The following is a 57,671-nucleotide window of genomic DNA, read 5'->3' as shown; positions in this document are numbered from 1 at the left end:
TTGGCATCGCCAAACCGCCGGTAACACGAAAAAGTAAGGTGTTGAGCTCCGGGCCGTCATTGCGAAATTGCCTCAAACTAAACTCAGTGGCGCAATGTTAATGTACCTAGACTACGCGAACAAGGGGATTTTCCTAAAGCGTTGCATAAATGGCTATTTATGCATTTAAAGCATAAAGTTGCGTAAACGAATGAATTTTGCACCTCGTGATTGCCATATTTATGCTTTGGAAAGAAAGCTTTCAGGCAGCAGTTCCTTCTTCGTTGCGATCAAATGCGCGAACCAGGTGTCAATGGCCGGAGTCGGAATTGGTCGCTGAAGAAGCAGTTATTATCCGTAATTTTGCTACATATAGGCCTTTATTAATAGCCTCACCCTATGTTCTAATAGCGAAAATATGAAAAAATACTACATTGAATAGCATAGTCTCCGTATTGCGACCCATGTTAAGGGGCATTCTGGTGGGCGTTATTTGCGATCCGATAACTTCATTTGACAGTCAAGAGCCATGCAAACCTTTGAGCAAGACAAAGACACGCTTCTGCAGGAAGACATCAGGCAACTGGGCCGCATCCTGGGTGATACCATCCGCGCGCAACATGGTACGGAAGTATTCGACCTGATCGAAAATATTCGGCAGCGCTCCATCCGCTTCAGGCGTGACCTGGATACCGAGGCGCGTACGGAGCTCGAGGAAACGCTGTTGTCGCTGTCCCCGGAAAAGACAGTACAAGTTATCCGGGCATTCAGCTACTTTTCCCTGCTGGCCAATATTGCCGAAGATCAACATCACATCCGGCGTACTCGTGTCCACCTTGTCGCCGGCTCGCCGCCACGGAAGGGTAGCTTGCCGCATGCGGTGCAGAGCCTGATTGACGTCGGCTTTACAGCACAGGACCTTTCCGAATTTTTCAAGCATGCGCTTGTCAGCCCCGTTCTGACGGCGCACCCTACCGAAGTGCAGCGCAAGAGCGTGCTGAACTGCCAGATGGTAATTGCCCGACTGCTCGATGAGCGCGACCGGATGCAATTGACCGCCGATGAATCTGCGGAAAACGAGGAAGCCTTGCGTCGCGCCATACTGACGCTCTGGCAGACACGCATGTTGCGCAGCTCGAAGCTCTCAGTGCTGGATGAAGTAGAGAATGGCTTGTCGTATTTCGACTATACGATGCTGCGCGAACTGCCGCATCTTTATGCCGGCCTCGAAGATATCCTGGCAGTCCGGGCCAAGAGCAAGGATCCGATTGCATTACCCAGTTTCATGAAGGTTGGCAGCTGGATCGGCGGCGACCGGGATGGCAATCCGTTCGTGACGGCGGAAGTGCTTGAGCAGGCATTGCGGATGCAGTCGCAGCGGGCATTCGATTTTTATTTCGCCGAACTGCGCATGCTGTCGTCGCAGCTGTCGCTGGCGAAAGGCCTGGTGAATTGTTCCGTTCAGCTCGACGAGCTGGCGGCATGCTCGCCAGATCAGTCTCCACACAGGGCCGACGAACCCTACCGCCGCGCTATCGCCGCAATTATTGGCAGACTTGAAGCAACCCATAGCCGACTGGGCGCCAATCAAGCGCGGGCAGGCGAGGGCGCCTATGCGGCAGCCAGCGAACTCCTTGATGATCTCACCACCATACACCGCTCGCTGGCCAGCAACGGTTCCGCCGCCTTGACGCGCGGTCGCTTGCGTCATCTGCGCCGCGCGGTCGACGTGTTCGGCTTCAGCCTGGCCCCGATTGACCTCCGGCAGAATTCCGATGTGCATGAGCGCGTGCTCGCCGAACTGTTTGAAGTGGCGGTGCCCGGCACACGCTACCTGGAGATGAATGAAGACGAGAGAATCGCAGTCCTGCTGCAGGAGCTGAGATCATGCCGGCCGCTGGCCTCGCCGCATGTGAGCTATTCGGATGAAACATGTTCCGAACTCGCCATCTTCAATGCGGCCAGGCGGGCTCATCTGCAGTACGGCAGGGATGCCATCCGCAACTGCATCATTTCCAAGGCCAATGGCGTATCCGATGTGCTGGAAGTCGCCGTGCTGCTCAAGGAAGTTGGATTACTGCGTCCGGCGGATACTGCACTCGACTTGAACATCGTTCCCCTGTTCGAGACCATTGATGACTTGCGCCGCAGTGCCGACATCATGCAGCGCCTCTTTGGGATTGAAGAGTACAAGCTTTTGCTGGCATCGCGCGATGATACCCAGGAAGTGATGCTCGGCTATTCGGACAGCAATAAGGATGGCGGATTTCTCACCTCGGGCTGGGAGCTCTACAAGGCTGAAACCCGGCTGGTGCAGGTATTCAGGGAACATGGGGTTCGCATACGCCTGTTCCATGGGCGCGGCGGCTCCGTCGGCCGCGGCGGCGGGCCCAGCCATGAAGCGATCCTTGCGCAGCCGGCTGGTGCCGTCCAGGGACAGCTGCGGCTCACCGAACAGGGCGAAGTCATTACCGCGAAATACGCCAATCCCGAGGTCGGCCGCCGCAATCTTGAAGTCCTGGCTGCGGCGACGCTTGAAGCCAGCCTGCTGGCGCACCCGGAGCAAGAGCCGGAGCCGGCATTTCTGGAAGCAATGGAAAAAATTTCGCAGGAAGCGTTCAGTTCATATCGAGGTCTCGTCTACGAGACGGAAGGCTTCGAGACATATTTCTGGGAATCGACCGTGATTTCTGAAATTGCGGGATTGAACATCGGCAGCCGTCCGGCGTCGAGGAAGAATAGCCGCTCGATCGAGGACCTGCGAGCCATTCCGTGGGTGTTCAGCTGGGCGCAGTGCCGATTGATGCTGCCGGGATGGTTCGGTTTCGGCTCCGCCGTGCAAGTCTTCCTTGACGCCGACGGGAAACATGGCTTGGCGTTGCTGCAGCGTATGCATAAGGAATGGCCGTTTTTCAGGACCCTCCTGTCCAATATGGATATGGTTCTCGCCAAGAGCGACATTGCCATTGCCAGCCGCTATGCCAATCTTGTCGAAGATGCCGCGTTGCGCGACCGGATATTCACCCGCATCAGGATGGAACACGCAGCGACGATCGATGCCTTGAAAGCAATCACCGGGCAAACCGAACTGCAGGAAGGCAACCCCCTGCTGAAGCGCTCGATACGAAATCGCTTTCCCTACCTGGACCCTTTGAATCACGTGCAGGTGGAATTGCTGCGCCAGTACCGGGAAGGGCGGCAGGATGAGCGCGTTCGTACAGGAATCCACCTGTCGATCAATGGTATTGCCGCCGGCCTGCGCAACAGCGGCTGACCCGGGGTTGAAGGAGCGGCTTGATAGCAGCTAAATAGCGACAGGCGCAATCACTGCGCCTGTCGACTCAGGGAACCGGACCTTGCCTCAGGTGCGTTCCAGTATCGACATCGTAATGCGGGATACGCAGGCGAGGCGTTGCGCGCCATCGTAGATCATGATCTGCCAGACATGCGTGGAGCGGCCGAGGTGAATGGGGGTTGCCCTGCCATGCACATAGCCTTCGCGTACCGAACGCACATGATTGGCGTTGATGTCCATGCCGACGGCATAATGGCTTTCAGCATCCACCGCCATGTTCGAGGCGGCACTGCCTAGCGTCTCGGCCAGCAACACCGAAGCGCCGCCGTGCAGGATGCCGAATGGCTGCACGGTGCGTTTGTCCACCGGCATTCTCGCCTCGAGCCAGTTGTCGCCGAAGTCGGTGAATTCAATACCCAAGTGATCAACTGCCGTGCCTTTATGCATGCGGCTCAAGCTTGGAAGGTCGAAAGGCGTCTTCCAAATTGTCATTAATGAATCCTTTCAAGTCGCAATGTGGCTACCGTGCCAAAACCGGCTCCAATCAGCAAGCCATTCCTGGCACGCAACCGTTATCCATCATAACAAAAAGGATGAAGACAAGATGTTGCGTTATTCCAATTCAGACGCCGTTAAGTGACAAATGTGGCACGGTGACGGCAAGTACAGGCGCTGTCAGCTGCGCAACGAGTCCTTGTCGAAGCCGGCAAGACGCTTATAGCGCAATGAGATCGATTCCAGCGTCTGCTGCGGGATGACGTCGTTGACATTCTTGAAACCGTGGGGCGCTCGCTCCTCCGCGAGTTGCATCACCTGTTCCGGACCGTTCATGCGGTTGCGCAAAACGATTCCCGCGGTGCGGGGAAGGCGCTCGGCTTCGTATTCGCGCAATGCATAAGTCGTGTTGCCGTCCCCTGCCAGGCAATCGCACAGGTAACGTGCATCCAGAATGGCCTGGGCGCTTCCGTTCGAGCCGATTGGATACATTGGATGTGCGGCATCGCCGAGCAGAGTGACGCGCTCGTACGTCCACCGCGGGAGGATATCGCGGTCGACCAGGGGGAATTCGTATATCTCGGTGGCGCCGTCGATGATGGATGGAATATCGATCCAGTCCCATTTCCAGTTCTGGAAAGCTTGCTCGAATACCGACTTGTCGACCTTCCGGTTCCAATCGGTCTTGGGCAGTTCACCATTCGGCACGCGCAATTCGGCAATCCAGTTGATCAGCGAACGGCCTTGCTTGCGCAGGGGTTCGGAGATCGGATAGCAGACGAATTTCTGGTCCTGGTGCCCTGCCATGAACATGCTGCGGCCATCCATGTAAGGCTCGCCCTCGGTGACCGCGCGCCACAACATGCGACCCGAAAAGCGCGGTTCGTCGCCGGAGGGATAAAGAAACCGGCGCACCGCGGAATGAATGCCGTCGGCTCCGACCAGTACGTCCGATTCGACTTCGATGTCGCTGCCATCGGCGCGGCGCGTGAAGCGCGACACTACCTTGTCGGCGACCTGCCGGAAGGAGGAAAACGCATGTCCTGCATGAATACGATCCGCACCGATGCGCTCGATCGCGATTTGCAGCAACGTCATCTGCAGTTCGCCGCGATGGATGGAAAACTGGGGAAACGGGTAGCCAGCCGCGCGGCCTCGCGGTTCGCGCCAGATTTCCTGTCCAAACTTGTTGAAGTAGGCGAGCGTGGAAGTCTCGATGCCTTTTTCAGCCAGCAACTGTTCAAGACCAAGCTGGCACAATTGCTGGCTCGCGTGCGGCAGCAGATTGATGCCTACCCCGAGCGGCCTGATCTCGTTGACCGCCTCGAAGATTTCCACCTCGATGCCGCGTTCATGCAGCATCAAGCCCAGGGTCAGTCCGCCGATGCCGGCGCCTGCAATTGCAACTTTCATGCGTGTCTCCTCGAATGACGAATTTTCCGCCTGCATCGACGATCTGGTCTGGCGGCGGGATGCGAAGTTATTGTTCTAATATATAACAGTTATGTAGGTGAACACAAGTCGGAGCGGCGTGGTTCCGACGGCATGGACCCCATGGTAATGATGCGCCGTGTGGCGCTACAATGCCGGTTTGCGGAAGAGCATCCTGCGCGACGCATAACGAAGCAGGCGCGGTGCCGCACATGAATCAATAGGGGGTTGATTTGTCCAGAAGTCAAAAGCCGGAATCCAAGGAGAACACATTCTTCTTCAACGCAAGAATCGATGGCATTGAATACGACATTCTCGATGATTTGATCGGGTACGCGGTCCGCCGGGCCCAGATTAGCATCTATGAAGATTTTACCGCTTCGCTGGCGGATGAGGGCATCACACCACAACGCTTTTCGTCCCTCGTCATCATCGAAAACAATCCCGGCATTTCGCAAACTCGCTTGTCGGAAGTGATGGGCATCGCTCGTTCCGGCGTGGTCGCGATTATCGATAAATTTGAAGACGCTGGCTTGGTTGAGCGTCAGGCGTCGAGCGACAGGCGCTCCTATAACCTGCGTCTCACCAAAGAGGGGCAGAAACAGGTACGGCGCTACAAGAAGGCCGTGCAGGAACATGACAATCGCATTGCGGCGGTATTGAACGCATCCGAGAAGGAGCAGCTGCGTACGCTGCTGAGCAAGATATGCATGCGAAGCCCGTGACAATGTTCGAGAATCATCCGGGCTTGCATAAGCAGGCCGCAATAATTATAGTGGTGAACTGTTACGAATCATAACAATATGAAGCCGGTGGCGTCCGCCTCGGGACGGCATGCGGGCTTCGGTAACAGTCCCATTCATCCGAACTTTCAAGGAGACACGATGAAAACAGGTTTCAAGCCATTATTCGCAGCGGTGCTGACCACTCTCGTGGTGGGTACGGGAGCCGCGCACGCCGACATCACGATCGGTGTCAGCCTGCCGTTGACCGGACCGGCATCCGGCCTTGGGATTCCCACCAAGAATGGTATTTCCCTCTGGCCCGACACCATCGGCGGCGAAAAGGTCAAGCTGGTCATGCTCGATGATGCTTCCGACACCACGCAATCGGCAAAGAATGGAAGAAGGCTCATTTCGGAAGACAAGGTCGATGTCATCGTCGGCTCGACCGCTACACCGGCATCGGTTGCGCTCGCCGATATCGCGGCGGAAGGCAATACCGTCCAGATTTCCACCTCGCCGGTGGACCTGCCCGAAGGCAAGGGGGCATGGACCTTCCGCGTTGCGCAGTCGACCCCGCTCATGGCCGCAGCAATCATCGATCACATGAAGAAGGCAGGCGTAAAAAGCTATGCCTATCTTGGTTATTCCGACGCCTATGGGGAAACCTGGCTGCGTTCGTTCACGGCGCTGGCTGAAAAGGCCGGCCTGAAATCGGTCGCGACCGAACGCTTCGCGCGGGCGGATACCAGCGTCACCGCCCAGGCACTCAAGATCGTATCGGCCAAGCCTGATGCCATTCTGCTCGGCGCTTCCGGCAGCGGTGCCGCGATGCCGCACAAGGCGGTGGTAGAGCGGGGATACAAGGGAAAGATTTACCAGACCCATGGCGCAGCTTCGCGCGACCTGATTCGTCTTGGCGGCAAGGATGTCGAAGGCGCTTTTGTCGTGGCAGGCCTGGCCGTCATGCCGGAAGGACTGCCTGATAGCCACCCGTCGAAGAAGCTGGCGACCGAGTTCGTCGAGCGTTATGAAAAGCAGTTCGGAGCCGGAAGCCGCAACCAGTTCGCCGCCCATGGCTACGATGCACACCTGCTGCTGCAGTCCATCGTTCCGGAAGCATTGAAGAAGGGCAAGCCGGGCACGCCTGAGTTTCGTGCCGCATTGAAAGAGGCGCTGGAGTCGACCAAGGGCATTCCGATCACGCAGGGCGTTATCCGTTACACGACAAAAGATCATTTTGGACTGGAAGACAATGCGCGCGTGATGCTTACCGTCGAGAATGGCAACTGGAAGCTCAACCCCTGAGTTTCCATTCAAATGTCGCTGAAGGCAGCCGCACGCCTTCAGCGGCGCCGCATCCTTCAAGTATTGCCTTTCGGTGTGCCCGTCGGTTTGATTTTGGCTTCGTCCCGGCGGCGGCGCATGAAACATCGACCAACCGGCTTTGCTAAACTTGCCCGCGTTGCCAATACGCCGGAAAAGTAGCCATGCCACAAGACATACTCATACGCCGCGGGGAGGTCCGCGATGCCGATGCCATTGCCGCATTCAACATCGCAATGGCCCGGGAAACGGAAGGCAAGGAATTGCTGCCGGAAGTGATTGCCGCCGGGGTCCGAGGGCTGATCGGAAATACCTCCCTTGGATACTATCTTGTTGCTGAAGCCGGCGACCGTATCGTGGCCTCGCTGCTGGTCACGACGGAATGGAGCGACTGGCGCAACGGCGTCTTCTGGTGGATACAGAGCGTTTATGTGCGGCCGGAATGGCGGCGCAAGGGGATCTATTCCCGTCTGTACGAGTTCGTGAAGGCTGCCGCTGCCGCCGATGCGGCAGTCTGCGGTTTCCGGCTTTATGTGGAAAAGGAAAACCGGGGCGCGCAAAAAACTTATTATTTCCTTGGCATGCGGGAAACGGAATACCTGATGTACGAGGAACTGAAACCTGGCATCCGCTATTGCCGCTAGGCCGGACTTCCTCGATACGAGTCGGCTTCAGGTCCGCGGGGCCATGAGCGATTGCTCATGACTGTTCATGTAAAAGCCGAAGCTTCGTTTCAGGCATCGCCGACGGTTTCGATCACGATTCCGCTGCCGCCGCAGTTGGCACACATTGCGGCATCGGGCAAGCGCCCGTTTCCTTGGCAGACGGGGCAGGTGTTCTCTCCGGTCTGTTCCGTTCCCGGCGCCGCCTGGTCGCCAGGGTTTTTAATCGATGCCGCCGGCAAGTCGGGGGCTGAAGGTTTGCTCATGAGGGCTCCTGATCCAGTTGATGACCAGGGCGGCTTCCAAGCCCTGGGTAAAGATAAAACAGGCAATGGATTGGATTGCACGATTGATCCGAGGTTCTGCCCGCGAAGATCGCTTATCGTGGATGGCTTCACCCCGCGGCCGCTTGCTGTTTGGTAATCGCGGTGCCTGGTCAGTCCATTGATGGAAAAATGATTCCCCATCTGCAATTGTGCGTCATCTTTCCGGATTGTCGCTATACTTCCGGGCGGCAGAAGCGCCGGCGGAAACCGGAAAACTTGCCGTTGATGACTTCCCGGATTTGTCGCCGGGTCCGCTGGCGAGGGCGACGACTCACCGACCGGCAGGAGATTTGTTTGCAGATTCGCATGATGACTTTGATTAATATCCGGCGGCTTGCCGTCATGCTGATTGCCTTGTCATGCATCGGACTGTCGGCGTGTTCCACGTTGCCGTCCATGCAAGCGCAGGTGTCGGCAAGTGGTCAGCCCGAGGAATTCCTGTCCTCTGCGGCCTTCACCCAGAGTTTTCCGGGCACCGAGCGCCAGACATGTGAAGCGGCGCGGCGTGCCTTGCTGAGCCAAGGCTACGTGATCAGCGAAGCCAATGATGCGGCAGTCAAGGGACGCAAGTATTTTCAGCCGGAAGCGGATGTTCATGTACAGATTGAATTTCATGTCACCTGCGCGCCGAATAACCAGGGCAGCAATAGCGCGACCGCATTCGCCAATGCGGTGCGGGACCGTTATACGTTGAGAAGGAGCACCAATTCGGCGAGCCTTGGCGTGGGAGCCCTGGGCTCGATATCCCTGCCTTTCGGAAGTTCGGACGATGCCCTAGTCAAGGTGGCGAGCGAGACGATTCCTGCCAAGCAGTTCTATAGCCAGTTTTTCGACTTGCTGGAGCGCTATCTTGACCCGATGGAGGCCGTAGCATCGGATGCGGAAAAAGCGGATTAATCCGGTGTGACGCCGGAACCCAAGACAGGTGTTTGTATCCAAGACCTTCCCGGACGCAAGTCTTGGTGATGATTAACTTTTGTAGGAGTTCGGATGGCCGACGAAGCAGATGTAGCAAGCGAAAATGAACAAAAAATGCTTGAAGCGATTATTGCCAAAGGCCGGCAAAGTGCGGGAGCGCAGATTGCGGCACGCGCCGATGGCGGCTGTTTCAATGACTGCGGCGACCCTGCCAGGCCTGGCGCCGCTTTCTGCAGCAAGGAATGCGCAGAAGATGTGGAAAAGCGCATGAAACTCGCCGGTTTGGTCGGATCCTTTTCCAGGGCGACCGAGCAGGCATCATAAATGTGTTGAGGGCATTCCGCGCCGGCATGCCTCGATACTTTTCCGTCGCATAGCCTATGTATATGACGCATGGCAGTGCCGCGCCGCTGAGTCGAGCAACCAAGCCAACCGCCGTGCCGGTTGGCTTTTTCATGCCGGTGCTTATTTCGTAATCAGGGCCCGGGCCCCAGACCGGCCTACTATTTCCCTTCCGTGCGTTCGTTCAGGCTTAGGGGGTCGGCGGCGTGGGGCCGCCTATCATCCTATGGATGGGCATGCCAAGTTGCATCCTTGACTATTTGACGCCCTCGCTGCTTTCGGCTCGCCCCCGCCCGGCATCGCCGGATGCCCCGGCCGAGGTGCCCGATGCAGCACTGCTATTTCCATTCGCTTTTCCTGGCGTTTCTCCCGTTTCCGCCATTGCGGGCCGTTCCCGGTTCGCGCGTCGGAGTATTTCTTCGCGCAAGCTGGCGAACTGTTCCCTGGTGCGTCCTGCGATCAGGTTCGGTCCGATGCCGGGCGGCACCCAGGTATTGGGAACGGACTCGCTGTGGTAAAAAATGCGCGTCGTACTGCCTTCGGATACCAGGCGTGTGATCGCCTCGCCATGCTTGATGGTGCCTGCGACAGCTTTCGAATGGACCTTCGAATACGGCGTGAGCACGATCTCGCGCACGGATTCGAAGGGAAAGGAAAGCGGCCCATAGGCGACCTTCCCGGTCTGTTCGATGCGCAGCCTGTTGCCTTGCTGTTCGACCACCTTGCTCGAATCGAGGTTGGGAAAAAATTCCGCCATATGATCATAGTCGGTCAAGACCTCCCAGGCGCTGCGCAGGCTGGCCTTGACCGGCATGCCGACATCCACAATCACCGTCGCGCCCTCTTTGCGGACCGCAATTTCGATATCATCTGCCTGGCTTTCGGCCTGCTGTCCCCAGGCCATGCCAGCCCAGAGCAATGACGCAAGCAGGAGAAGCAGGCACGACATTGCCGTGAAGCTTTCTCGCAACGTTATGTATTTTGTGTAGTAGTGATGTGTAGGCATGCATGAAGGAAAGAAGCCGCGTTAAATTCTTGGACATGGCAATAGTCAAAGTATTCCCACGGGGCTGCAGAATGGCATGCAGGAAATGATATGCCGAATCTGCTTCCTCATTGCCCGATCGGAAAATCCTTGGAGCCTGCGGAATTATTGAAAGGATGCGCGCGAAGGCACGGGAAAGATCGAGAACGCTTGAGTGGGCCTGGGCAGCGTCGTCATCGCCTGAAGCACGAATGAAAAAACACCTGAAGGGAGGATGCAATGAAAGTCGAGATGGATGTGGAACGGCTTGATGAAATGCTGGACATGTGGAGGAAATCGGTCGACCTTCAATTGCCGATGATGGACGATTTCAAGATCCGCATGATGCAGAACCGGCGTCCGATATTGGAAAACCTGGTACAAACGGGCACCGGTTGGACACTGATGCTCAGCTGCATGCAGGCGTCGGAGGAAGACGGAGAGCTGGCGGCGCTCAAGCAGCGCGTAAAGCAGTTTGTCGCCTGGGCCGCCGCAGAGATTGATGCGCTTGATGCGATTCGCTGAGGATACGCTGCCGATGTTTAATGTTCAATCTCCCTGGATGGGCGGCAGCAAGCCTCACCGGCTTTCGGCTTTGCCGCCATTTCCCTTATTTACCCCTATTCGATCCAGTTAAACCCTTCTCGCGCAAGCAGCGCTGCCGAGGCATCCGGGCCCCAGCTGCCGGCGGTATAGGGAAGAGGGCGTTCGGCAAGCTCCTGCCATCCTTCCAGGATGGGGTCGGCCCATGACCATGCCGCTTCCAGTTCGTCGCGTCGCATGAAGTGTGTCAACCTTCCGCGCACCACATCGATCAGCAAACGTTCATAGGCTTCCGCGCGGCGCTGCGAAAATGCCGACTGCAGGTCGAGATTGAGGCTGACCGGAAGCATTTGCATGCCGCTACCCGGCTGCTTGGCCATCAACTGCAGCTGGATCGATTCCTCGGGTTGCAGATGAATCACAAGGCGGTTGGCCGTGGTGCGCGGTGCGTCCGGGAAAATTGAAAACGGAGGATTGGCGAATTCGATCACAATCTGTGACATGCGTTTTTGCATGCGCTTGCCGGTGCGCAGGAAGAACGGCACGTTGGCCCAGCGCCAGGTATCGACATAGGTACGCAGCGCGACGAAGGTTTCCGTCCGGCTGTCCGCCGGCACATCGGCTTCGTCGCGATACGCCTTCACGGCTTCGCCATTGACGGCGCCGGTGGAGTACTGTCCGCGCACGGTATCGCGCGCGATATCGCCCAGGCGCATGCGGCGCAGTGAGCGCAGCACCTTGAGCTTTTCATCACGAACCGCATCGGGGTCGAGGGATACCGGCGGCTCCATGGCAATGATGCACAGCAGCTGGAGCAGGTGGTTCTGCACCATGTCGCGCAGGGCGCCGGTGCCGTCGTAGAAGCCCGCCCGGCTGCCGACCCCGACGGTTTCGGCTACCGTGATCTGCACGCTGCGGATGTTCGGTGCCCGCCACAACGGTTCCAGGATGCCGTTTCCAAAACGCAGCACCATCAGGTTCTGCACGGTTTCCTTGCCGAGATAATGGTCGATGCGGTAAATCTGCGACTCATTGAAATACTTGCCCACCGCGAGATTGATTTCGCGTGCCGATTCGAGATCGTGGCCGAGCGGCTTTTCCAGCACGACTCGGCTGTGCTGGTCGACCAGGCCGCTGGCCGCCAGGTTTTCGCAAATGTTCATGAATATCGTCGGCGCGGTGGCGAGGTAAAACACCCGTTCCACCCCCTGGCGCGAGGCGCGCGCCAGATCGGCATACGTTGCGCCGTTGGTGGCGTCTAGCGCCACATAGTGGAGCAGGCCGAGAAATTCCTGCCATGCCTTGGCTTCGAGATTCTTCGCTTCAATGAACGACTGCGATCGCTCCTGGACGAACTCGATATAGCTCGCCCGGTCGTAGACATGCCTGCCGACGGCGATGATGCGCGTCGAAGGCGGCAGGTTGCCATGTAGATGCGCCATGTAAAGCGCGGGCAGCAACTTGCGAACGGCAAGGTCGCCGCCTCCGCCGAAGATGATCATGTCCAGGGGTTGCAGCGGTTCTGTCGTGTTGGTGGTTGTCGCCATGATGAAAATCGAGTTGTTGTAGGGTGGTGCAGCGATATGTCCGATGCAGGTCCGCAAATGAGCGTGCCGCTTGCTCATGTTCCGAAAAGCGATTGCAGGATTCTAGCCTCCTTACCTTGGTGCAGCATCGAAAACCGGTTGATTTCCATGTTTTGCCGGAACCACCTCGTTGTGGATTTCTCTATATCGCTGAACCGTTGTTAAGGCGCCGCTGGTTTGAGACCCGCAACAGGCGCCCGACATGCCGCCCTCATCAAGCAAAAGCCGGCATGGCAGCAAAAGCATTGAATTTTATGCAACGAATTTCGCAAGCCTCTCAAATGAATTCCTCTACGAGAGGGTGCATGAAAGGATCATCATGAGCAACGAGCGTCCTACCCTGACTACCCGCCAGGGTCATCCTGTGAGCGACAATCAGTCGCTGCGTTCCGTTGGCGAGCGTGGCCCGGCAACGCTGGAAAATTACCAGTTCCTCGAAAAAATCACCCATTTCGACCGTGAGCGCATTCCCGAGCGCGTTGTTCATGCCCGCGGCACCGGGGCACACGGCTACTTCGAGGCCTATGGCAAGATCGGCAACGATCCTGCCGGAAAATATACCCGTGCCAAGGTTCTGACCCAGACCGGCGTGCGAACTCCGGTGTTCGTGCGCTTTTCCACTGTTATCGGCAGCAAGGATTCTCCCGAGACGGCCCGCGATCCCCGCGGCTTCGCGGTCAAGCTGAAAACCGTGGACGGCAATTGGGACCTGGTCGGCAACAACCTGAAAATCTTCTTCATCCGCGATGCGATCAAGTTTCCCGACATGATCCATGCGTTCAAGCCCGATCCGGTAACCAACCGCCAGGAACCCTGGCGCTTCTACGACTTCGTTTCCCAGTCGCCCGAAACCCTGCATATGGTCACCTGGGTCAAGAGCCCGTGGGGCATACCGGCCAACTATCGCGAAATGGAAGGCGCCGGCGTGAATACCTACAAGCTGGTCAATGATGAAGGCGTTGCCCACCTGGTGAAGTTCCACTGGCAGCCGAAGCAGGGCGTGCGCAATCTCACTGCGGCACAGGCGGCGGAAATCCAGGCGCAGGACGTAGGCCATGCGACCAAGGATCTGTACGACGCGATCGACCGAGGCGACTTCCCGGAGTGGGAATTCTGCGTGCAGATCATGGCCGATGGCGAACATCCGGAACTGGATTTCGATCCGCTCGACGATACCAAGCGCTGGCCGGAGGACCGGTTCCCGCTGCTGCCGGTCGGTCGCATGGTGCTCGATCGGAATCCGGACAATGTATTCGCCGAGACCGAGCAATCCGCGTTCGGCACCGGCGTGCTGGTGGATGGAGTCGATTTTTCGGACGACAAGATGCTGCAGGGACGAACCTTGTCCTATTCCGATACCCAGCGTTACCGGGTAGGGCCCAATTACCTGCAGTTGCCGATCAATGCGCCGCAGGAAAAGGCGCGTGCAAGGACCAACCAGCGCGATGCGCAGATGGCGTATTACGTCGACGACAGCGGCGCCAACAAGCACATCAATTACGAGCCCAGTTCCCTTGGCGGCCTGCAGGAGGCGCCGAAGCCGGCGAAGGATTACCACCAGTGGGTCGAAGGCCACCTCGGCCGCTACCAGACGACGCAAACGTCCGACGATTACCGGCAGGCCGGTGACCGCTACCGGACTTTCGAGGACTGGGAGCGCGACGAACTTGTGGCGAATGTGGGCGGCGACCTGAAGCAATGCCCGGAGCCGATCCAGCTGCGCATGGTGTGGCATCTCTGGCATTGCGACGAAGACTACGGCCGCCGGGTTGCAGAAGTTGCCGGCATCGATCTGGAACGGGCCAAGGCACTGCCGCCATTGCCCGGCAAGCCGGCGCCGCATGAGCGCCGCGTGGGGCCGACCTATACCAGCGGGAAGCAGGAAACGTCTGCATCAGTGCAGGAGACCGCTTCCGCCAAATAGTGTGAAGCCGCATAACACGAGCGGCAATCCAATCTGCAGGCATATCCTGAGCAGGACATGCCCGCCGTAGTTCGGCACCGAAAGGAAATCCCATGGGAGAAAATGCGGCCGGCATGCAGCGTGGCGTGCCTGAAGGCATGGACCGCGAGACACTGGAATTCGCCCAGCAGGTCTTCGAACTGGTCCGCAGTGGTCACGCGGACCGGTTGAAGCCGCTGCTGGAACGCGGACTGCCCGCCAACCTGTGCAACCAGCGCGGCGACAGTCTGCTCATGCTGGCCAGCTACCACGGCCACTTCGACACGGCCCAAGCCTTGCTGGAGCATGGCGGCGACACCGAGCTGCGAAACGACATGGGACAGACTCCATTGGCCGGTGCCGCCTACAAGGGCGATCTTGCCATGGTGCGGCTGCTTCTCGATCACGGCGCAAGCGTGGAAGGCGCCGCGCCGGATGGAAAGACGTCGCTCATGCTGGCAGCCATGTTCAATCGCGTGGACGTGGTGGAGCTGCTGCTTGCCCGTGGCGCGGATGCCCATGCACAGGATGCGAAGGGCATGACCGCGCTGGCCGCCGCGCACGCCATGGGCGCACGCGATACGGCAGCCTTGCTCGAAAGCCGGAGCAAGCCGGCTGCTGGAAGCGGGGCGCGAGCGCCGCTTGAAACCGCCCGATAAAGTTCGGCGTTTGCCAAGTCATTCCAAACAATGTCATGACATTACTATTTCATATATCTCCTATCACGAATCGAAAGCAGACCGGCAAGATTCCTGGTAGTAGTATGCGCGTGTCTCCTCCAACTCTTCTTGAATTGGATTGGCCCGCAGCCGATCGGCTGCCGGGCTTTTTTTTGCGGTACTACCGCGTCACCCTGCCGGTCAGCCCGGCAACGCAACCGCGGGTAAGTCCCGCACCGGCGCAGGCATGCGCGGGCAGAGAGGCGTCCTTGAATATTTGCCATGGCCGCTTGGCCGATGCAGTCGACGTAGTCAACCCCATCGGAACCATCGCCGTCCTGAAAAATATTCGTCGCAGGAAGGCCCTGACGTCTTGAAGAACGGCCTATGCACCCTCAATTTGTCGGCTACAGTTTTTAACGGATGCAGCTATGAGCAGTGATCTTTGCGAGAAAGTGGATGTATCACGGATCTTTATCCATCGTTTGAGCGGACTGGCTTCCGAAGCCCGCGTTTCCTCCGTCGAGGCGGCAAACACGGTCCTCGAGGGATGGGCCGCCAATTCCTTGCAGTCGGATGCCGATCAATGCGAATTCAAGATCGTATTTGAAGACGGTTTCTGGTACCACGGCAAGATGCCGCTGACGCCATCGGGTAAACGGGTATCGCTGGCCCGCTATGTGAGAAAGCAGCTTGCCGCGCTGGCGGGCACGGAAGGCAAGAAGCGTGCTTTGCCGAAAGACGAAAGTCCCGAGCTGGCGCCGCTTGGCGCCGATGTTGCCGAATCCGCCAAGATGGCGCTCGATTATTACAATATTTGATCGGCTTTCCGGTTCCGCAACCTTCCGGCTTTTTGCAGTGAGGCGCGTGCATTGCGGCTGACAGTCGTCATGCTTCAGTATTGCCCGGTTCAAACACAAGAAGAAGTGTGTCCGTGCCGACAGGCACACTTCGATGGCGGACAATGCAACAATATCGGCAGCGTCTGCCAAATCTGCAAACCTAAGCCTTCCTGTCCCCCAGCTTTCTGCAGTGCCTCGACCGCGCGAATTGGCTCAGCCTGCTAACAAACTCGGTCAGTCCACACACCAAGCTGGTTCAAGATACGGCACCTTCTTCGCGCAGCCAATGAACGAGTTGCTGCAAACCGTGCTGGCTGATGCCGATCGAGCTCGACGTCGTGCTGCTTCCCTCCGTGTTCTGCCTGATCTGAATCTGCACCGGTGCCTTGTTGTCGGGTTGTAAAGTCACGATCAGCTGTTCATTGCCGATGTCGGTGGAGTTTTGAAGTACTGCCTTTCCCAGTTCCAACTCATGGAATGTTGATTTCATATCGTCCTCTGTGGCGAATTCCCGCACCTTGAGTCGCGCAATGCGGTAACTGTTGAAAAATGCCCAAGCCGGTCCTGAGCCGTCTACACAGTTTGTTTTGATTTCGCTGAATTGCAAGCACCCGATCGCCTCCGGACGGGATAAAACACTTTTCGACGGTAAAGATCAAAACGCCGTGTAGCGATTCTGATATTTATGACAATAGTTCATCAGGAGGTTGCGCAGTGGCTCAACAGTGGATCAAAGGCAATAAATTCACCTTGCTGGAAAACGGGGAAGAGTTCTTTCCGCGCGTCTTCGAAGTCATTGCCAACGCGCGCAAGGAGGTGGTGCTTGAAACCTTCATTCTCTATGAAGACAAGGTAGGCCTGGCGCTGCGCGACGCGCTGCTTGCGGCTGCCCGCCGCGGTGCTTGCATCGATATCACCATCGATGGATTTGGTTCTCCGGACCTGTCGGACGAGTACATTTCCAGCCTGACCGACGCCGGCGTGCGCGTCCATGTCTTCGATCCCGGCATGCGGCTGCTCGGCCAGCGCACCAATGTTTTCCGCCGCATGCATCGCAAGATTGTCGTGGTGGATTGCGAGCGGGCTTTTATCGGGGGCATCAATTATTCGGCAGATCATTTGCTTGACTTCGGTCCCGAAGCCAAGCAGGACTACTCGGTCGAAATCGAAGGACCGATCGTCGCCACCATCCGCCGTTTTGCCCATGCGGCCATGACCGTTGACAAGAGCCGCTGGCGCTGGCGCTTCAGAAAGGCGCCGCCACTGGAACAGGTGCCCATTGCCGGACGGGCAGAGGCCCTTTTCCTGTGGCGCGACAATCACCGTCATCGCAACGATATCGAACGCCAGTACCGCCTCGGCATCCGGCTTGCGAAAAAGCGGGTGATCATCGCCAATGCCTATTTCTTTCCGGGCTACCGGCTGCTCAAGGAGCTGCGCAAGGCAGCCCGGCGCGGCGTTGAGGTCGTCCTCATCCTGCAGGGCATGCCCGACATGCCCATTGTCAAGTTCGGTGCCAGCATGCTCTATTCGCACCTGCTGCGCGCGGGCGTGCGCATCTACGAATACTGCGAGCGACCCCTGCACGGCAAGGTGGCGCTGGTCGATGATGAATGGGCGACCGTTGGATCAAGCAATCTTGATCCGCTCAGCCTGGCGCTCAACCTCGAGGCCAACGTCTTCATCCATGACCGCGATTTCAACCATGGACTCTATGAAAAACTGAGTTACCTGATGCGGCACAGCTGCAAGGAAATACACGCGGAGGAACTGCAGGAGTCCAACTGGTGGCGCCGGGTGCGGGGCTTCTTTCTTTATCACATACTGCGTCGATACCCCGACTGGGCGGGCTGGCTTCCGGCGCATGCGCCCAGGCTCACCGTGCTCTCTCAATCGGGCGCCAGCCCGGCTGCGCAGCACAAGGACACCGACCGCGTTACCGAAACGGCGCGCACATGAGGACCGAAACGAGGAGGCAGGGCACATCCGCCAGCAAGGACACCGATCGGCCCGCCGGGCTTGCCGGCAAAGCGTGGTGGCAGTGGCTCAAGCGCCTGGCGAAGATCGCCTTTTTTGCCGCAGTCGCCTATCTGCTATTCACGCAGGCGCGCTCCATCGAGTGGGACAAGGTGTTTTCCGCCTTGCAGCAGCGGCCGCTGGAAGGCTTGCTGATTGCAGGCGCGCTGGCCGCGCTCAGTCATCTGCTGTACAGCTGCTTCGATCTGTTCGGGCGCCAGGCAACCGGCCACGGGCTGCCCGTTCCGAAGGTAATGACCGTCAACTTCATCAGCTATGCCTTCAACCTGAATTTCGGGTCCCTGATCGGCGGGGTGGCGTTCCGCTATCGTCTTTACTCGCGCCTGGGCCTGGACACCGAAGTCATCACGCGTGTGCTCTTGATGAGCATGATCACCAACTGGCTGGGATACCTGCTGCTGGCCGGATTGTCGTTCTGGCTCAATCCGATAGACATTCCGAAAGACTGGAAGATCGATCAGTCGGCGTTGCGCATACTCGGTTTCGTGCTGTTTCTGGCAGCGATGGCCTACGTGGCGCTCTGCGCGTTCTCCAGGCGGCGCAGCTGGAGCGTGCGCGGCAAGGAAATTACCTTGCCGCCCCTGCGGGTCGCCTTGCTGCAGCTGGGCGTTTCCTCGGTCAACTGGATGCTCATCAGTGGCGCCATCTACTTCCTGCTCGAACAGAAGCTGGCCTATCCCGCGGTGCTCGCGGTGCTTCTGGTGGCGGCAGTCGCGGGCGTGATCACGCACGTACCGGCCGGGCTGGGGGTATTGGAAGCCGTATTCATCGCCCTGCTTGCCGGCGATATGTCGCGCAACGACATGCTGGCCGGTTTGCTGGCCTATCGGGCGATCTATTACCTGCTGCCGCTGGTGATCGCGCTGTTGCTCTACCTGCTTACGGAAGCACGCGCAAAGCAAACCGCAGGCGAGGGCGCAAGCTAAGCTCCGGGGGCTTGGCTTCGGGCCTGGCGGTTATCTTCAATCCTGCTTGTCGCCGCGTCCCTCTATGGCCTCCGTCCAGCTTTCCGCATCTTCGGCCGTCATGGTGCCGGGCGGAAGAAGGCGGGCGTCGCGATATCCCCAGCGTTCGATATCCGGCAGGTACTGGGCGCGGGACAGCAGCGTCCCCTGGCAGACATGTTCCGCCGCGGGACCGGATTCCATCTCCGCGCGCAATCTTTCCATCAGCGTATTCATCAGCCAGTGCGGAACCAGGTTGTGATGGTCGGGATAGACGAAGCCGAATAGCACAAGGTGGCTGAATAGCAAACGCCAATGCGGGTCGAATCGTTGCAGCAGGCGCTGCCAGTCCATTCCCGCACTGCCGGTTCGTATCAGATGAGCAATGTCGGCGCCGTCGAACCGTTCCCTTTCCATGATGAAGGCCTTGGACCAGATGGTTTCCTCGATCGGACAGATCAGTACCGGCACGCCGAGCACTTCGGCCGGTACCGCATGCCTGAACCAGTTCTGGTCGACTTCCGCGATGCCATTGCCGGAACTAAAGATCAGGTCGACGAAATGTTCGCCGCTGTGGATCTTCCCCAGCCAATGCGGATACGTCAGCTCCGTTTCGTAGCCATAGGGTTTCATGGATTCCGTGAGGCGCTCGAAGTCGTTGCGCAGGATAAACAGATCCAGATCCTTTGTGGGCCGGGTGATCCCGGTGAAATGCGAAAACGCATAGGCTCCGCCGACCATGAAGGGTATTTCTGCGGCAATAAGGCTTCTCAGCATGTCCTGATAGAAGGCGGACGCTGTATCGTCTTCACTTACGGTCTGAGTAAGAGGTGTCTGCATATCCGGTATCAAAGCGGTTGAATATGCGAATTCCAGCAAAACTTATGCCATGAAAATGCGGTCACTCCGCTTGAGGGAACATTTCCCGATCGCGAGAGAATCCGGGAACGACTGCCGGCGATATGCATCGATCCATGTTAACAATTTCGAATCGAGGGACGATATGAGTTCATCAGAAAAAGTTCGGGTGGCCGCTGTCGGCGACTTGCATTGCACCAAGGAGTCCGGCGGTACCTTGCGCAGTTTCTTTTCGCAGGTGTCCGAAGCGGCGGATATGCTGCTGCTTTGCGGCGATCTGACCGACTACGGCTTGCCGGAAGAAGCGCATATCCTGGCGGAAGAGCTCTCTGAATTGAAAATCCCCATCGTTGCCGTGCTCGGCAACCATGATGTTGAATCCGGGCAGCAGGACCAGGTGCAGCGCATTCTCTGCGATGGCGGTGTCAAGGTGCTCGACGGCGAAGCCTGCGAAGTGCTTGGCATCGGCATTGCGGGCACCAAGGGATTCGCCGGAGGGTATGGCCGCGGGGCGCTGGGGCCATGGGGAGAGCCCGTCATCAAGGCATTTGTCAATGAAGCGATACAGGAAGCCTTGAAGCTCGAAACCGCTCTCGCCAAATTGCGGACCCGGCATCGGATTGCCATGTTGCACTACTCGCCGATCGAAGGCACGGTGCGCGGCGAACCGTTGGAAATTTTTCCGTTTCTCGGCACAAGCCGGCTGGAGGATCCGCTGATCCATTATCCGGTCCATTCGGTCGTGCATGGTCACGCGCACCGGGGCACGCCCGAGGGCAGCACCGTCAACGGCATACCGGTGTATAACGTCGCGCGGCCCTTGCTGCAGCGCGCCTATCCGGACCGCCCGCCGTTCCGGCTGATCGAAATTGAAAAAGAGGAACGCGTCGGCGTGTAAATACGACAGACCGGGTGCCCGAGGCGAAGCGGATCAGGCATCGCCGGAAGCGATTTCGACACGATTGCGGCCGCCGTGCTTGGCACGGTAGAGCGCGTGGTCGGCGGCTATGAACAGGTCGGCTGCATTCGCGCAGCCACTGCCCTTGCCGAACTGCGCGAGTCCCACGGAGAACGTGGCGCAAAATTCAGTGTCGTCGGTCTTGTGCCTGATGACTTGGAAGGCCATGCGGATTTCATCAAGTACGCGGGCCGCGGCATCGGCATCGGTTGCCGGCAGGAGAACGGCGAATTCCTCGCCGCCGTAACGTCCGACGACGTCGACGTTGCGCAGCCGGCGCTGAAGCAGGCGCGCCGCGGCGCGCAACACCTGGTCGCCGACAGGATGGCCATAGGTGTCATTGATCTGCTTGAAGCAATCCAGGTCGATCATCGCGAGCGTGAGCGGGTCTCCGCGCCGCTTGCTGCGAGTTAATTCGCGTTCGGCTTGCTCCTGCAGCGCGGCATGATTGTACAGTCCGGTCAGTCCGTCACGCATGATCAGCGCTTGCAGGGACCGGTACCGCTCGATGCGTACCGATACCGCTTTTATCAGCTCTCCATGCGGCATCGAACGCGGGAAGAGATCGTCCGCCCCGCAGCGTATCGCGTCCCGCCAAGCCTGCTGCGACGCTTGCGAATTGAGAAGGACGATAGGCAGGTCCACGAAGGTTTTGCTTTGCCGGATCAGCGAAGTCAGCTCGACACCGCCGCATCCCGGCGTTTCCACGTCCATGACCACCAGTTCGGGCCGGCTCTCTCCGAGGGCGCTGAACATGTCGAGAGGCTTCAGAAGCAGCGTGACATCCATGCCGGCGGCATGGAATGCATCGGCATAGGCAGCGGACCGGTGCGGGTCGTTGCCGATAACAAGCAAACGATAAGCTGCCTGTTCCTGCACCGGATTGAGCTTGTCGAGATAATCCACCAACGCATGTATATCCAGAGGCTTGATGAAACATGCATCGATGCCTGCGTGAGCCGCTTTCAGGCGCAGTTCCATGTGAGCATGCGATAACAGCATCAGCACGGGCAACCTGTTCTGGCAGAGAGTCCGGATTCTTGCAATCTCAAGGAGTGTCAGTTCATCGATGTTATGGCCGCAGATATCGATCAATACTGGATTGACCGGGACAACAGGAAGGTGCTCGGCGAGGTGCGCCATGCTATCAAGCGTTACGACGCGATATCCGTAGGAGGCCAACTGCAGCGACGTATCCTTGGCCAGCAAAGGATTGTTATTTACCAGATAGACCAGCCTGGCGGAGTGTTCGGCTGGATTCGTCGTTGATCGGCGCCCTAGCTCTTCATTGAATGCACGATCCGGCGTGTAGTCGAGGTCAGTTGCTGCTACAGCATAAGTATGTTGTTGATTCATTATTTCTCTGCTCGGATTCCGCGATCGGCTTGGCTAACACTTGTCAGACCTCCTCGTTTGGCTCCTGGCTGGATTGGCGTCATGCCGCGCACGCCGCCTTACCAGTCCCGGACAGGCCCATGGCCGGCAACTCACCGCATCCAGGGTCTGCGCATGCCAATTCCGCCGCGTGATGCATGGTCTCGAAAAGGCAACCGCCACATCCATATGTGGCATGCCGTGTAAAAAGTTCCACCTGTGCCGACGGCAGTCCTACAAGTGCGGGCCAACTTTCCACGTTCGCATAACGAGGCGTGATGCGAAAAATAAGAATTCGCGATTAGCCACCTGGCGGCGACATCTTTATAGTCGGCTCCGCTTTCGGAAAAATCAGGAAAGGGCGTACCCGCCCGAAAAGTCGAAACGTCAAATTTCACGGAACCGGAAGCAAGCGCTTGCCACATACCGTCATGCCCGCGGGACTCGCTGCAAATGTCATGCACATCCTGAAAAAGCGCGCAATGAGGTCTGAAGCGAGCGGGAGCCTATCGAAAACCGATAGGAAGCCGGACAGGAAGAGGGCAGGAAGAGGGCAGGAAGAGGGCAGGAAGAAGTCTTGCAGGAACGAGAAAGGGAGCGTATGCAGCAGCACTGGGGGAGAAGCCGCAGACGGCGGACGGGGATCATGGCGACTCTCGGGACATCGAGCAGCCATCCGGACGTTATCGCTGAGCTGCATGACGCCGGCACGGACATTTTCCGGCTTGATTTCGGCCATGGTTCGCCTCGCGCGCATGGTGAACGCTACCGGGCAATTCGTGACCTCGACACCGGCGCCTCGCGTCCCGCCGCCATCCTGGCGGACCTGCAAGGCGCCAGCTTCAGGTTGGGGCTCGTCATCGGAGGATTCGTCAACCTGCATGCCGGAGAAAGTCTGCGCCTCGATCTCGATGCGGCGCCGGGCAACCGCAGGCGCATTCCCTTGCCCCAACCGGAATTCTTCGCGCAAATGCGCCCGGGCGATGAAATCTTCATTGACGGCGGCGGCGTGCGGCTTCTGGTCATGTCCGCGGGGTTCGATCATGTTGAAACGATCGTGCTGGCCGGCGGCTATGTCTCGGATGCCAGACGCGTCACCATGCCTTCCTGCGACTGGCCCGGCGCATTAACCGAAAAGGACCGTATTGATGCGGTCTATGCGGCAGCCCTCGGCGTGGACTGGCTTGCATTGCCTGCGGTGTGCGGTGCAGTCGGATTTGCGGAAATCAGAAGCCTGGTCGGAGCACGGCCGCGATTGATGGCGAGACTCGACAACTCCTCCGCACTCGCAACGATCAATGAAACGCTTGCCATGGCGGACGGAATCCTGTTCGCGCGCCATGACCTCGCCATGAGCCAGCCCTGGGCCGAGCTCTGCCGTATGCAAAAGAAGCTGTTCATGCATTGCAGCGCGACAGGCAAGATGCTGGTGGCTGCTACGCAGGCACTGACGGAATGCGGCGACGCTACCCATGATCCCAGTGCCATCCTCGAAGACGCCGCGGCAGCGCTGCACTGCGGTGCGCATGTACTGACGCTGTGCTCAAGCTCGGCCGCCGGTGCTTTCCCGGTGGAGAACGTGGCCATGATAGAACGCTTCATCCGTGCCGCGGAATGCGGAATCTGTCCCGAGCACGTGCATTGCGCCATGCAAGCACAGGAAGAAACACGACTCGAGGACGTCCTTCACGCCGCCCCGAAATTCGCGCTGCCGGGCATCGCGGAGCGACTGCCTTGCATGGCAATGAAGAAGCGGTCTGGCGATCTTTATATCCAGCACGACAGCCAGGTGCCCGCACCCCGATGAGTTCGGGAGCACGGCGGAGCCCAAAGGTATGGTACCGCGCTTGTTATTGCAGTTAAGGCTGCGGCATGCGACCGCACATGCGCACCTTTAATTTCGGCGCGTCCCGATTAAATCCCTGTTTGCCGGCTTTACTGAAGCCGACATTTCATCGCATTACGGCTGGCCGTTGATAGACGAGCCGCGAAGCACAGGGGAACGTCCATGTTTGAGCCTGCATAGGGAAATCGGATTTCGCCGTCGTGCGTTTGCATTCAAGATGCGCACTCTCCGAGGTTCCAGGTGTTTTGCAGCACGGCGAGCATGCCCACGATCATGGGCTCGATATCCATGTCGGCTCGGTACACGAAGGAAAGCTGGGTGCCGATGCTGGCGTGGCTCCAGATGACGATATCGCCGCGAGCCGCGGCTGCATGGGCAAGATCTTCGCGCAGCAGCGAAAATCCAAGCCCGGCGCGAACCAGGCTGTGGGGTGAAATCAGCTCGTCGGTTTCCATCACGATGTTTGGCAACAGTCCGTGCTGTCCAAAGAGTGAAAGCAGCAGCTGATGGACGTGGCTTTTTTCCGGGGCGCCGATCCATGGCATGGCTGCCACATCGCCCCATCCGCAGCCCGGCAAGCGTTCGGCGAAGGAGGTCGGCGCGACAACCCGATATCGTATGCTGCGCAAGGGAAGGCTGGCCAGATCCGGATTGGTGACGGTACCGATATGGAATCCGGCTGTCATTTTTCTCGTCGCCACGCTCTCCAGGATCGCCATGGCGTGGGCGGATTTTGTCTTGATGTCCAGTAGCGGCAGGGTGGTCATCAGTCCGTTGAGAAAGCTCCCCAGTCTCAGAAAATCCGGGTCGCTCACCGTTCCGACGATGACGCGCCCTGTAATTTCCCCCTTGATCTCCTTTGCCCGCACTAGCGTCGTGTTGAATGCATATAACGTTTTTTCCACTTCCGGCAACAGGATTTCACCCGCCTTGGTCAGCGAAATTCTGCCGTGGCTTCGCTCGAACAGAGCGATGCCCAGTTCCTGTTCCAGCGCCTTGATATGGCCCGTGACGGCAGGCTGAGTGACATGCAAGGCATCTGCCGCCTTGGTAATGTGGCCAAGCTTGGCCACAGTCACAAAGGTGCGGAGTTGATAAATTTCCATAAACGAGACTTTTCTCCTGTTACGTCCATTCACGCCGCAAACACGCGGTCTCGGTTGGTAAACTTCCTGCGGCGCGCGATGCGGGCAATTTTCGAACTTCACCGCCCCGCCTTGGCGGTGCGTCCGCTTCGGTCCGCTCATGCGCATTCAATCGTGCGAATGACCTGACCCGTTCATCTGGCACCACACGTGCTACAAGTCGCACTTCTGAGTGGCGAATTGCTGCTTCCGGTTCGCAAGCAATAAAATTTATTTCCAGCAGGACGAACTCATCCCGGTGATGCCGGATATGCGCCTCGCGCGGAAGGCCCTGCCTCTTATCGACGCGACGGAAGTCGGCATGGCTGAACAATTCGCATCGGCGCAGGTTCAGGCGTCATCGTGTGCGTCCCTTCGCTCGCAATGAATGCATGTCGCTGCCTATCCCGAGCCCTGCCGCGCAATCAATGCAGCTTGCCGTGCGGCGTTTCTATTACTTTACAATTCGTGGCAGCGAGATTGACCACTGCCCATACAAATGCCGAAGCCATGGCGGGCAAGACCGCTGCCGGCAAACTTAAACCGCCGCACCTGTGGCCCGAGCATGTAGTAGCTCAGGTCCCTGACAGCGACCTCGCAAAGTCGCTCAAGCTCATTTATCGACGACCTCCTGCAGGTGCCATTTCAGAAGCCCTATTTCCAGGTTTTATTTAGGCAAATACTGCGGCGCAGAGCGAATTTCTTGCTTCATGTCATATCTGGCGCTGCGCCGTTCCTCATGCGTTCACGCATATTTCTATCGAGGCGGGCGTTCGGAAACGCAAGTTATATCAATTGCCAATCTCTGCTTTGCATACACCGGCATTGCCGGCGGAATCACGGCAAAAAATATCACGGCAAAAAATGGCGGACAGCTACGGCCATGCGCGTCAACTTCCCCCTGTTCGGCTCAAGAAATCCCACCGAGACTATAAAAGTCTATGCAAGTAATTACCAATCATAAAACGTGATAAAGATAAAAATATTAACTTATCGGAAAACGTTTAAACCAAGCGGACGCTTATGCCGCATCAATTTGTATTCAGCTACTTCCTCCCACCGTTGTTCACATAATCCAATGATGAATTTCCTCGCGGAAAATTAAAGCGCAAATAACGATGTCGAGGCCCCTCAATTAATTGGAATTTAATAATTCTCAATGACTAATGAGTGAATTAAAGATGCTCATATGTTTTTACTGGCGAACGGTTACAGGTTCCCGTGAACTGAGCATTCGCGCGTGCGACGTACGCGGCTAATGATTTCTCCTGATTTAAATACAACGCCTCATGTTAGTCTCGTATTTCTTGATGGTTTCTATCGCGAAGATGCGCTAAATGGTGCAGGAACGCCTGCAAGATAGGCGCATGAACAAGAAATGGCAAAGGGGCCAAATAAAATAGAACGATAGTTTTATCAGAAACGATGATATGCCGGATAACAATTTACGATTAGAGAATTTTCGTCTTCAGCCGTATATTCCTGCTTGCTCGCTGATCGACATAAATGTTTCTGCATCCAGTCTTATACAAGACGTGATTACGTTATCCGAGATGCCGTGTTTATTAGTTTGCAGCACCAGATATCGAACTTGACGGTTAGGCGTCTTCAATGCCTCGAAGTGAAGTTCCAATGGTTTTTCCGGTTGTCTCCAGGGGTCCCAGCCCCTTTTGCCCACCCTCGCGGTGGGCATTTTTTAACACAGTTGTATTGGCAGGGCATATTGGACGTTATAGCTTGAGAATGAGTGCGCTCCAAAACTCCAAGCCACCTTGAGTTCACTTGCCGGGCAGGTGCGCAGAAAATCGGAGTCGATGCGGGACTTACGTATTTGCTGCGTTTCTCCATTGATTCGCGGTGCGTTGCGCGACGACGGCAATCGGACCAATCCACGCGTGATGGAACTACAGATGCAGTCGCGACATTTATCGCGAACAGGTTGAAGGTGCGCATGCTCGTCGGATTCTTGCGCCAGCATTTTATCAACGGCCATCGACACGGACTGGCTAAGGAAATCGCACAAGACTGCCGGCAATCGGTACATGCATACCAGCATGCTGTTCTGCGCCTTGGATGAGGAACATGGTTGTTTGCCGTATGAATAAAATGCTGCCCGGTGTCCGGCACAGGACCGCCTTGCTTGGCTTGCTGGCCATCGCCCTTGTGGGCATCGTTATACTCGCTCATCTCCGGATCAAGGACAATGCGCTGCGCAATGTCGAGCGTACGCTCGATAGCCGCAATAGTATGACCAGACTGTATTTTCTCGACAAGCTGGGAAAGTATGACGTCCTGCCCGAAACCCTGGCGAGTGCCGCAGCGATCCGCGCCACGTTGCAGGAACCGACTCCCGCAAGACTTCAGGAAGCCAACCTGACCCTGGCCGAAACTGCCGCCAGCCTTGGTGCCGACAGGATCTGGGTCATGGATTTGGTGGGCAGGGTAGTCGCGGATAGCAAATGGCGTTCGAGCGATGCCGGCGTCGGCAAAAGTCTCGCCTATCGTCCCTATTTTCAGGATGCGGCCGCAGGAAAAACCGGCCGATTCGTCGGGGTGAGCGTTATCGGCCAGACTCTGGGTTATTTTCTTTCGAGGCCAGTGGTCATCGACCGTGCAATACGCGGTGTCGTGGCGCTTCAGGTTTCATGGCCGTTCAAGGACTACGAAGCGTTGTTGTGGGACGACTGGAAGGTGCGCGAAAGGCTTGCTCTGGTTGCCGACCCCAATGGCATTCTGCTGATGAGCGGCGTCAGTTCATGGACCTACAAGACCATCGCGCCGGCCAACCCGGAACGCATGGCCCGGGTACGACGGAGCCGGCAGTATGGCGACCGCGAATTCCTCCCGCTCGGCATGAAGGTGGGAACGATGGTGGCACCAGGCATGCGCTTCGTCCAGTTCGATGCGCTGCCAGAAAAGACCTATCTGCAGAAGGCCTATGACATGCGAGAGATCGGCGGGCGTGTCTACTTGCATGTCGACGCGGAAGACTACCGGTCCACTGTCAACAGTCAAACCGGACTTGCCGCGCTGGCGGCAGCTGTCCTGTTCCTGGGAGCCTGGTTTCTTGTCGAACGCTTGCGGCTCCAGGCCAAGCTGCTGAAGGCAGCCATCAGGGATCCGCTAACCGGACTCTATACCCGCCTGTACATGCAGGAGTGGCTGCATGATGCGGTCAATGCGCATGCAAGGCATCAGGAACGCGGGTTTTCGCTGCTGCTGTTCGACATTGATCGTTTCAAGTCCATCAACGACACCCACGGCCATATGACGGGCGACGATGTCTTGCGAGGAGTCGCGCAGCTGATCGGCGGCTGCGTGCGCACCGAAGATCTCGCGGTCCGCTTCGGCGGAGAGGAAATCGCCGTTTTCGTGCGTATCGCGGTGCGGGAGGAGGTTGCGATTCTCGGAGAGCGCATCCGGGAGCAGGTCGCACAGTCGGGCGTCATGACCGCACGCGGTCTAATCCAGGTCAGCGTCAGCGGAGGCATTGCCACCCATGCGGCAGGCGAAACAACCGCCGCACTTTTCGAGCGCGCGGACCGCAAGCTGTATGAGGCCAAGCGTGCCGGCAGAAACAGGGTGTTCTCGGAATGGGATTAGGAAAGCCGTCGCCGGCGCGCTGGCAGCATCAATGGCGAAAGGATGCAGAGCCTAGTGGTGCGATTGTTAAATGGGTTGGCCAAACGATGAACGAGAATCCGATGAACAAGAATTGCGCCGATACCGCGTCAACATTGCGCGCAAAATGCTTGCAAGGGCGCGGCCTTGCTGTGCTTGTTTCCTTGTCTCGACACGATTTCGCCACATTTGCCTTCAATAAAATTTCAACTCGCTCCGCTAGTCAGACTTCATAGGAATCGCTATCGAACCCACCGCCGTCGAAGCCGCTGCTGTCGCTCATCAGCGAATCATCCAAAGTGCCGGTGCCGTGGTCGTCCGCCAGTGATAATTCCTGGTTGCCCGCCGGCTCCGCATTGTTCAAATCATTGCCCCCGGTCTCGGCTGCGGGAGTCTTGTCAGCCAGCGACTCGCTGTCTCCAGGCGTATTGTTTCCCAGCAGGTTGCCGATGCCATGAAACAGGAAAGCGCCGCCGGCCACGCCCGCCGCAGTCGCCGCCATCGTGCCCAGCATGCTGCCTCCGCCGCCAAGAAAGCTCGACCTGCGTCCGGGCATGGCTCCCATGCCGGGCTGCATGCCCATGCCGTTGCTCGACCATTGCGGCTGCGCGGGATTGGACAGCGGACGGCCGGTCACCGATGTTTCCACCGGCCTTTGGGCAGACGCGGGAGCCGATGCATGGTTACCCCAGGCATTGGCATCGAGGAAGCTGCGGCCGGTCGCGGTTTGCGCAGCCTGTCGGCCCTGCGATTGGAATTGGCTGATCTGCTCCTTGGCGGCATTGAGTGCCTGTTCGAGAATCATGGTGCGCTGGATCAGCAGATAGGCGGCATCGGGTTGCTGAGCGATCGCTTGTGCGATCATGCGGTCCGCTTCGGGATCCTTTTCCACGCCGCGAATTCGCGTAAGTTGCGATAGGAGTTGCTGCAGCGCCTGGTTTTCTTGAGGGGTCATGATGTGCGTCCGTATGGAAATCCGGGTGGTCGGGATTAACCGTTTCTGCGTCGCATCCTGCGAACGGCAAAATAAACGATGAGTACAAGCAGGCCAATCGGCAGCAACGAACGCAATGTGCCGGCCGTCTGCTGGTTTGCGGCCGACACGCCGGCAGGCGCATTTGCATAGTTGCCCGAAGCGCCGCTGCCGGCCTCTCCCGAACCACTCATGCCGCTGTTGCTGTTGCTGGTGCCGCTGCTACCGCTGCTCTGCGTCTGTTGATTCTGCTGCGCCTCCGGATTCTGCTGGCTTGCGGCGTTACCGTCGCGAGACATCAGCGAACCGAGTCCGAGACCGAGCAGCGCTCCGCCCAGCATGCCACCCCAGGGGCTGGCCGCCTCGCGCGGCAAGGTTCGTGTTGGCGCAGACGCCGGGGGTACCTGCGGGCGCACGACCCGTCCGTCGGGTGTAGCGGGCCGGGCCGGTGGCGTTTGCGTTGGCTGTGCTTGCTGGCTTCGTTGAGGCTGTGCGGGACGAACGGCCTGGGGCGGGGGCGCCTTGCGCACGCCTTGTACCTGGCGACCTGACGAGCGGCCGCCGCCCATCCTCTTGGCTTCCGATTCCGGAATGGCCACCGACAGCATCAGCAGCGGCAGGACAAACTTAACGATGGTTTTCTGCATGGCAATCTCGCCGGTAAGGCAGGCAGGGAAGGTGCCTGCTGCTTTGCTTGGATCGCTGTTCGATGCAGAGGTTTCGATATTGCGGATGCCCGCTTCTCCCTTGATGGCCGCAGGTCGGAAGCGATGTCTCGCGTGCCGTGCATGCCGCCATGCAGACATGCCTCATTTCCTTCCTATGCTGGCTGCTCCTGCTTCAACGACGCCATGTCGATCACGAAACGGTATTTCACATCGCTTTTCAGCATGCGTTCGTAGGCCTCATTGATATGCTGGATAGGAATGATTTCGATGTCGGATGCGATGCCGCGCTCGGCACAGAAATCGAGCATTTCCTGCGTCTCTGCGATTCCGCCGATCAGCGACCCCGCCAGGTGGCGGCGCTTCATGATCAGGTTGAAGACCTGCGGCGAGGGATGCGGATGCGAAGGTGCGCCGACCAGGGTCATGGTGCCTTCACGCTTGAGCAGCACGAGAAAGGCATCCAGATCGTGCGCCGCAGCCACGGTATTGAGAATGAAGTCGAAGGAATTGGCATGCGCCTCCATCTCATCTGCATTCTTCGATACCACGACCTCGTCGGCGCCAAGCCTGATTGCGTCCTCGCGCTTGTCGGGCGATGTGGTGAACAGCACCACGTGGGCGCCAAGCGCATGCGCCAGCTTGATCCCCATGTGCCCTAGTCCGCCAAGGCCGACGATGCCGACCTTCTGTCCCTTGCCCACCTTCCAGTGGCGCAGCGGCGACCAGGTGGTGATGCCGGCGCACAGCAGCGGCGCCGCCGCGGCGGGATCAAGCTTGTCGGAAATGCGCAGCACGAATTTTTCGGTGACAACGATGTTATTGGCATAGCCGCCGTAAGTCATGCCTCCGGAATGCATTTCCTCGCCGTTGTAGGTGCCGACGAAACCGTTTTCGCAATATTGCTCGAGTCCGTCGGCACAACTCTGGCAATGCTGGCAGGAATCGACCATGCAGCCGACACCAGCCAGGTCGCCGACCTTGAAGCGTGCCACTTCATTGCCGACGGCGGTGACACGGCCAATGATTTCGTGCCCCGGCACGACCGGGTAAACGGTGTTATGCCACTCGTCGCGCGCGGTGTGCAGGTCGGAATGGCAGACACCGCAATAGAGAATCTCGATCTGGACGTCCGTCGGTCCGGGCGTGCGGCGTTCGAAATTGAGCAGGCTTAAGGGTTCGCTGGCGCTGGTCGCGCCGTACCCCATTGATTTGAGCATGTTGCCTCCTGGAGAGTAAGTGCCGTGTCGCGGCAGACCGGGTCCAGGATGGACTGATCAGGACCGCCAGCGTTCCCGTAGCCCTCGAGCTGCTCCGGACATGGCGCGGAAACGCCGCAGTGCGGAAAACCGCGTACAAGAAAAAGGTGGCTTCAACCACCTTGCGACCGTTGCCGATCATGCCCTCTCTGCGTCTTATCCGTTTTCTCCGCCTTCTCCGCCTTCTCCGAGGAATGGCGTGGCAGATAGAGATGCACCGTGGTCCCCTTGCCTTCCGCGGTATCAATGCCGATGGCGCCGCCCGACTGCTTGGCGAAGCCGTAGATCATCGACAACCCCAATCCGGTGCCCTTGCCGGGCGGCTTGGTCGTGAAGAAGGGATCGAAGGCGCGCTCGGCAACCTCCGGCGGCATGCCGGTTCCGGTATCGGATACGCTGATGCGAATATAGTCGCCTGGAGCAAGCCGCACCGGGGCCAGGCCCGCCGCTTCGTTGCGCGACACATTCCGCGTGATGATTGAGATCGTGCCGCCTTGCTGCATGGCGTCGCGCGCGTTGATCGCCAGGTTGAGCAAGGCGTTTTCAAGCTGGTGGGCATCGCACAGCGTGGTCCATAGGTCGTCTTCCGTCGCCAGTTCGATCCGCATGCCTGAACCGACCGCCTGTTCGATCAGTTCCCGAACGCTTTCCACCAGCAGATTGACGTCAAGAGGAGCTGCCTTCAAATCCTGCTTGCGCGCGAAGGAGAGCAGGCGCTGCGTGAGGTTCGCCGCGCGCTCGGTTGCGCGCGACGCCGTACCGACATAGCGCTCCAGTTCATGGACATTGCCTTGTTGCAGCCGCAGGCGCAGCATGTCATGGCTGCTGACGATGCTCGACAGCAGGTTGTTGAAGTCATGGGCGATTCCGCCGGTGAGCTGCCCCAGCGCTTCCATCTTCTGGCTTTGCAGTAGTTGCTCATGGGTCCGCTTCAGCTCTTCGGTGCGCTCGGCAACCCGTTCCTCGAGTGTGTCGTTCATGCTGCGCAGCGCCGCTTCCATGTTCTTGCGCTTGCTGATGTCGCTGAAGAACAGCGCCAGTCCGTCGGTCGATGGATAGATGCGGATATGAACCCAGAGCGGGTCTTGCCGGCTGTCGCCGATATCCTTCTCGATCGAAAGGGAGACGCGCTCATCCATCGCACGGCGGTAGGCTTGTCCGGAAAACGAGTCATTGGCGTCCGGCCATACATCCCAGAGCCTGCGTCCGAGCACATCGTCGGCGTTTTTTCCGGTGAGGCGCAAGCCTTCCGCATTGATGCGCACGATCGCGAAGTCACGATCGACCAGCAGGAACCCCTCTCCCATCGCTTCCAGAATGTCGCTGCTGCGATCGCGTTCCTGCTGCCATGCACCCTCGAACGCCTTGCGTGCGATTTGCTCGCTGCGTTCGAGCAGCAGGCGGCGCAACTCCTTGGCGGCATCGAGATCGACGCCGTTCCAGCGCCTCGAATAGCCGCGTACCGATTCCTGCCAAAGCTCGAAGGACTTGCGCGGATGCAGGCGGCCTCCTGCCGGCAGATCGACGGGCTTGTAGGGGTTGCCTGCCCATTTGCGCGCTTCGATTACTTCGGCACGCAGGGCAAGCAGGTAATCGCCGTGTTCATTGAGGCGGCAATACAGGGCGCCGCTGGCAATCTGCGCGGCCGAAGCCAAGCCGCTATTGAGGGAAGACATGTTCCGGCTGTACGCGAGACCGCCGCGCAGTTCCCTTTCTAGTGCCTGGCGCACCAGTTCATAGGCTGCCGGCGGCACGGTGGCGCCCAATTCGAACAGCTGTCCCTCCAGCCGGATGACGAGCGCATCGGCGTCGACGGCTCTCAATATGGATGGACTTGCGCTGCGAATTGCTTCGGGAAAGTCCGTGCTGTCCGCAAAGATGTCCTGCACCCGCTTGAGTTCATTCTTGCGCATGTCGCCTTCGCGCACTTGCTCATTGCGGGCAATGCCGGCAATGGCATAGGAGGCCACCTCTCCCAGCACCTTGCAATGCTGCCTTGCATGCAGCGGCACGGTGGCTGCGCTCCTGTTGTGGCAGGTCACCATGCCCCATAACTTGTCGCCGCACATGAGCGAGAGGGTGAGCGAAGCGCGGACATCCATATTCGACAGGTACTCCAGGTGTACCGGCGCGACATTGCGCAGCATGCAGTAGGTCATGTCGAGACGCGCACTGCCGGCCGCCTGAGGATGCGGCAGCAACGGCACGGGTGTGTACCGGACATCCGGGATCATGCGCAGTCGATTCAGCGAAAACAATTTTCTCGCAGGCACGGGAATATCGCTCGCGGGGAAGTGATGGCCGAGGAAGGAGTGGTTGTAGCGCTCGTTGCGCTCTTCGGCAATGACGACGCCATGCCAGTCCTCGTCGAAACGATAGACGATCACGCGGTCGAAGCCGGTAACCCGGCGCACTTCTCTCGCCAGCAGCCGCGCCAGTTCCTCATGGCTCCGGCATTCATGAATGGCTGCGAACGGCAGTTCGCCCAGCAAGCCGGGATGCGGGATGCGGACCGGCAGTTTCTCATCCTCCATTTCGAATTCGGCGATGAGCGTGGTTCCCGTGCTGTTGTAATACATATGGCAGGCATGTTTGCGTCCCGCAATATTCATGAACATGGGCGATACCGAATGCAATTCGCCTTCGTGCAAGGCATCGGCGAGCCGGCCGAAAGGCTCTTCGCCAATGATGTCCCGCAATGAACGGCCTATCGCATCGCTTGCGGCGATGCCAAGCAGCTGCTCAATGTTTTCGCTTGCCCTCGTGACGCGCAGGTCGGGCATTTCCAGGGCGAGCAAGGCGCCGAAAGGCTGGATCAGCTCCGGATCGTGAATGGCCTCCTTGTCGCAGGCGCTCAAATCTTGCAGTGGCAGCGTAGGCATGGTGCAGCGGAATCTCTCGTGTGATGTTCATTGCTAACAGGCGGCAATCGTGTATTGGCAATCTGACACTACAGACGGAAATTTGCGCCGCAGGTTCAAACATGACAGGCATGTTGCCTTTGCGACGAGCAAGGAAGAGCAAGGAAGAGCAAGGACGAGCAAGGTTTTGGTGCAGTCCTGCACTATTCGTGTGCATCGTTCCGGGTATCTTCCTTACAGGCACCCTTCTTTCGCGGATTTGCCCTGAAAACCGCAGTGCACGTGGCGCAAGGCTGGTATGAATATTGCGGAACTGAAATTATTTCCCCGGTTCTCATGACCTATGCGGCAATACCTTTCACGCCTGATTGGCCGTCTCACCGTGAGTCGCAAGCTGGCACTGATTTACTTCTTGGACCTGAGTGCGGTCATTTTCATTTCCGGTATCCTTATCCGCGAGAAATTCATTGCTATCAATTTCGCCGAAAAGGAAGTCGCGGGGAATCAGTACATCGGGGTCGTCAGGCAAGCCTTGTTTGCCATCCCTTCCGTCTATTACCTTGTGCCCCCGTCGGATCGGCCGCATGTGGCTGCACCATTAGGTGCGATGCAAGAAAAGCTGGAGCGGGCCGAGCGTGAATTCGGAAAAGGATTGGAGAGCGCCGAAATTGCCGGCGAACTTGCGCAGCTCATGCGCCGCGCTGAATTGACGGCACCGACGGCGTCGAAAACAGCCCATGGCGATCTCGATCCGACCGACATCATGGCGGCCGGCCGGGCATTGCTGACGCGCGTCGGCAACCAGTCGAACCTGATTCTCGACCCTGATCTCGATAGTTATTACACGATGTCGCTCGTGGTGCTGCGGTTTCCGGAACTGCTGGAAGTTCTCAATGCGATGCACCGGCTGACACGGGACGAGCAAGACCTGGCCGCGGAGGAACGGCAGCGCTGGCTCACCAAATTCCTTATCCTTTCGGGCCGGCTCGATGCCATCGTCAAGGGTGTCGATACCGACTACAGCGAAGCGTTCGCCGCAAGCACGCCGGACCTTCGGCGCAACCTCATTGCGTCGCAGTCCGCGCTGATGGAATCACTCCATCGCTTCCGTGCGATCAGCCACAACATCATCGGCGCTTCTCCGGGCAGCCGGATCGAAGGCGATCCCCGGCGCGCCTACGGCGCCGCGGTGTCGAGCCTGCAATCGGCGTGGGCCGATGCGCAAGGCGAGTTGCATCGCCTGCTTACGACACGAATCCAGGGCGAGTTTCACCGCATGTGGACCCATCTCGGCACCGCCGGTCTCCTGTTGATGGTGATTCTTTCGGTGGTCTATTACGTGGCGCGCCAGATTGCGCTGCCGCTGGGCCGCGTCGCCCATGTCGCGGAAAACGTGCGCCGCTCCGGCGACTACACCCTGCGCGCCGTCTGGCACAGCGAGGACGAGATCGGACGCCTGGTGGACGGCTTCAACAGCATGCTCGAGCAGCTTAACCGCCAGCGCATGGAGCAGCAGGAACTGGTGGCCCGGGCGCGTGCCTCCGAAGCCCAGCGCAAGCTCGTCGACAGCGTGCCGATTCCGCTGCTGGTCACCGCGATTCCGCATCATCAGGTATTGCATGCCAACCATGCCGCGCAAGCCTGGCTGAACGGATGCGACACCGATCCATGGAAATCCGGAATGGAACCCGATGCGCGCATCCGTTTTTTCCAGACGCTCAGCGACGTAGGGAGCATCAATGAATTCGAGGTGCGCTGGCTGGGCGGCCTCCAGCCGAGCTGGGCGCTGGTGTCGGCGCGACGGGTGGAATACCAGGGCCAGCCTGCGGTGCTGAGCACCTTCACGCCGATCGGCCAAATCAAATCGCTCGAGTCAAGGCTGGAGCTCTGGGCCAAGGTGTTCTCGGCTTCGTCCGAGGGCATCCTTGTGATGAATGCAGAAGGGATCGTGATCTCGGCCAACTCCGCATTTTGCCGGACCACCTCGTACGGCTTGCCCGATCTGCTCGGCAAGCACCCGGGATTCCTGCTCGCCGAACGCAACGAGAAGGAGTTGACCTCCGTCATTCGCCAGACGGCCATGGCCACCGGGTCATGGCAGGGCGAGGTCTGGATCACCGGCAAGAAGGAGATGACTTATCCGGCCTGGCTGGTGGTCAACGCCGTGCGGGACGGCAGCGGTGACATCACGCACTTCATCGCCATCTCCCTGGATATCAGCGACCGCAAGGCGAGCGAACAGCATATCCATTTTCTCGCGCATCACGATACGCTGACATCGCTGCCGAACCGGCTCCTGTTCGAGGAAAGACTGACGCTCTCGATCCAGCAGGCGCGGCGCAAGAATGGCAAGCTGGGTATCCTGTTCATCGATCTCGACCGCTTCAAGAATATCAATGATTCGCTGGGACATCATGTCGGCGACGGATTGCTGCGCTCTGTCGCCGCAAGACTGGTCAATGCGGTGCGCGAGGGCGATACGGTCAGCCGTCTCGGCGGCGACGAGTTCGTGATCATCCTCAATGAAGTCAGGGATGCCGAGGAGATCGGCAGAATCATCGAGCGCAGGCTGATTCCCATGATCACGGCGCTGCACCCGGTCGAAGGCGCGGAGCTCTATATCTCCTGCAGCATCGGCGTGTCGGTATTTCCCGACGACGGCAGCGATATCGAACAGCTGATGCGCAACGCCGACTCGGCAATGTACGAGGCGAAAAGCCAGGGCCGCAACAATGCCCAGTTCTTCACGCAGACCTTGAACGACAGGATCGTGCAGCACCTGCATCTTGAAAGCGAACTGCGCCATGCCGTGGAGCGCGACGAACTGGTGCTGCACTACCAGCCAAGAATTCATGCCGGGAAGGGCAGTGTTGCCGGGGTCGAATGCCTGCTGCGCTGGAGGCATTCCGCCAAGGGCATGATGCAGCCGGCGCAATTCATTCCCATTGCCGAGGAAACCGGACTGATCGTGCCCATCGGTGCCTGGATCATCCAGCAGGCCTGCCGCCAGCATATCGAATGGCGTGAACAAGGTCTGGGTGAAATACCGATATCGATCAATCTCTCCGCGGTGCAGCTGAGGGACGCCGGGCTGCTTCCGGTGCTGCGGGCGGCATTGGCCACCTATCCGATCAATGCCCGTCATATCGAACTGGAACTGACCGAGTCCATCCTGATGGAAAACGTGCCGACAACGATCGAGACGCTGGAGGCCATCAAGGCGCTTGGCTTTTCCTTATCCATCGACGATTTCGGCACCGGCTATTCGAGTCTGAACTACCTGTACCGTTTCCCGATAGACAAGCTGAAGATCGATCGTTCCTTCATCAGGAGCATGCATCATGCTCCTCACAGCCTGACCGTAACCAGGGCCATTATCGGCCTGGGCCATACGCTGGGCCTGAAAGTGGTCGCGGAAGGGGTGGAGAAGGAATCCGACGTCGAATTGCTCAGGGCGGCGGACTGCGATGAGCTTCAGGGTTTCTACTACAGCCGTCCGAAGCCGGCCGAGGAAATCGGTGCCTGGCTGAAAAGCAGGGAGGTGGTTTTTTCCCGGGTGCCCCGTGCGCTGCGAGCGAGCCAGCCGCCCGATGAGCCGACAAAGGGTCGGGTAGAATCCGGGTATGAACGAACTCGATGAGTCTGTCGACACTGACATTGCAAAACAGCAATTAGCTATCTTCAGGCGCGCAGCAAAGCTGCTTGCCTCATCACTGAACTTCGAGCAAACGCTCGGCAACGTCATCCTGGCCTGCCTCCCCGCACTTGGCGATTACGGTTTTTTCGATGTCGTACTCGGCGATGGCGTGCGCCGTACCGTCCGCGCGCATCTTGATCCGGAAATCGAAGACCTGCTGCGGCCGACGCAGTGGGTCCGCCAGACCCGCACCGACATGAACCTGTGCGCGCTGTCCAGCGGCGAGCCGGCGCTGCATGCCGATATCGACGACGCCTGGTATCGCAGCGTGGCTGCGGACGATGATCATCTCGCCCTGCTGCGGCGGCTTGCGTGCCGGTCCATGCTGTCCGTGCCGATGCGCTTCGGCAATGAGCTGGTGGGATCGCTGACGCTTTTCATGGGCCGCTCGGGTCGGCGCCATAGCGCGGCGGACGCCGATTTTGCGATGGAACTGGCCGCCCTGGCGGCACCGGTGGTTGTCAACGTGAGGCTGCTGGCAGACGATCTCGGACGACGCGGCAAGATGGAGAAGCGGCTGCGCCTGCTGGATGCGGTGAGCGAGGCGACAAGATCGGCCGCCGATCCGAAGACCGTCATGGAAGTCACGGCGCGCATGGTGGGAGAGCAGATGGAAGTCACCCGTTGTGCCTATGCCGATCTGGAGCCCGACAACGATGCATTCACCATTCGGCACGACTGGGCGGAGCCGGGAGTGGCCTCAACGGCGGGCACCTATTCGCTGGACCTGTTCGGACCGCGCGCGGCGAGCGACATGCGGCAGGGCCGGACGCTGGTCGTGCATGATGTCGATGCCGAACTGGAGCCGGGCGAGGGCGCCGACATGTTCAATGCCATCGGCATCAAGGCCATCATCTGCTGCCCGCTGGTGAAGGAAGGCCGGCTGGTGGCGATGATGGCCGTGCATAACGCCGCGCCCCGGCTCTGGCACCAGGATGAAATCGCCTTGCTGGAAGATGTCGTGGAGCGCTGCTGGGCGCATATCGAACGGGTGCGTTCGACCGAAGCGCTGCGTGCGAGCGAATCGCATCTTTCCTCGCTGTTCGAACAATCCGCCGTCGGCATCGCGGAAACCGATACCGAGGGACGGCTGGTCAAGGTCAACGGCAGGTATTGCGAATTGCTTGGCAGGAGCCGGGATTCCATCCTCGGCCGCCATCTGAGCGAATTCACGCATGCCGAAGATGTCTCGCGCAACATGCTGCTGTTCGAGCGCCTCGTCGCAACCGGCGAATCGTTCGAAATCGAGAAGCGTTATCTGCGACAGGACGGCACGGCATTATGGTGCAGCGTCTCCGCAAGCCTGATCCAGGCCGCCGCACGCGGGCAGTCCGATCTCGTGATGGCCGTGGTGCTGGATATCACCGAACGCAGACGCGCCGAGGAATTGCTGCTCCAGACCGCCGGCCGCCTGCAGTTCACGCTGGAGGCGGCGGCGATCGGCGCATGGGATTTCGACCTCGTCAGCGGCAAGGTGACGCATACCTTGCGGCACAGCCAGTGTTTCGGCTACGAGGAACTGCTCGCCGAATGGGGGCTGGAACGCTTTTACGCCCATGTCCATCCGGATGACCGTGACCGCGTGCGCGGCGATTTCGATGCGGCGCTCCGCGAGCTCAGGGACTGGCATTGCGAATTCCGTGTGATCTGGCCGGATGGCAGCGTGCATTGGCTGGCAGAGCATGGCGCCATCCATCATGATACTGTCAGGCCGACTCGCATGAGCGGCATCGTCTTCGACATCACCGAAAGCAAGCGGGCCGAAGACGCCCTGCGCGCCAGCGAGCGGCGCGCGCTGGAAGCTGCCCGGCAAGCGGAAAGCGAGCGTCGCACGCTCGACGCCTTGCTCGAAGCCGCTCCGGTCGGCATTGTCATGGCGGATACTTCGGGCAAGCTGCTTCGTTTCAATTCCACGCATCGAAACCTCTGGGGCGGCCCGACTCCGCGGACCGAGGGCATTGTCGACTACGGCAAGTGGCGCGGCTGGTGGGCGGACGGGTCCGAACGCCACGGCGAGCCGCTGGGCAGCGAAGACTGGACGATGGCCCGTGTGCTGCGGGGCGAACCTTCCGCCGGAGACATCATTGAAATCGAACCCTTCGGCGATCATGGCGACCGGCGCATCATCCTGACTTCCGGCGCACCCGTGCGCAATGTGGCGGGTGAAGTGGTCGGCGGCGTCATTGCGCAAATAGATGTGACCGACCGCGTGCGGGCGGAGGAAGCCTTGCGACAGTCGGACCGGCGCAAGGATGAATTCCTTGCCATGCTGGCGCATGAGTTGCGCAATCCGCTGGCGCCGATCGCCTCCGCTGCCGAACTGCTGCGCCTGGCGAGGACGGACGAGGAGCGCGTCCGACGCACCAGTGAAGTCATTTCGCGCCAGGTCGAGCACATAACCGGCCTGGTCGATGACTTGCTCGACGTGTCGCGCGTGACCCGCGGATTGATTTCGCTCGATCTGGCAACGCTGAATATGGCGGACATCATCGCCGATGCCGTCGAGCAGGTCACGCCGCTGATCGAATCGCGCCGGCATCGCCTCGCGATACAGCTCCCGGAAGAACCGGCATACGTACAGGGGGACAACAAGCGCCTGGTCCAGGTGCTGACCAACCTGCTCAACAATGCCGCGAAATACACGCCCGAGGGCGGCGACATCGCGATCGGGATGGAACTCGGCGGAAACGAAGTGACGATCACGGTGCGCGACAACGGCATCGGCATGTCGCCCGAGTTGCGCAAGCAGGCGTTCGAGCTGTTTGCGCAGGCTGAACGCAGTTCGGACCGCTCCCAGGGCGGGCTCGGCATCGGCCTTGCGCTGGTCAGAAGCCTGCTGAATCTGCACGGCGGCCGCGTCACGGCAGACAGTGCCGGCCTGGGGCGGGGAAGCCTGTTCACCATCCGCCTGCCGCAAGCGCCATCCGCTGCTGCCAAGCTGGAACCGGTTTCCGGTCCCGCAATTCCCGCATCCGGGCAACTGCGCGTGCTCATCGTCGACGATAATGTCGACGCGGCGACCATGCTCGGCATGTTCGTCGAAACCGGCGGTCACGAAGTGTTTATCTGCAATCGGCCTGAATCCGGACTGGAACGCGCGCAGCAGGTGGCGCCGCACATCTGTTTCATCGATATCGGCCTGCCCGGAATGGATGGCTATGAGATGGCGCGACGTCTGCGGCAACTGCCCGGCGCCGGCGGGCCGGTGCTGGTCGCATTGACCGGCTACGGGCAGCCGCAGGACCGCGTGGCGGCGCGCGATGCCGGGTTCGATCATCATTTCGTCAAGCCGATGGATATGCGCCAGCTTTCCATGCTGCTGGCCGACGTGGCTAGCCGGCAGGGCGGGGAAGCGACGGCCTGATGCTGATGCCGCCGCTCATGGGCCTGTCCCTGCGTCAGTCCCTGTTCCTGAGACCAAGATCGAATGAGAGCCGCTCGGTTTCAGGCGAGGGAAACCTGCCGAGCACGATGGACAGGGTCTGCCGGCATTGCCGGTAGATGCTGTAAGCGCCCGACGGATCGTTCTGTGCCCAGGCACAGCGCATCAGTCCCCGATAGATGGCTTCACCGAGCGGCTCGGCCTTGAGCGCCCGGGCATACAGTTGCCGGGCTAGCGGCCACTCGCCGAGTTTCTCGAGGCGCATTCCCAACTGCCCGGCCGCGGCGAGAAAACGGGTGCGCAAACCGTCGCGCGGCAGGGTCATCCACGCGTCTTCTTCACCGTCGCAGAACGCGCCCTGGTACAGGTCGAGCAGATCCTGGCAATACTGCCCGAGGACGGCCGCGCCCGCCGCCGGAGGCATCCGCTCGATGCGTTCGCATAGCGCGTCCAGCGCGTCGACGTCGGTCCAGACGCTGCAGGCGTCCAGCATCACGTTGCCTCGCCGCACCTGCACGGCGCCGTCATGGCCGAACAGCTTGCGCAGCCGGTGCACCGTCACATGCAAGGCCGCCCTTGCATCGGCCGCATCCGGCCAGAGGCGGCGCGCGAGCACCGCCTGCGCCGCACCGTCCGGACCGGCCGCAAGCAGCGCCTTGAGCAGATCCATCGGCCGCTGCTGGGTCTTCCCGGCCGGATGCACGGGTTCGCCTCGAACCCTGATCTCGAGCTGGCCGAGTGCCCTCACCATCACCGGCCACGGCCATTGCGCATTGCTGCGGTCGGAAGGCGGCAGCCGGTGGAGCAGGATCAGGCGGCGCGCGAACTCGGGTTCGATGCGTTCGCGCAGCGCAAGCGACAGCAGCGGCGCCGAGACGCGCGGAAACGTGGAAATGTAGAGGTCCAGCGACAGTCCCTTGCGCAGCTGTCCGGCGAGCAGCGCCCGCAGGCAGGCCGATGCCTGTGGCGTTTCGTCATGCGCCGCGTGGCGGTATGTCGCCAGCATCAGGCAGGCATCGCTTGCGACGTCCTTGTCGCGGCCGTACGCATGGCAGACTGCATCGGCCGCCCAGCGCGAAGCGCCGTCCCAGTCGGCGGTATGCGCCGCGCAGAAGGCCACGAGGAGCTTGAGCTGATATCGCATCGACGGCAGCATGACACCGGCGGCATGCGCTTCCTCCGCGATCCGGCGCGCCGCGCCGTGGTCGCCGTCCTGCAGCAGGACCACCGCTTCCAGCAGCTTGTAATAGGCGACCTCCAGCTTGCGACGGGGATTCATCAGCTGCCGGGCCTGGGCCAGCGTCGCTCGCGCCGCCGCGGTGTCGCGCCCGGCGAGCTGTTGCACGCCGATGCGGAACTGCACATGAAAGCGCAGATGCTGCACGCCGTCGTCCGAGGCGAGCTTCTGCATCCGGTCCAGCATCAGCTCGGCGGCATCGCGATCGCCGTCGAGCTGATGCCGGTAGAGCGCGGCGCGAGCCCAGGACACCTTGTGCATAGGCGCGACCTTGTCGCTGTCGATCAGATGATTGAGCGCCACGATGAGATTGCGGGCGCCGGCTATGTCGGTCCAGTTGAGGCAATGCAGGGCAATCGTTCCCGCCGCGAGCTGCTCGTTGCCGTTCGTGCAGGCGGGCAGGATGTCGAGAACTTCGTGCAACATGCTCTCGAAATCCGGCGACTCCAGGTCGGTCAGATACAGGCCGAGCAGGATGCGGGAACGGACCAGCAATTCCTTTTCCGGCGGCATGGTCTGCGGCGCAAGCAAGCGCAGGCGGCCGAGCATGGTTTGCGTGGTCCGTTGCAGGGGCGCGAAATCGTTCCATTCGTGATAGTGACAATCGACGACGGCTGCCATCGACAGCAACGCCGCGGCAATGTCGCCGCCGGCGGCGAAGACCTGTTCGGCGCGGCGCAGGTATTGCCGCGCCTGCGGCGGGTCGACCTGGATCAGTGACATGCCATGCCAGTAGCACAGCCACGGGTTGCCATCCACGGCGGCGGACGGCAGTTGCCGCGTCCATTCCCGCCAAATGCTGCCCCGATTGCTCAGGCACATGCATTCCGCGTTGCGCAGCAGCAGATTGGCCATGGCATTGCTTTCGCCCGCCTCCTGCAGCAGTTTGAGTGCAGCGCCAAGCTCTCCCCTGGCTTCAAGCCGATGGGCAGCCTGCCGCAGCAGCCTTGCATAATCCTGGAACCCCAGCTGCTGGCGCGCCCGGTGCCGCAGGAATTCACGGAAACACGGATGGAACCCGTAGCGCTCCGGCCGGGTTCCGGCGCGGCTGACGAACCAGCGGTTGTCGCACAAGCGGTTCACCGTGTCGACCGCCTCGGCCGGCTCGGTCCCATCCAGCGGGTCATGCAGATCCTCCGGCGGCGCGCAGGCGAGCTTGAGCAGCAGGTTCTGCGCGGGGCCGGACAGCCGGTCCATGACTTCTCCCGCGAAGTAATGAAAGATGGCATCGCGGCCCGCTGCAAGCAGGCTCTCCGGATCGCGGTCAACGGCAGCCCGGGAGTACGCGTCGCGCAGCATGACGATGCCTGCGGCCCAACCGTCCGCCTTGTCTAGCATGGCATGGAGCATCAGGTCCGGCGTGTCCCGGCGGGCAAAAAGCCATTCCGCTTCGTTTTTTTCGAAGCGCAGTTCATCCCAATCGATTGTCGTCAGCAGACCGTTCGCCGCCATCCGCGAAAGACGGGCTGGCAGCCTCTCCCTGCTCAGCGCGAATATTGTGAGTCCGAACGGAATTTCGCTGAAGGCGATTTCGAGCAGTTCGCCGCCATGGTTCCAGTCGAACTCATGCAGGTTGTCGAAGACGATGACGGTACCAGCAGGCAGCACGCTGTAGAACTGGCGGAAGAAGCGGCGGGCATGGTTGCCGGTCTCGACTTCTCCGGCGTCGAATTGGCACGGCGGGACTCCGAATGCCGCTTGCGCCGCATGACCGAGATAGTGAAACAGCAGGGCCGGATCACCATCCTGCTGATCGACCTGATACCAGAGATGCGGCACACCATGAAGGGCAAGAAAACTGGCTGCCAGCGTGGTCTTCCCGGCGCCGGGCGGCGAGCAGATCCAGGCCACCGCATTGTCGCGGCACGCCTGTTGCAGGCGATCGAACAGGCGCGGTCGCTGGGAGGCATGGTTGACCCGCGGCCGCGAGAATTTTGCATAGGGCGGCAATACGGTTTGCGGCAAGCCTGCCGGCGGCATAGTGCCTGGCGATCCGGATTTCCGTTTGGCAAAAGGAACTGACACCTTCAGCTCTCTTCATGCGCGTGCCGCGCTCTCATTGGTGACTGGTGAATGACAGGCCAAGCCGAAAAGTATATCGAGCCCATGCAGGATGGAGTTTGCACATTATCTAGGTGTGCATAAATCAGACGGAAATTAGCGTAGAGCCGGCATTTGTTTACAGATGCCGCAGGCGTGTTTACGGATCGCTTACGGATGCCGCGCGGCCAGTGTTGCTTCTCCGGCGCCATTGCGAAATATCAGACGCGCGCAAGTATCGGTTCACTACCTTAGCTTCACACGAAGTCAAGAACAGCTCAGGGATGGAGTGCATATGCCGGTTGAATCCGGGTGTTGAAACTTGAAACCGATTGCCGATCAGGATAATGAGAAAGGAAGTGGAAATGAAATGTCGTGCCTTGGCTCCCTCGGGCTTACTGGGAGCGGTATTGTGTGCCGCAGCGATGCTGTTGACGGCTTGCGGTGGTGGTGGAGGTGGTGGCGACGCGCCGGTAAGTACGGCGGCCGGCGGTGCAAGATTGCTCGCCGACACGGAAGTCAGTGCGGCTTCCGGTTTCAGCGCCACGCTCGTCAGTGCGCCTGGAGACGGTTCCTACGTCTGTTCGGCAATGACGCTGGAAGTGAGGGGCAGCGGCATTCGCAATGTGGAACTGCTGCCGCCGGGAAGTTACACGCCGAAATACGCGACATTCACCGTGTCCGAAGACGGTGCCACCGCACGCGTGCAAATCGATCCCAGGAATTGGCCCAACGGTGATTTGCGAGTGCGTATCAGCGCATTCAATGCCGCAGCCGGACAGCCGGCGGAAGAGATCGTAGTGATGTCGGAGCGCACCTGGAAGATCGCCAACAATACGTGGCCCTGCGTATCGCCCGGCAGCTCGGGAGGATCGACTACGCAATTCCAGGCAACCCTGATTTCGGCGCCGGCAACCAATACCTATGTCTGCAACATGCAGACGCTGGAAGTCCGGGGCACGCGTCTCAGGAATGTCGAGCTATTGCCGGCGGAGGGTTACGCGCCGAAATATGGCAGCTTCACCATTTCCGACGACGGCAAGATAGCTCGCCTGAATTTCGACCCGAAAAACTTTCCGAACGGCGACCTGAAATTCAGGATCAGTGCTTTCGATGCGGCGGCCGGTGAGCCGGCGAACGAAATCGTCGCGATGCAGGAGCGCACCTGGCGCATTGCCAACGATATCTGGCCCTGCCTGTCGCCGGGAAGCAGCCAGCCGCCGGGTCCCTTCAACGCCCAGCTGACCAGTGCGCCAGAGAACGGCACCTACGTTTGCTCCATGGTCACCCTCGAGGTGCTCGGTACCCGCATCAGAAACGTTGAACTGCTGCCGCCCGATGGCTACACGCCAAAATACGGCAGCTTCTCGGTGTCCGGCGACGGCCATATCGCGCGCCTGGAGTTTGACCCTAGGAAGTTTCCCAACGGAGATCTGAGAGTCAGGATCAGTGTCTTCGATGCGGCGGCGGGACAGCCTGCTAATGAAATCATTGTCATGCCCGAGCGTACCTGGCGCATTGCGAACGACATCTGGCCATGCATTTCGCCCGGAAGCACTACCGCCGGCAACCCGGGCACCTGATCAAGTATTGGTGGCCTCGTTCAGGGAGATGCCGGAGCAAGTCGAACATCCATTCGTGGAGATTCGTCTTGAGCCGGCAGGGCTTGTGCCGCCGTCCGATGTTGTCGATGTTTCACGGCAGTGGGTTGCCGTCTATTGTTTTTTCATTGTTCTGTCGGTGCCGCTGTACCTTGAGCGGTTCGGCCTGTTGTTCGCCAAGCGCTTTTTGTTCGGTAAACCTGAAGAGAAGGCTAAAATGATGTTGCTTGGTAACAATAGGGACAGCATATGCCTAACAACAGATTTTTTTCTCTCGCAGCATTGAGCCTGGGGATCTGTTTCTCTCATTCCGCTCTCGCAGGGGCAGACAGCGCAGCCGTCAATCTGGCCCGCGCTGCCGAACTGGCCGCAATCCGGGCCAAGCACGAGCAGACGGAACGGGAAGTTGCCGCAATCATGAGGGCACGGCAGGAAGAGATACGCCGTGAACGGGGCGGCAGCCGCCCCAAGGCTTCGGCCGCCGGCGAAACCACGGCGCCTCCTGCGCCACCCGTCGAGCGCTGGAGCTATGAGGGCGAGACCGGTCCCCTGCGCTGGGGAAAGATCAATCCCGCCTGGGCGAAATGCCATTCCGGCAATCGCCAGTCGCCCATCGACATCCGCGAAGGCATCCAGGTTGAACTGGAAACGATCAATTTCGATTACAGACCGGCTTCGTACAATGTCGTCAACAACGGGTATACGGTGCAGGTTAATTTCGGCGCGGGCAATCGCATCTCGCTTACCGGGCGCACCTACGAACTGTTGCAATTCCATTTCCATCATCCGGCCGAGGAAACCGTTGGCGGCCGCGGTTTTCCGATGGTGGCCCACCTCGTCCACAAGGACGCGGAGGGTCGCCTTGCGGTCGTGGCGCTGCTCGTCGAAAGCGGCAATCCCAATCCCGTGGTGCAGGCCGTCTGGAACAACCTGCCGCTGGAACAAAATGAACCGCTGGTGCCTATCACCGCGCTGGACATGAGCCAGATCCTGCCCGAGCGGCGCGAGTACTATACCTACATGGGATCGCTGACAACGCCCCCTTGCAGCGAAGGCGTGCTGTGGATCGTGATGAAGGAGCCGATCAAGCTTTCGCCGCAGCAGATTGCCATCTTTGCGCGTCTGTATCCGATGAATGCCCGCCCCGTGCAGGCTACGGCGGGCCGGCTCATCAAGGAATCCCAATAGCGCGTTCACGCAGCATCCAGCGGCGTGTCATCAGCACGGCAACCGTTCCCAGTCCCGCCGCCAGTCCCAGCCACACCCCGGACCCGCCCAACCCGGCGGCAAAGGCAAGCGCCGCGCCGAGCGGCAAGCCTATTCCCCAGTAGCCGAGCGCGGCCAGCATCATGGGCACGCGCGTGTCATGGATGCCGCGCAGCATGCCGGCGCAGACTACCTGGGCGCCGTCGGCGAGTTGAAACAGGGCCGCCAGCGCAAGAAAACCGACGCCCAGCCGGACAACCTCCGCGTTTTCCGGATTGCCGATGTCGATGAACAGCCCGATCAGCAGCGTGGGCGAGAACAGCATCAGGCTCGCGGTAATCACCATGAAGCCTACGCCGAGAGCGTAAGCGCTCCAGCCCGCGCGCGCGATTCCTGCCGCATCCCCTGCGCCATACGCACGCCCCACGCGTATCGTCGCCGCCTGTCCGAAACCGAGCGGGACCATGAAGCCGATGGAGGCAATCTGCATGGCAATCGCGTGCGCGGCCAGGGCGGTTTGTCCTATCAGGCCCATCATCACCACGGCGGCGTAGAAGATCGTGGTTTCGAAGGCCATGGTCGCACCGATAGGCAGACCGAGCTGCCATAGCTGGCGCAACCTGTTGATGTCGAGCTCGTAAAGTCGCCCGAACAGGCGGTAGCGGCGAAAGCGGCGATGATGGCAGACGACCACGACCAGACCGCCGAACATCAGCAGGCTGGAACAGAAGCTGGCCAGTCCGGCGCCGGCAAGCCCGAGGGCGGGGAAGCCGAAATTGCCGAAGATCAGGCACCATGCGGCCAGGGCATTGAATGCGATGGCAATGCAGGCGACTGCCAACGTCCATATTGGACTTTCCATCGCATTCAGGAATGAGCGCAGCACGATGTAACCCAGGAAGGGAAACAGCGCCCACTGCAGGGTGTGCATGAACTCCAGCGATCGCCGCGCCATATCCGGCTGCTGGCCCAGCATGATCAGCACGCTGTCGGCATTCCACAGCAGCAGCCACACTGGAATGCAGATCAGGCCGGCGCTCCAGAATCCGTGCCGGACCGTGCTTCTGACATCCCTGACCGAATGCGGCCGCGCTCCCATTATGCTTGCAATCAGCGGGATGACCGCAGAGACCACGCCGAGGCAAAAGATCATGACGGCATGATACAGACTGGCCGCCAGCGCCGCCGACGCCAGGCTGTCGGCCCCTAGCCGTCCGATTAAGGCGAGATCGGTTGCCGTCAGAATGGTTTGTGCAAGGTTGGTCAGGATCAGAGGCCATCCGAGCCACAGCGTGGACTTGAGTTCAGAAACCCAATCGCTTCGCGCCGGCTTGATCGCTTGTCTGTTTGTCAGGCTGGGCATGATTTTTCGGCGCGAGCCGCGCCGGTTCGATGTGATTGCGGGATGCGATGCCTACGATAAAGCGTATGCGTCTGCCAAAGCTCGTTAACCGGATATATACGGTATGCAAGGGCATCGCATTCTGCCCTTTTTCCTGAATTCCTGCAGGCCGGGCCCAGCCGATGTGCATGGCACGTCCCGGGCGTTCCGTGCTAAGGTTGCATCGTGTCCTTCCCTTACACGCGAGCACGGCGAAATGGTCATGAAATCTTCCACACTGGTCCTGAACACGTTGTTTGATGCGCCCGCAGTGGCACGCTTGCGGGAAGATCTCGCACTCGCATTGCGAGCCGCCGCCCATCACGGCCTGGCGGAAGGCGTCTGCAATCATTTCAGTGTTGCGCTCCCCGATGACGAGCATTTCCTGCTCAATCCGCGCGGCTTGCTCTGGTCCGAGGTGCGGGCCGAGGATATCGTGATTGTCGACAAGGAGGGCAACAAGATTGCGGGCCGCCATGAAGTGGAGCCGACGGCGATGTTCATTCATGCCGCCATTCACAGGATCGCTGGCAAGCAATGCGTGCTCCATACGCACATGCCTTATGCAACGGCCCTTACCCTGACATCGGCACGCGCGCTTGACACGACGCTGTCGCAAAATGCGATGCGTTTTCACGGTCGCATCGCAAGCGATGCGAACTATAACGGCCTTGCGCTCGACAGCGGAGAAGGCGAGCGAATCGCCAACGCGATGAATGGTGCCGATATCGCCTTCCTCGGCAATCATGGCGTGGTCGTGTGCGGCGGGCGGGTTGACCATGCCTATGACGACCTCTATTACCTGGAGCGCGCATGCGCCGCCCAGGTGATCGCCTTGTCGACCGGTCTGGAGCTCTGTCCGGTGAATCCATCGCTGGCGGCGAAGGTCGCCGGTCAGGTTCAGTCCGAGCGCCTGCAGTCGGAACTTTTCTTTGAAGCGCTGCGCCGGCAGTTGCCCTGATGCGCAGCGAGCCCCGGAATTAGCGGCACCGGGCCGAGAGCCCGGAATTTTCGCCGACACTGGTCTGTCTCATTTGTTTGAAGACAGGAATGGCTTCCTGCAACGTTCAACTCCAGAGAGACACGCCATGTTCTTCTTTTTTTCGAAGCGGCTCGGATGCCTTGGGTCCATCCTTGTATCCATCGTGCTGACCTTGCTGCTGCTTTCTTTCTTCGGCATCTTTTAACCGGAATGGTCAAGGTGGGCGCATGCCACTGGCCGGACATTAACATGACGTCTTAACTTGACGTGAAGCACCGTCGTCGTAAATTTCGCCCCCAACATTGCAACGGCTTTGAGGAACCGGCAGCAGTCGCGCCGCGACGGCCTATTCCCGCCTGCGGCTATCGGACGGGAGTGGAGTATGCGGCGAAGCGCTTCAATGCATGCTGGCGTTGGTGAAGATCGGCGGATTCTGCTCAAGATCCTGAAGCGCTGTCTGCAGCCATGCGCGGACGAATTCGTCGCCATGGACATCGCGCAGCAGGTTGTAGTTTGTCATCATCATGACGCCAAGTGCGTCGGCCTTGGTCGTTTCATCGGGCATCTTCTGCAAGAGAGTGCTTACTGCCTTGACCGCTGCCACTGCAACTTTATCGTATGCCATTTCAGTTCTCCTTATCTGCATGCACTGAGTCGTAAATATTTATCTTGACCGCCGTTGCGACGGGTCGGTCCCCGGCGGCCATAAAGCAAAATCATTGCTGGGTGAAGGTGTAATAGCAAAGCGCGTGCCGGGTCCGGCCGCTGGAAGCCGATGTACTTTCGCTGATCGATTTCGCCACTGTTCAGGCCGAAGAACTTCGAGAAAAACGCGTTTCCTGGTATGGAACCAGTACAACGGGGGCTACAGCCCGTAATAGGTAATATCTACAATTCTTCCATGGGCATTCGCTTGATTTGGAAATAATGTAAATATGCGTAGCGCGGCCGGTAGCAAATTCACACCGGTTTCACTTCTTCGAGAGGCGCCGTGATTCATGCATGTCCAACCATGCCGACATGCAGCTGCTGGCGGCAATGACGCCCATGCCCAGCCAAGCCCAGAAGTCCGGTGAATGCCGGAAGAAAATCCAGCCGATCAACGCGGCAAAAGCAATCTGGGTATAGGTGAACGGCATCAGCGCCGCAGGATGCATGCGTCGAAAGGCCATGACGAGGAGCAGGTGGGCGACCGTGCCGAGCAGCCCGACAGCGAGAAGAAGAAGTAGGCTGCTGGTCTCCAGCCGGATGCCGAGCTCCTGCAGCTGGCCTGCCTGCAGCGCGATCAGCGGCGAGAGCAGGGCAACGCCGGTTAACCCGGTGTAGAACTGCGTGGTATGCGGATTATCCAGCAAGGCCAATCGGCTCGTGACCAGGTTATAGGCTGCGGACACGACGGTGGCAACCAGCGGCAGCAATGCTACGATATTGAACAGGGCGCTTCCCGGCCGTATCACCGTCATCGTACCGGCGAATGCGGTAAGTATCAGCAGCCAGCGCAGCGGGCCGAGCGGCCGCTGCGAAAGGCGGCTGGTAAGCACGGTCACGAAAATGGGCGAAAGCATGATAATCGCGGTAAATTCCGCCAGCGGCAGATACTGCAAGCTATAGAACGTGAGAACGCTCAGCATGATCAGCATAGTGCCGCGCAGGAACTGTACGCGCAGATGCCCGGTTCGGAAGCCCGCCAGTCCCCTGTTGATCAGGACCGTGCCGGCCATGACCAGTGTCTGGATCGCATATCGGCACCACAGGATGAGTACCATCGGCAGCAGTGCGCCAAGATACTTGGTGCCAGCGTCCATCAGTGAAAACAAGAGGGCGGCCAGCGTAATCATGGTGATCGCGCTTGCGGGATTGGTCTGTTTCATTCTGTAATGATAGTGGGATAGTTTCTTGCGTGCAGCGAAAGCCTCAATGCTTCACATGCACGCTTCACATGCACGCAACACGATCGTTGAATCCTTGCCGGGAATCGATGTCTCAATGACATTGACCATTCAACGAACGGGTTAGCAGACAATGGACAAGGACGAAGTATCTATCGAAGACCTGATGCGTTATACCGCCTCGATGGTGCAGGCAATTCCCGATCTCGATTGCCCGGAGTGCTGCGAGTGCGGTTGGACCTACCACTATGTTGAACGCAGCGCGCAAATTTACCTGGAGGAGATGGAGTGGGCCATGCTGGTCCAGACCATGGTGATTTATAGTCGCCGCCGGAAGCAGGGTGCGCAGAATCCGGGTTGAACACTTCCAGTGGGCAGGCGGATATCGAAGTCGAAGATCAATGAATCGTCCGGCGATATCCGTTGACGCCAATTTAACAATGTACAGTCTATTTCCCAAGTCCCCGGTTATCCCCGCAGTTTCGCAGACATCGCTGCCCGCCTGCGAATGGGTGATGCCTGCGCCCGCAGCAACTCGCCGCGGATACGCAAGCCTGTGCAAGAAGCTGCCCGCCGGTCAGCCGGATTATCTCCTGGTCGATATCCTGCATTCGCAGGAGGGCGTCGAGCGCTGCACCGCAGCCGTCTACGACGGCCACGCATATGTCATTCACTATGGGTTCATTCCGCGCCGGCCATGAATCCCCGCGCATGATTTACTGTCGATTCCGTCGCCATTCGACGGGCGCGGCACACAGGCTTCGAAAACTTTTTCATGGAATTGGTACTTAGGCACTTGAGGGTTTCGATTCTATGGGGTAAGATGCGCGCCTCCTTGACGTGATTCTCATCGAATCACGGCGGNTTTTTCATGGAATTGGTACTTAGGCACTTGAGGGTTTCGATTCTATGGGGTAAGATGCGCGCCTCCTTGACGTGATTCTCATCGAATCACGGCGGGCCCAGATGGCGGAATTGGTAGACGCACTAGGTTCAGGTCCTAGCGGTGGCAACACTGTGGAGGTTCGAGTCCTCTTCTGGGCACCAGTCTTTATGACGGGTGATTTTTGCGAATCCCTGTCATGTCGGAAGTGTAGGAAGCAGCTGTCGCCCAGATGGCGGAATTGGTAGACGCGCAGCGTTGAGGTCGCTGTGTCGAGAGACGTGGAGGTTCGAGTCCTCTTCTGGGCACCAGGCATGTCGATGCTGGTGAAGCTGCTGCTATCCTTCTCTTGCTGTCGTAATGGACGCGAGGTCTTCCGATCCCGCCACGCAAGGCCCAATCCTTTCGTATTATCCTCTTCCGTATCCTCCTCGCGTTTCAATCAGTGGTATTCGGTGCGCTTCCCGAGCCGTAGTTCTCAGGTGCTTCCATGCGGTATTTCGCGAGCACGGCAAGCTTCTTGATATCTCGCAAGTTGCTTTGGTCTTCATCTTGTTACCTTTATCTCGAAAATAATGCAACGAGGTAACAATGTCGATCTATCATTTTGAGTACAACAAGCGCGGGCTCAAGGGCAGCACTGCTGTCAATGCATCTTCGGAGACTCAGGCCAAGGAAACCGTGCTTGCAGACTTGTGGGAGCTTGGTTACGCGATGGCGCCCGAGCACCTTATTCTTATTGAAACCGAGCCGGGATCACCAAGCGTTGCCTATTACTGATGCTTGATTGCCGGCCTGCCATGAACCACGAATCGCGGCCAAGCAGGGTTCACCGCACCATCAGTCGAGCGCACGCGCGAGAAATGCCGCCGCCGCGATGAACAGGCATAAAACGCCAAGCAGGGCCAGTGAGGTTTGCAAGCCCCAGCCATGCGCGACGAAACCAATGATCGGCGGGCCGATCAGGTTACCGCTGTAGCCGAATGTCGCAACCGCAGCCAGTGCGGTCGAGCCATAGCGGGCAGCAGCGCTATAGACGAAGGGGAATAGCGCCGCCATTCCGGCGCCTGCGATTGCAAATCCAAATATTGTCGTCATGGTGTTAAACGCCGGAACAGCAATGAATATTCCGGTCGCCGCCAGCAGAGCGCCAGTGCAAATGACGCGCCGAGCCCCAAACATATCCTTCAGGCGGTCTCCGAACAGACGGGCGGCAAGCATCATGGCCGCGAATCCGGCAAAGGCAAGCGGCGCAATGCCGTCTCCGACGCCCAGTCTATCTTTCATGAATACGCCGCTCCAGTCGGCAACCGATCCTTCCGCCACCGCCCCGGAAAAACAGATTGCCCCGAGTACGACCGCAGGGCCGCGCGGAATTGCAAAGCTTCGCTCGGCGCCACGAGGATCCAACTCATCTTTGTCCAGGTTTGCATAGCACAGGTGGAGCGGCGCGAGGAACAGCAGGGCAATCGCAGCGAAGTGCATGGCGGGGCCCACACCCATGCCGGCCACGGCACTGCCGATCAGTGCTCCGGATACGGTGCCGACACAGAACCAGGCGTGCAGGGCGGACATGATGGAGCGTCCGGCGAGCTTTTCCGCATCCGCCCCGATCGCATTGATGGCTACATCAAAACTGCTGGAAGCGGCGCCGTACACGACGGCGGCAAGCAGAAGACCGGCAAAGCCGGGAGCAAGCGATAATGCCGGCAGGCTTGCCAGCAACACGAGGCCGGTCAGCCATGCCGACTGTCGTCCCCCGTGCCGCCTTATCAGCCAGGCAGCCAGGGGAAACGAAGCCACTGCGCCGATGCCGCTGCTCAACAGCACGATGCCGAGCTGTGCCGCATTCAGCGCAAGCGAGTCCCGGATGGCCGGAATGCGGGCAGCCCAGCTAGCGTAAATCACGCCCAGCAGCAGAAAAAGCACGGGCAATGCGGCTTGTTGAAGCAGGTTGGAACGCGTCGGTACAACACGCACGGGTTTGGTAGATTCTGTCATCGGCGGTAAAACGGAAATCGGCAATTGCAGCCAGAGCGGCATTTCGCTGCTCGAGGCAGTTGACTTGGATTGGACTGACAGGACGTTCCGGAAAAGGCTCATCCATGTCGCATGCAGGGCATTTCAGCAAAATTGGAGCTGTACTGGATCAGCGCCTGGCCATTCACGCAGGCATGGCAATCATGCCGTCATAATCGAGTGACATTATATTGCCGCTAAGTGCATGGCCGGATCTTTCAATTGCATTCATGATCGATAGACGGCGTCCGACAGCCTTTGTTCGCAACGCTTCGTGCAAACTCTGGTCAGAAACGGAGAACCTGGTGTGCCTTGCAAATGGACCGATAGATGTCGGTTCCCGATCGCGCTGTTTCCATCATCATTGCCAGTCCATGAAAAGAAGAAAATTTCTGTTTGCCAGCCTCAGCCTGCTGAGCACTTGGAGTGCTGCCGGCGTGTTCAAGAACTCAGGTGCCAATCCTTCTTCCGGCTCCGCGCCCGCGGATGCCGTGTTGCGGCCGGACGTTCGTCAACCGGCGGGGCATCTCGTAATAATCGGGGGTGCGGAAGACCGTACCGGGGACCGGGTGATACTGCGTCATATGCTTGCGCTGACAGGGCAGGCGGACCCGGTGGTGACCGTCATCGCCGCTGCAAGCGCATTCCCTGATTTCGTATGGGGGCGCTATGACAGGGTATTCGAAGAGCTTGGCGTCACGCGGCGCAGGCATGCCGCCATCGGTTCCCGCGAAGACGGCGAGAATCCGGAACTCGCCGCATTGATCGAACAATCGCATGTCGTCCTGCTGACAGGAGGCGATCAGCGCAGGTTGCTCGGCCTGATCGGCGGTACCGGCGTCGAACGGGCGCTGGATCGCGCCTATCGCATCAATGGCCTTTGCATCGCAGGCACCAGCGCCGGCGCGGCCGCCATGTCGCGCGACATGCTGGCCGGCCGCTCCATCAGCGACGGGCTTGGGCTCCTGCGCGGCGCCCTGATCGACCAGCATTTCTCGCAGCGGCGAAGGCTTGACCGGCTTGCCTCCGCCGTTGCCAGGCATCCGCAGCTGATCGGGATAGGCGTTGATGAAGATACGGCGCTCGTCATCAGCCACGGCAAGAAGTTCGAGGTGATAGGTTCCGGTACCGTCACCATTGTCGACGGGCGGCGCCTAGGTTCTCCGGTCGAAGAGATCGACATGGAAGAATTGCTGCGGGCATCGTCCATGCAGATACATCAACTGCCGGCAGGTGTTTCCTCCATTGCCAACCGTGACAAGTCCAAGGGCGGCATGTTTGAAGAAGAGATGGCGGCCCTGCAGGCACTGACCGAAGTGCTGCCGGTGTTGACTCGCTAGGTGCCATTCACGCAGGCATGCTCAAACTTCCATGATCACTGCCAAGGCCAGGGCAGGTTCGGCTTGGCGACCATCAGGAAGTAAATAATGACCATGGCAACAAACGCCGGATAGCCTAGCGCTTCCCACCAGCGCGCGTATCGCCAATAGAGCGCAGGCAGCGCACTGTTGCTAGCGACCGCTTGCTCAGCCATGTTCTTCATTCGCAACTGAAGCCAGAGCACTGGAAGCCAGCAGGCTCCCGCAAGGACGTACAGCACCAGAGTCCATGCAATCCATGGCGTACTCATTTTCCAGCCAGCCATGTGCATCAGCGCGAATCCGGTAATAGGCTGGATGAATCCTGCGGGCGTGGTGAAGACCCAGTCGGCGCGCGCAACCAGTCGCCCGACGACAGCTTGCGCCGCGACGCTGTTGCTGCGGTTGGCGAAAAAAAGATAGTAGGCGGAACCGAATCCGACTCCGGCGAGAAAGACCGAAGACAGGACGTGAAGTGTTTTCAGGATCAGGTAGGTGGACATGGGTTCGTGATCAAGAGAGGCTTCGGATTGTCAATGTCGTATTGATATGCATCTCTTCCCGAACGTTCGAGACAGCCTCTTGGTTCAGGGCATCTGTCCGCAAGCTTCTTCATGATGCCGGATGCGAAGGGGGTACCGCCACTTTTCCGGAAAGTAATGGAAACGGGTTAATGGCGCCCTTGCCGGTATAAATTCCATAATGCAAATGAGGCGGTGTCAGTTTTGCATTGCCGGTATTCCCTACGAATCCCAGCAAGGCGCCAGCGCCGATGCGTTCGCCTGTCCTGATATTGGCAACCTGATCAAGATGCGCATAGTAATGACGATGTCCGCCCGGACCAAGCACCCACACGACGTTACCCCCCAATTTGTTGGTGCCGATGCGGCTGATTATTCCTTCGGTGGTCGACCTGACCGGTGTACCCCGGGTTGCAAAGATGTCGATGCCTTCATGCTTTCTTCCATGGCTCCTGGCCGCATGCCAGGTATCGCGAAGCTGTCGTTGCGCAACCCGGTCGACCGGCATGCGCAAATGCCGCACCGGATCGGACATGACAAGGCGTGACAGATAGGTCGAACGTTCGACGGCCGGTTCGATCACGGCAAAGCTTGCATTGATCGCCATGGCAATCAAGGCGAGGCGCATGAGGCGCAGGATGAAGACCAATGGCGAAGAAGGCGGCATGCTTGTTTGAGTGGCATCGAATCACGGGGTTCATCCCTATACACGGTCTTGAGCTATTGTTTTCGATGTCATTTTTTTAAGATTTTGATGATGCAGACTGGATTTTTTATCCGGCGCAAAAAAGTGCTTGGCAGACTGGCGAATGCTTTGCTATAGTTCGGCTCCCGTCGCGAAACGCAGCAAACAAAGCGAGCAG

Annotated in this window: 46 protein-coding genes and 2 tRNA genes; 29 read left to right on the top strand and 19 right to left on the bottom strand. The window is 59.2% G+C overall.

Going from position 1 to position 57,671, the window contains the following annotated elements; genetic code table 11:
* Positions 1-508 precede the first annotated feature (508 nt).
* Entirely contained in the window at positions 509-3,253 is a 2,745-nt protein-coding gene (gene ppc, locus RY831_RS24545; RefSeq protein ID WP_326509005.1) for a phosphoenolpyruvate carboxylase, read from the top strand.
* Between the two features lie 87 nt (positions 3,254-3,340).
* Here ppc and RY831_RS24540 read toward each other — a convergent pair whose 3' ends face one another.
* Both RY831_RS24540 and RY831_RS24535 read right to left on the bottom strand, forming a co-directional pair.
* Complete coding sequence (locus RY831_RS24540; protein ID WP_326509004.1) at positions 3,341-3,766, bottom strand: hotdog fold thioesterase; 426 nt, start codon at positions 3,764-3,766, stop codon at positions 3,341-3,343.
* A 183-nt stretch (positions 3,767-3,949) separates the two neighbouring features.
* A complete protein-coding gene (locus tag RY831_RS24535) occupies positions 3,950-5,182 on the bottom strand; it encodes a flavin-dependent oxidoreductase (protein ID WP_326509003.1) in 1,233 nt (410 codons plus the stop codon).
* 251 nt (positions 5,183-5,433) lie between these two features.
* On the opposite strand from RY831_RS24535, the gene RY831_RS24530 reads away from it, so the two are divergent.
* The 6 genes from RY831_RS24530 (at position 5,434) to RY831_RS24505 (ending at position 9,478) form a co-directional block, all read left to right on the top strand.
* Entirely contained in the window at positions 5,434-5,925 is a 492-nt protein-coding gene (locus tag RY831_RS24530) for a MarR family winged helix-turn-helix transcriptional regulator (RefSeq protein WP_326509002.1), read from the top strand.
* A 159-nt stretch (positions 5,926-6,084) separates the two neighbouring features.
* Entirely contained in the window at positions 6,085-7,230 is a 1,146-nt protein-coding gene (locus tag RY831_RS24525) for an ABC transporter substrate-binding protein (protein WP_326509001.1), read from the top strand.
* Between the two features lie 182 nt (positions 7,231-7,412).
* Positions 7,413-7,892 (top strand): GNAT family N-acetyltransferase, encoded by a 480-nt coding sequence (locus RY831_RS24520; RefSeq protein WP_326509000.1) that lies wholly within the window; start codon positions 7,413-7,415, stop codon positions 7,890-7,892.
* A 57-nt stretch (positions 7,893-7,949) separates the two neighbouring features.
* A complete protein-coding gene (locus RY831_RS24515) occupies positions 7,950-8,333 on the top strand; it encodes a hypothetical protein (RefSeq protein ID WP_326508999.1) in 384 nt (127 codons plus the stop codon).
* A 209-nt stretch (positions 8,334-8,542) separates the two neighbouring features.
* Positions 8,543-9,133 carry a DUF2242 domain-containing protein gene (locus RY831_RS24510; RefSeq protein ID WP_326508998.1) on the top strand — a complete coding sequence of 197 codons (591 nt, stop codon included), beginning with the start codon at positions 8,543-8,545 and terminating at the stop codon, positions 9,131-9,133.
* A gap of 93 nt (positions 9,134-9,226) precedes the next feature.
* Positions 9,227-9,478, top strand: coding sequence for a hypothetical protein (locus tag RY831_RS24505; protein ID WP_326508997.1), 252 nt, complete (start codon positions 9,227-9,229; stop codon positions 9,476-9,478).
* Between the two features lie 274 nt (positions 9,479-9,752).
* Here RY831_RS24505 and RY831_RS24500 read toward each other — a convergent pair whose 3' ends face one another.
* Complete coding sequence (locus RY831_RS24500) at positions 9,753-10,445, bottom strand: SRPBCC family protein (RefSeq protein WP_326508996.1); 693 nt, start codon at positions 10,443-10,445, stop codon at positions 9,753-9,755.
* A gap of 315 nt (positions 10,446-10,760) precedes the next feature.
* Here RY831_RS24500 and RY831_RS24495 point away from each other — a divergent pair, with 315 nt between their 5' ends.
* Complete coding sequence (locus RY831_RS24495) at positions 10,761-11,045, top strand: hypothetical protein (protein WP_326508995.1); 285 nt, start codon at positions 10,761-10,763, stop codon at positions 11,043-11,045.
* A gap of 95 nt (positions 11,046-11,140) precedes the next feature.
* Here RY831_RS24495 and zwf read toward each other — a convergent pair whose 3' ends face one another.
* Positions 11,141-12,610 (bottom strand): glucose-6-phosphate dehydrogenase, encoded by a 1,470-nt coding sequence (zwf, locus tag RY831_RS24490; protein ID WP_326508994.1) that lies wholly within the window; start codon positions 12,608-12,610, stop codon positions 11,141-11,143.
* Between the two features lie 358 nt (positions 12,611-12,968).
* Between zwf and RY831_RS24485 the strand changes: the two genes are divergently transcribed.
* From RY831_RS24485 to RY831_RS24470, 4 genes are all read left to right on the top strand, one after another.
* Entirely contained in the window at positions 12,969-14,573 is a 1,605-nt protein-coding gene (locus RY831_RS24485; protein ID WP_326508993.1) for a catalase, read from the top strand.
* Between the two features lie 92 nt (positions 14,574-14,665).
* Positions 14,666-15,250 carry an ankyrin repeat domain-containing protein gene (locus RY831_RS24480; RefSeq protein WP_326508992.1) on the top strand — a complete coding sequence of 195 codons (585 nt, stop codon included), beginning with the start codon at positions 14,666-14,668 and terminating at the stop codon, positions 15,248-15,250.
* A 35-nt stretch (positions 15,251-15,285) separates the two neighbouring features.
* The gene (locus RY831_RS24475) at positions 15,286-15,627 is read left to right on the top strand and encodes a hypothetical protein (protein ID WP_326508991.1); all 342 of its coding nucleotides are present in this window, start codon (positions 15,286-15,288) and stop codon (positions 15,625-15,627) included.
* A 54-nt stretch (positions 15,628-15,681) separates the two neighbouring features.
* A complete protein-coding gene (locus RY831_RS24470; protein ID WP_326508990.1) occupies positions 15,682-16,071 on the top strand; it encodes a hypothetical protein in 390 nt (129 codons plus the stop codon).
* Between the two features lie 277 nt (positions 16,072-16,348).
* On the opposite strand, the gene RY831_RS24465 is transcribed toward RY831_RS24470, so the two are convergent.
* Complete coding sequence (locus RY831_RS24465) at positions 16,349-16,699, bottom strand: hypothetical protein (RefSeq protein WP_326508989.1); 351 nt, start codon at positions 16,697-16,699, stop codon at positions 16,349-16,351.
* A 107-nt stretch (positions 16,700-16,806) separates the two neighbouring features.
* On the opposite strand from RY831_RS24465, the gene clsB reads away from it, so the two are divergent.
* Entirely contained in the window at positions 16,807-18,051 is a 1,245-nt protein-coding gene (gene clsB / locus RY831_RS24460) for a cardiolipin synthase ClsB (RefSeq protein ID WP_326508988.1), read from the top strand.
* Complete coding sequence (locus RY831_RS24455; protein WP_326508987.1) at positions 18,048-19,055, top strand: lysylphosphatidylglycerol synthase domain-containing protein; 1,008 nt, start codon at positions 18,048-18,050, stop codon at positions 19,053-19,055. The genes clsB and RY831_RS24455 overlap by 4 nt, the downstream gene beginning before the upstream one ends.
* Before the next feature lie 36 nt (positions 19,056-19,091).
* Here the strand turns inward: RY831_RS24455 and RY831_RS24450 are convergent, their stop codons facing one another.
* Positions 19,092-19,913: a nucleotidyltransferase family protein gene (locus tag RY831_RS24450; RefSeq protein ID WP_326508986.1), complete on the bottom strand. Its 822-nt coding sequence runs from the start codon at positions 19,911-19,913 to the stop codon at positions 19,092-19,094.
* 163 nt (positions 19,914-20,076) lie between these two features.
* Between RY831_RS24450 and RY831_RS24445 the strand changes: the two genes are divergently transcribed.
* On the top strand, positions 20,077-20,829 hold the full coding sequence (locus tag RY831_RS24445) for a metallophosphoesterase family protein (RefSeq protein ID WP_326508985.1): 753 nt from the start codon (positions 20,077-20,079) through the stop codon (positions 20,827-20,829).
* Positions 20,830-20,862: 33 nt separating this feature from the next.
* On the opposite strand, the gene RY831_RS24440 is transcribed toward RY831_RS24445, so the two are convergent.
* The gene (locus RY831_RS24440) at positions 20,863-22,245 is read right to left on the bottom strand and encodes a sensor domain-containing diguanylate cyclase (protein ID WP_326508984.1); all 1,383 of its coding nucleotides are present in this window, start codon (positions 22,243-22,245) and stop codon (positions 20,863-20,865) included.
* A 619-nt stretch (positions 22,246-22,864) separates the two neighbouring features.
* On the opposite strand from RY831_RS24440, the gene RY831_RS24435 reads away from it, so the two are divergent.
* Positions 22,865-24,070 (top strand): pyruvate kinase, encoded by a 1,206-nt coding sequence (locus RY831_RS24435; RefSeq protein ID WP_326509023.1) that lies wholly within the window; start codon positions 22,865-22,867, stop codon positions 24,068-24,070.
* 251 nt (positions 24,071-24,321) lie between these two features.
* Here RY831_RS24435 and RY831_RS24430 read toward each other — a convergent pair whose 3' ends face one another.
* The gene (locus RY831_RS24430; RefSeq protein WP_326508983.1) at positions 24,322-25,362 is read right to left on the bottom strand and encodes a LysR family transcriptional regulator; all 1,041 of its coding nucleotides are present in this window, start codon (positions 25,360-25,362) and stop codon (positions 24,322-24,324) included.
* A gap of 1,968 nt (positions 25,363-27,330) precedes the next feature.
* Between RY831_RS24430 and RY831_RS24425 the strand changes: the two genes are divergently transcribed.
* Entirely contained in the window at positions 27,331-28,836 is a 1,506-nt protein-coding gene (locus RY831_RS24425) for a GGDEF domain-containing protein (RefSeq protein WP_326508982.1), read from the top strand.
* Between the two features lie 241 nt (positions 28,837-29,077).
* Here RY831_RS24425 and RY831_RS24420 read toward each other — a convergent pair whose 3' ends face one another.
* From RY831_RS24420 to RY831_RS24405, 4 genes are all read right to left on the bottom strand, one after another.
* Positions 29,078-29,809: a DUF2076 domain-containing protein gene (locus tag RY831_RS24420; protein ID WP_326508981.1), complete on the bottom strand. Its 732-nt coding sequence runs from the start codon at positions 29,807-29,809 to the stop codon at positions 29,078-29,080.
* A gap of 35 nt (positions 29,810-29,844) precedes the next feature.
* On the bottom strand, positions 29,845-30,633 hold the full coding sequence (locus tag RY831_RS24415) for a hypothetical protein (protein WP_326508980.1): 789 nt from the start codon (positions 30,631-30,633) through the stop codon (positions 29,845-29,847).
* Positions 30,634-30,647: 14 nt separating this feature from the next.
* Positions 30,648-31,712 carry an NAD(P)-dependent alcohol dehydrogenase gene (locus RY831_RS24410; protein ID WP_326508979.1) on the bottom strand — a complete coding sequence of 355 codons (1,065 nt, stop codon included), beginning with the start codon at positions 31,710-31,712 and terminating at the stop codon, positions 30,648-30,650.
* A 152-nt stretch (positions 31,713-31,864) separates the two neighbouring features.
* Positions 31,865-34,633: an ATP-binding protein gene (locus tag RY831_RS24405; protein WP_326508978.1), complete on the bottom strand. Its 2,769-nt coding sequence runs from the start codon at positions 34,631-34,633 to the stop codon at positions 31,865-31,867.
* 322 nt (positions 34,634-34,955) lie between these two features.
* Between RY831_RS24405 and RY831_RS24400 the strand changes: the two genes are divergently transcribed.
* Together RY831_RS24400 and RY831_RS24395 are read left to right on the top strand one after the other, a co-directional pair.
* Entirely contained in the window at positions 34,956-38,252 is a 3,297-nt protein-coding gene (locus RY831_RS24400) for an EAL domain-containing protein (protein ID WP_326508977.1), read from the top strand.
* Complete coding sequence (locus tag RY831_RS24395; protein WP_326508976.1) at positions 38,236-41,673, top strand: PAS domain S-box protein; 3,438 nt, start codon at positions 38,236-38,238, stop codon at positions 41,671-41,673. Before RY831_RS24400 ends, RY831_RS24395 begins: the two co-directional genes overlap by 17 nt.
* Before the next feature lie 34 nt (positions 41,674-41,707).
* Here RY831_RS24395 and RY831_RS24390 read toward each other — a convergent pair whose 3' ends face one another.
* Positions 41,708-44,953 (bottom strand): AfsR/SARP family transcriptional regulator, encoded by a 3,246-nt coding sequence (locus tag RY831_RS24390; protein ID WP_326508975.1) that lies wholly within the window; start codon positions 44,951-44,953, stop codon positions 41,708-41,710.
* A 380-nt stretch (positions 44,954-45,333) separates the two neighbouring features.
* On the opposite strand from RY831_RS24390, the gene RY831_RS24385 reads away from it, so the two are divergent.
* Genes RY831_RS24385 through RY831_RS24375 form a run of 3 tightly spaced genes read left to right on the top strand, consistent with a single transcriptional unit; the run spans position 45,334 to position 47,757 of the window.
* On the top strand, positions 45,334-46,551 hold the full coding sequence (locus tag RY831_RS24385) for a hypothetical protein (RefSeq protein WP_326508974.1): 1,218 nt from the start codon (positions 45,334-45,336) through the stop codon (positions 46,549-46,551).
* Between the two features lie 28 nt (positions 46,552-46,579).
* Positions 46,580-46,855: a hypothetical protein gene (locus RY831_RS24380; protein ID WP_326508973.1), complete on the top strand. Its 276-nt coding sequence runs from the start codon at positions 46,580-46,582 to the stop codon at positions 46,853-46,855.
* A complete protein-coding gene (locus RY831_RS24375; RefSeq protein WP_326508972.1) occupies positions 46,819-47,757 on the top strand; it encodes a carbonic anhydrase in 939 nt (312 codons plus the stop codon). Before RY831_RS24380 ends, RY831_RS24375 begins: the two co-directional genes overlap by 37 nt.
* Here the strand turns inward: RY831_RS24375 and RY831_RS24370 are convergent.
* Positions 47,741-49,138, bottom strand: a complete 1,398-nt coding sequence (locus tag RY831_RS24370; RefSeq protein ID WP_326508971.1) for an MATE family efflux transporter — start codon at positions 49,136-49,138, stop codon at positions 47,741-47,743. The genes RY831_RS24375 and RY831_RS24370 overlap by 17 nt on opposite strands.
* A 241-nt stretch (positions 49,139-49,379) precedes the next feature.
* Between RY831_RS24370 and RY831_RS24365 the strand changes: the two genes are divergently transcribed.
* The gene (locus RY831_RS24365) at positions 49,380-50,117 is read left to right on the top strand and encodes an aldolase (RefSeq protein WP_326508970.1); all 738 of its coding nucleotides are present in this window, start codon (positions 49,380-49,382) and stop codon (positions 50,115-50,117) included.
* A 418-nt stretch (positions 50,118-50,535) separates the two neighbouring features.
* Here RY831_RS24365 and RY831_RS24360 read toward each other — a convergent pair whose 3' ends face one another.
* Positions 50,536-50,763, bottom strand: coding sequence for a hypothetical protein (locus tag RY831_RS24360; protein WP_326508969.1), 228 nt, complete (start codon positions 50,761-50,763; stop codon positions 50,536-50,538).
* 346 nt (positions 50,764-51,109) lie between these two features.
* A complete protein-coding gene (locus tag RY831_RS24355; RefSeq protein ID WP_326508968.1) occupies positions 51,110-52,009 on the bottom strand; it encodes a DMT family transporter in 900 nt (299 codons plus the stop codon).
* Between the two features lie 151 nt (positions 52,010-52,160).
* Between RY831_RS24355 and RY831_RS24350 the strand changes: the two genes are divergently transcribed.
* The 5 genes from RY831_RS24350 (at position 52,161) to RY831_RS24330 (ending at position 53,690) form a co-directional block, all read left to right on the top strand.
* Positions 52,161-52,388 (top strand): hypothetical protein, encoded by a 228-nt coding sequence (locus tag RY831_RS24350; protein ID WP_326508967.1) that lies wholly within the window; start codon positions 52,161-52,163, stop codon positions 52,386-52,388.
* 79 nt (positions 52,389-52,467) lie between these two features.
* Positions 52,468-52,728: a hypothetical protein gene (locus RY831_RS24345; RefSeq protein WP_326508966.1), complete on the top strand. Its 261-nt coding sequence runs from the start codon at positions 52,468-52,470 to the stop codon at positions 52,726-52,728.
* Between the two features lie 259 nt (positions 52,729-52,987).
* A tRNA-Leu gene (locus RY831_RS24340) sits at positions 52,988-53,074 on the top strand.
* 62 nt (positions 53,075-53,136) lie between these two features.
* A tRNA-Leu gene (locus tag RY831_RS24335) sits at positions 53,137-53,221 on the top strand.
* A 280-nt stretch (positions 53,222-53,501) separates the two neighbouring features.
* Positions 53,502-53,690: a hypothetical protein gene (locus tag RY831_RS24330; RefSeq protein WP_326508965.1), complete on the top strand. Its 189-nt coding sequence runs from the start codon at positions 53,502-53,504 to the stop codon at positions 53,688-53,690.
* Positions 53,691-53,750: 60 nt separating this feature from the next.
* Here RY831_RS24330 and RY831_RS24325 read toward each other — a convergent pair whose 3' ends face one another.
* On the bottom strand, positions 53,751-54,839 hold the full coding sequence (locus tag RY831_RS24325) for an MFS transporter (RefSeq protein ID WP_326509022.1): 1,089 nt from the start codon (positions 54,837-54,839) through the stop codon (positions 53,751-53,753).
* Between the two features lie 464 nt (positions 54,840-55,303).
* On the opposite strand from RY831_RS24325, the gene RY831_RS24320 reads away from it, so the two are divergent.
* Positions 55,304-56,269, top strand: coding sequence for a cyanophycinase (locus RY831_RS24320; RefSeq protein WP_326508964.1), 966 nt, complete (start codon positions 55,304-55,306; stop codon positions 56,267-56,269).
* Positions 56,270-56,304: 35 nt separating this feature from the next.
* Here the strand turns inward: RY831_RS24320 and RY831_RS24315 are convergent, their stop codons facing one another.
* Both RY831_RS24315 and RY831_RS24310 read right to left on the bottom strand, forming a co-directional pair.
* The gene (locus RY831_RS24315) at positions 56,305-56,790 is read right to left on the bottom strand and encodes a DUF2269 family protein (RefSeq protein WP_326508963.1); all 486 of its coding nucleotides are present in this window, start codon (positions 56,788-56,790) and stop codon (positions 56,305-56,307) included.
* A gap of 109 nt (positions 56,791-56,899) precedes the next feature.
* Positions 56,900-57,475, bottom strand: coding sequence for a M23 family metallopeptidase (locus RY831_RS24310; RefSeq protein ID WP_326508962.1), 576 nt, complete (start codon positions 57,473-57,475; stop codon positions 56,900-56,902).
* Positions 57,476-57,671 lie beyond the last annotated feature (196 nt).

The sequence above is a fragment of the Noviherbaspirillum album genome, from assembly GCF_035916955.1.
Taxonomy (GTDB): Bacteria; Pseudomonadota; Gammaproteobacteria; order Burkholderiales; family Burkholderiaceae_D; genus Noviherbaspirillum; species Noviherbaspirillum album.
This window is presented reverse-complemented; position numbering and strand designations above follow the sequence as displayed.

Excerpts from the sequence above, each read along its gene's own strand:
- RY831_RS24430 (WP_326508983.1), bottom strand. The coding sequence starts at position 25,362 with ATGCGCATGAGCGGACCGAAGCGGACGCACCGCCAAGGCGGGGCGGTG.
- ppc (WP_326509005.1), top strand. The coding sequence starts at position 509 with ATGCAAACCTTTGAGCAAGACAAAGACACGCTTCTGCAGGAAGACATC.
- RY831_RS24450 (WP_326508986.1), bottom strand. The coding sequence starts at position 19,913 with ATGCAGACACCTCTTACTCAGACCGTAAGTGAAGACGATACAGCGTCC.
- RY831_RS24360 (WP_326508969.1), bottom strand. The coding sequence starts at position 50,763 with ATGGCATACGATAAAGTTGCAGTGGCAGCGGTCAAGGCAGTAAGCACT.
- RY831_RS24355 (WP_326508968.1), bottom strand. The coding sequence starts at position 52,009 with ATGAAACAGACCAATCCCGCAAGCGCGATCACCATGATTACGCTGGCC.
- RY831_RS24515 (WP_326508999.1), top strand. The coding sequence starts at position 7,950 with ATGACTGTTCATGTAAAAGCCGAAGCTTCGTTTCAGGCATCGCCGACG.
- RY831_RS24505 (WP_326508997.1), top strand. The coding sequence starts at position 9,227 with ATGGCCGACGAAGCAGATGTAGCAAGCGAAAATGAACAAAAAATGCTT.
- RY831_RS24350 (WP_326508967.1), top strand. The coding sequence starts at position 52,161 with ATGGACAAGGACGAAGTATCTATCGAAGACCTGATGCGTTATACCGCC.
- zwf (WP_326508994.1), bottom strand. The coding sequence starts at position 12,610 with ATGGCGACAACCACCAACACGACAGAACCGCTGCAACCCCTGGACATG.
- RY831_RS24420 (WP_326508981.1), bottom strand. The coding sequence starts at position 29,809 with ATGACCCCTCAAGAAAACCAGGCGCTGCAGCAACTCCTATCGCAACTT.
- RY831_RS24320 (WP_326508964.1), top strand. The coding sequence starts at position 55,304 with ATGAAAAGAAGAAAATTTCTGTTTGCCAGCCTCAGCCTGCTGAGCACT.
- RY831_RS24405 (WP_326508978.1), bottom strand. The coding sequence starts at position 34,633 with ATGCCTACGCTGCCACTGCAAGATTTGAGCGCCTGCGACAAGGAGGCC.
- RY831_RS24440 (WP_326508984.1), bottom strand. The coding sequence starts at position 22,245 with ATGAATCAACAACATACTTATGCTGTAGCAGCAACTGACCTCGACTAC.
- RY831_RS24525 (WP_326509001.1), top strand. The coding sequence starts at position 6,085 with ATGAAAACAGGTTTCAAGCCATTATTCGCAGCGGTGCTGACCACTCTC.
- RY831_RS24475 (WP_326508991.1), top strand. The coding sequence starts at position 15,286 with ATGACATTACTATTTCATATATCTCCTATCACGAATCGAAAGCAGACC.
- RY831_RS24380 (WP_326508973.1), top strand. The coding sequence starts at position 46,580 with ATGCCGGAGCAAGTCGAACATCCATTCGTGGAGATTCGTCTTGAGCCG.
- RY831_RS24370 (WP_326508971.1), bottom strand. The coding sequence starts at position 49,138 with ATGCCCAGCCTGACAAACAGACAAGCGATCAAGCCGGCGCGAAGCGAT.
- RY831_RS24425 (WP_326508982.1), top strand. The coding sequence starts at position 27,331 with ATGAATAAAATGCTGCCCGGTGTCCGGCACAGGACCGCCTTGCTTGGC.
- RY831_RS24540 (WP_326509004.1), bottom strand. The coding sequence starts at position 3,766 with ATGACAATTTGGAAGACGCCTTTCGACCTTCCAAGCTTGAGCCGCATG.
- RY831_RS24415 (WP_326508980.1), bottom strand. The coding sequence starts at position 30,633 with ATGTCTGCATGGCGGCATGCACGGCACGCGAGACATCGCTTCCGACCT.
- RY831_RS24330 (WP_326508965.1), top strand. The coding sequence starts at position 53,502 with ATGTCGATCTATCATTTTGAGTACAACAAGCGCGGGCTCAAGGGCAGC.
- RY831_RS24520 (WP_326509000.1), top strand. The coding sequence starts at position 7,413 with ATGCCACAAGACATACTCATACGCCGCGGGGAGGTCCGCGATGCCGAT.
- RY831_RS24400 (WP_326508977.1), top strand. The coding sequence starts at position 34,956 with ATGCGGCAATACCTTTCACGCCTGATTGGCCGTCTCACCGTGAGTCGC.
- RY831_RS24385 (WP_326508974.1), top strand. The coding sequence starts at position 45,334 with ATGAAATGTCGTGCCTTGGCTCCCTCGGGCTTACTGGGAGCGGTATTG.
- RY831_RS24310 (WP_326508962.1), bottom strand. The coding sequence starts at position 57,475 with ATGCCGCCTTCTTCGCCATTGGTCTTCATCCTGCGCCTCATGCGCCTC.
- RY831_RS24485 (WP_326508993.1), top strand. The coding sequence starts at position 12,969 with ATGAGCAACGAGCGTCCTACCCTGACTACCCGCCAGGGTCATCCTGTG.
- RY831_RS24345 (WP_326508966.1), top strand. The coding sequence starts at position 52,468 with ATGTACAGTCTATTTCCCAAGTCCCCGGTTATCCCCGCAGTTTCGCAG.
- RY831_RS24395 (WP_326508976.1), top strand. The coding sequence starts at position 38,236 with ATGAACGAACTCGATGAGTCTGTCGACACTGACATTGCAAAACAGCAA.
- RY831_RS24410 (WP_326508979.1), bottom strand. The coding sequence starts at position 31,712 with ATGCTCAAATCAATGGGGTACGGCGCGACCAGCGCCAGCGAACCCTTA.
- RY831_RS24480 (WP_326508992.1), top strand. The coding sequence starts at position 14,666 with ATGGGAGAAAATGCGGCCGGCATGCAGCGTGGCGTGCCTGAAGGCATG.
- RY831_RS24445 (WP_326508985.1), top strand. The coding sequence starts at position 20,077 with ATGAGTTCATCAGAAAAAGTTCGGGTGGCCGCTGTCGGCGACTTGCAT.
- RY831_RS24470 (WP_326508990.1), top strand. The coding sequence starts at position 15,682 with ATGAGCAGTGATCTTTGCGAGAAAGTGGATGTATCACGGATCTTTATC.
- RY831_RS24375 (WP_326508972.1), top strand. The coding sequence starts at position 46,819 with ATGCCTAACAACAGATTTTTTTCTCTCGCAGCATTGAGCCTGGGGATC.
- RY831_RS24455 (WP_326508987.1), top strand. The coding sequence starts at position 18,048 with ATGAGGACCGAAACGAGGAGGCAGGGCACATCCGCCAGCAAGGACACC.
- RY831_RS24315 (WP_326508963.1), bottom strand. The coding sequence starts at position 56,790 with ATGTCCACCTACCTGATCCTGAAAACACTTCACGTCCTGTCTTCGGTC.
- RY831_RS24510 (WP_326508998.1), top strand. The coding sequence starts at position 8,543 with ATGATGACTTTGATTAATATCCGGCGGCTTGCCGTCATGCTGATTGCC.
- RY831_RS24535 (WP_326509003.1), bottom strand. The coding sequence starts at position 5,182 with ATGAAAGTTGCAATTGCAGGCGCCGGCATCGGCGGACTGACCCTGGGC.
- RY831_RS24495 (WP_326508995.1), top strand. The coding sequence starts at position 10,761 with ATGAAAGTCGAGATGGATGTGGAACGGCTTGATGAAATGCTGGACATG.
- RY831_RS24500 (WP_326508996.1), bottom strand. The coding sequence starts at position 10,445 with ATGTCGTGCCTGCTTCTCCTGCTTGCGTCATTGCTCTGGGCTGGCATG.
- RY831_RS24365 (WP_326508970.1), top strand. The coding sequence starts at position 49,380 with ATGAAATCTTCCACACTGGTCCTGAACACGTTGTTTGATGCGCCCGCA.
- RY831_RS24435 (WP_326509023.1), top strand. The coding sequence starts at position 22,865 with ATGCAGCAGCACTGGGGGAGAAGCCGCAGACGGCGGACGGGGATCATG.